At 41.6% G+C, this 57,671-nt stretch carries 43 protein-coding genes, 2 pseudogenes and 1 CRISPR repeat array (1 of these 46 only partly in view); of the genes and pseudogenes, 17 read left to right on the forward strand and 28 right to left on the reverse strand.

Annotated features, from left to right (window positions below):
* Positions 1-517 carry the 5' end (the start) of a precorrin-8X methylmutase gene (locus tag FD724_RS23735; RefSeq protein ID WP_179074314.1) on the reverse strand. The gene continues 596 nt to the left of window position 1, outside the view, so the window shows 517 of its 1,113 coding nt (coding positions 1-517); it begins with the start codon at positions 515-517; its stop codon lies beyond the left edge, outside the window.
* 264 nt (positions 518-781) lie between these two features.
* Here FD724_RS23735 and FD724_RS23740 point away from each other — a divergent pair, with 264 nt between their 5' ends.
* Positions 782-2,695: a heavy metal translocating P-type ATPase gene (locus FD724_RS23740; RefSeq protein WP_179074315.1), complete on the forward strand. Its 1,914-nt coding sequence runs from the start codon at positions 782-784 to the stop codon at positions 2,693-2,695.
* On the opposite strand, the gene FD724_RS23745 is transcribed toward FD724_RS23740, so the two are convergent.
* The 5 genes from FD724_RS23745 to FD724_RS23765 form a co-directional block, all read right to left on the reverse strand.
* Positions 2,678-3,142: an RpiB/LacA/LacB family sugar-phosphate isomerase gene (locus tag FD724_RS23745; protein ID WP_012410362.1), complete on the reverse strand. Its 465-nt coding sequence runs from the start codon at positions 3,140-3,142 to the stop codon at positions 2,678-2,680. The genes FD724_RS23740 and FD724_RS23745 overlap by 18 nt on opposite strands.
* A 100-nt stretch (positions 3,143-3,242) precedes the next feature.
* Positions 3,243-6,434: an efflux RND transporter permease subunit gene (locus tag FD724_RS23750; RefSeq protein WP_179074316.1), complete on the reverse strand. Its 3,192-nt coding sequence runs from the start codon at positions 6,432-6,434 to the stop codon at positions 3,243-3,245.
* A 191-nt stretch (positions 6,435-6,625) separates the two neighbouring features.
* Positions 6,626-8,254, reverse strand: coding sequence for an efflux RND transporter periplasmic adaptor subunit (locus tag FD724_RS23755; RefSeq protein ID WP_179074317.1), 1,629 nt, complete (start codon positions 8,252-8,254; stop codon positions 6,626-6,628).
* A gap of 1,053 nt (positions 8,255-9,307) precedes the next feature.
* Entirely contained in the window at positions 9,308-10,597 is a 1,290-nt protein-coding gene (locus FD724_RS23760; protein WP_179074318.1) for a glycosyltransferase family 4 protein, read from the reverse strand.
* Between the two features lie 853 nt (positions 10,598-11,450).
* Positions 11,451-12,041: a PEP-CTERM sorting domain-containing protein gene (locus FD724_RS23765; protein ID WP_179074319.1), complete on the reverse strand. Its 591-nt coding sequence runs from the start codon at positions 12,039-12,041 to the stop codon at positions 11,451-11,453.
* Positions 12,042-12,342: 301 nt separating this feature from the next.
* Between FD724_RS23765 and glyS the strand changes: the two genes are divergently transcribed.
* Both glyS and murD read left to right on the forward strand, forming a co-directional pair.
* Positions 12,343-14,496, forward strand: a complete 2,154-nt coding sequence (gene glyS / locus FD724_RS23770; RefSeq protein ID WP_179074320.1) for a glycine--tRNA ligase subunit beta — start codon at positions 12,343-12,345, stop codon at positions 14,494-14,496.
* Positions 14,497-14,580: 84 nt separating this feature from the next.
* Positions 14,581-16,056 (forward strand): UDP-N-acetylmuramoyl-L-alanine--D-glutamate ligase, encoded by a 1,476-nt coding sequence (gene murD, locus FD724_RS23775; protein WP_179074321.1) that lies wholly within the window; start codon positions 14,581-14,583, stop codon positions 16,054-16,056.
* A gap of 134 nt (positions 16,057-16,190) precedes the next feature.
* Here murD and FD724_RS23780 read toward each other — a convergent pair whose 3' ends face one another.
* Positions 16,191-16,415 (reverse strand): type II toxin-antitoxin system HicB family antitoxin, encoded by a 225-nt coding sequence (locus FD724_RS23780; protein ID WP_012410354.1) that lies wholly within the window; start codon positions 16,413-16,415, stop codon positions 16,191-16,193.
* Between the two features lie 236 nt (positions 16,416-16,651).
* Between FD724_RS23780 and argS the strand changes: the two genes are divergently transcribed.
* Both argS and FD724_RS23790 read left to right on the forward strand, forming a co-directional pair.
* On the forward strand, positions 16,652-18,454 hold the full coding sequence (gene argS, locus FD724_RS23785; protein ID WP_179074322.1) for an arginine--tRNA ligase: 1,803 nt from the start codon (positions 16,652-16,654) through the stop codon (positions 18,452-18,454).
* A gap of 153 nt (positions 18,455-18,607) precedes the next feature.
* Positions 18,608-19,174, forward strand: a complete 567-nt coding sequence (locus FD724_RS23790) for an exonuclease (RefSeq protein ID WP_179074323.1) — start codon at positions 18,608-18,610, stop codon at positions 19,172-19,174.
* Positions 19,175-19,283: 109 nt separating this feature from the next.
* Here FD724_RS23790 and FD724_RS23795 read toward each other — a convergent pair whose 3' ends face one another.
* Both FD724_RS23795 and FD724_RS23800 read right to left on the reverse strand, forming a co-directional pair.
* Positions 19,284-20,618, reverse strand: a complete 1,335-nt coding sequence (locus FD724_RS23795) for a hypothetical protein (RefSeq protein WP_114081901.1) — start codon at positions 20,616-20,618, stop codon at positions 19,284-19,286.
* An 837-nt stretch (positions 20,619-21,455) separates the two neighbouring features.
* Entirely contained in the window at positions 21,456-21,689 is a 234-nt protein-coding gene (locus FD724_RS23800) for a hypothetical protein (RefSeq protein WP_114081902.1), read from the reverse strand.
* Between the two features lie 160 nt (positions 21,690-21,849).
* On the opposite strand from FD724_RS23800, the gene FD724_RS23805 reads away from it, so the two are divergent.
* The gene (locus FD724_RS23805; protein WP_179074324.1) at positions 21,850-23,997 is read left to right on the forward strand and encodes an NAD(P)/FAD-dependent oxidoreductase; all 2,148 of its coding nucleotides are present in this window, start codon (positions 21,850-21,852) and stop codon (positions 23,995-23,997) included.
* 387 nt (positions 23,998-24,384) lie between these two features.
* Positions 24,385-25,680 (forward strand): annotated as a pseudogene (locus FD724_RS23810) (IS4 family transposase); the annotation flags it as partial.
* Between the two features lie 127 nt (positions 25,681-25,807).
* On the opposite strand, the gene FD724_RS23815 reads toward FD724_RS23810, so the two are convergent.
* On the reverse strand, positions 25,808-27,358 hold the full coding sequence (locus FD724_RS23815) for a hypothetical protein (RefSeq protein WP_179074325.1): 1,551 nt from the start codon (positions 27,356-27,358) through the stop codon (positions 25,808-25,810).
* A 981-nt stretch (positions 27,359-28,339) separates the two neighbouring features.
* On the opposite strand from FD724_RS23815, the gene FD724_RS23820 reads away from it, so the two are divergent.
* From FD724_RS23820 to FD724_RS23830, 3 genes are all read left to right on the forward strand, one after another.
* Positions 28,340-29,794 (forward strand): aminotransferase class V-fold PLP-dependent enzyme, encoded by a 1,455-nt coding sequence (locus FD724_RS23820; protein ID WP_179074326.1) that lies wholly within the window; start codon positions 28,340-28,342, stop codon positions 29,792-29,794.
* Between the two features lie 126 nt (positions 29,795-29,920).
* A complete protein-coding gene (locus FD724_RS23825; protein ID WP_179074327.1) occupies positions 29,921-31,207 on the forward strand; it encodes a sulfite oxidase in 1,287 nt (428 codons plus the stop codon).
* Positions 31,208-31,337: 130 nt separating this feature from the next.
* Positions 31,338-32,120 (forward strand): sulfite exporter TauE/SafE family protein, encoded by a 783-nt coding sequence (locus FD724_RS23830; RefSeq protein ID WP_179074328.1) that lies wholly within the window; start codon positions 31,338-31,340, stop codon positions 32,118-32,120.
* Between the two features lie 345 nt (positions 32,121-32,465).
* Here FD724_RS23830 and FD724_RS23835 read toward each other — a convergent pair whose 3' ends face one another.
* On the reverse strand, positions 32,466-33,254 hold the full coding sequence (locus tag FD724_RS23835) for a response regulator (protein WP_179074329.1): 789 nt from the start codon (positions 33,252-33,254) through the stop codon (positions 32,466-32,468).
* A gap of 805 nt (positions 33,255-34,059) precedes the next feature.
* On the opposite strand from FD724_RS23835, the gene FD724_RS23840 reads away from it, so the two are divergent.
* Both FD724_RS23840 and FD724_RS23845 read left to right on the forward strand, forming a co-directional pair.
* Positions 34,060-35,835, forward strand: a complete 1,776-nt coding sequence (locus FD724_RS23840; RefSeq protein WP_179074330.1) for a sensor histidine kinase — start codon at positions 34,060-34,062, stop codon at positions 35,833-35,835.
* Between the two features lie 58 nt (positions 35,836-35,893).
* On the forward strand, positions 35,894-36,118 hold the full coding sequence (locus FD724_RS23845; RefSeq protein ID WP_179074331.1) for a hypothetical protein: 225 nt from the start codon (positions 35,894-35,896) through the stop codon (positions 36,116-36,118).
* 81 nt (positions 36,119-36,199) lie between these two features.
* Here FD724_RS23845 and FD724_RS23850 read toward each other — a convergent pair whose 3' ends face one another.
* From FD724_RS23850 to FD724_RS23890, 9 genes are all read right to left on the reverse strand, one after another.
* Positions 36,200-37,699 (reverse strand): Ig-like domain-containing protein, encoded by a 1,500-nt coding sequence (locus tag FD724_RS23850; RefSeq protein ID WP_114081910.1) that lies wholly within the window; start codon positions 37,697-37,699, stop codon positions 36,200-36,202.
* Positions 37,700-37,744: 45 nt separating this feature from the next.
* The gene (locus FD724_RS23855) at positions 37,745-38,518 is read right to left on the reverse strand and encodes a TIGR03943 family protein (RefSeq protein WP_179074332.1); all 774 of its coding nucleotides are present in this window, start codon (positions 38,516-38,518) and stop codon (positions 37,745-37,747) included.
* Between the two features lie 53 nt (positions 38,519-38,571).
* On the reverse strand, positions 38,572-39,627 hold the full coding sequence (locus FD724_RS23860) for a permease (protein ID WP_179074333.1): 1,056 nt from the start codon (positions 39,625-39,627) through the stop codon (positions 38,572-38,574).
* A 693-nt stretch (positions 39,628-40,320) separates the two neighbouring features.
* Positions 40,321-40,506 carry a hypothetical protein gene (locus FD724_RS23865; RefSeq protein ID WP_218651474.1) on the reverse strand — a complete coding sequence of 62 codons (186 nt, stop codon included), beginning with the start codon at positions 40,504-40,506 and terminating at the stop codon, positions 40,321-40,323.
* Positions 40,507-40,762: 256 nt separating this feature from the next.
* The gene (locus FD724_RS23870) at positions 40,763-41,092 is read right to left on the reverse strand and encodes a type II toxin-antitoxin system VapC family toxin (protein WP_179074334.1); all 330 of its coding nucleotides are present in this window, start codon (positions 41,090-41,092) and stop codon (positions 40,763-40,765) included.
* Complete coding sequence (locus tag FD724_RS23875) at positions 41,092-41,316, reverse strand: DUF2281 domain-containing protein (protein WP_179074335.1); 225 nt, start codon at positions 41,314-41,316, stop codon at positions 41,092-41,094. The genes FD724_RS23870 and FD724_RS23875 overlap by 1 nt, the downstream gene beginning before the upstream one ends.
* Positions 41,317-41,389: 73 nt before the next feature.
* A complete protein-coding gene (locus FD724_RS23880) occupies positions 41,390-42,397 on the reverse strand; it encodes a WD40 repeat domain-containing protein (RefSeq protein WP_179075607.1) in 1,008 nt (335 codons plus the stop codon).
* 273 nt (positions 42,398-42,670) lie between these two features.
* Positions 42,671-42,964 (reverse strand): hypothetical protein, encoded by a 294-nt coding sequence (locus tag FD724_RS23885; protein WP_012410339.1) that lies wholly within the window; start codon positions 42,962-42,964, stop codon positions 42,671-42,673.
* Positions 42,965-43,290: 326 nt separating this feature from the next.
* Positions 43,291-43,461, reverse strand: coding sequence for a chlorophyll a/b-binding protein (locus FD724_RS23890; RefSeq protein WP_179074336.1), 171 nt, complete (start codon positions 43,459-43,461; stop codon positions 43,291-43,293).
* A 417-nt stretch (positions 43,462-43,878) separates the two neighbouring features.
* Between FD724_RS23890 and ald the strand changes: the two genes are divergently transcribed.
* The 3 genes from ald to FD724_RS23905 all read left to right on the forward strand — a co-directional run bounded on the left by ald (position 43,879) and on the right by FD724_RS23905 (position 47,909).
* The gene (gene ald / locus FD724_RS23895) at positions 43,879-44,970 is read left to right on the forward strand and encodes an alanine dehydrogenase (RefSeq protein ID WP_179074337.1); all 1,092 of its coding nucleotides are present in this window, start codon (positions 43,879-43,881) and stop codon (positions 44,968-44,970) included.
* Positions 44,971-45,246: 276 nt separating this feature from the next.
* Positions 45,247-46,437: a CRISPR direct-repeat array (repeat unit 37 nt; unit sequence ATTGCAATTCATCAAAATCCCTATTAGGGATTGAAAC).
* Between the two features lie 280 nt (positions 46,438-46,717).
* Positions 46,718-47,185, forward strand: a complete 468-nt coding sequence (locus FD724_RS23900) for a hypothetical protein (RefSeq protein ID WP_179071339.1) — start codon at positions 46,718-46,720, stop codon at positions 47,183-47,185.
* A gap of 34 nt (positions 47,186-47,219) precedes the next feature.
* Entirely contained in the window at positions 47,220-47,909 is a 690-nt protein-coding gene (locus FD724_RS23905) for a transposase (protein WP_179073915.1), read from the forward strand.
* A gap of 146 nt (positions 47,910-48,055) precedes the next feature.
* Here FD724_RS23905 and FD724_RS23910 read toward each other — a convergent pair.
* From FD724_RS23910 to FD724_RS23935, 7 genes and pseudogenes are all read right to left on the reverse strand, one after another.
* Positions 48,056-48,946: pseudogene (locus tag FD724_RS23910) on the reverse strand (IS630 family transposase); the annotation flags it as partial.
* 289 nt (positions 48,947-49,235) lie between these two features.
* A complete protein-coding gene (gene dusB, locus FD724_RS23915; protein WP_179074338.1) occupies positions 49,236-50,291 on the reverse strand; it encodes a tRNA dihydrouridine synthase DusB in 1,056 nt (351 codons plus the stop codon).
* A 76-nt stretch (positions 50,292-50,367) separates the two neighbouring features.
* A complete protein-coding gene (locus FD724_RS23920; RefSeq protein WP_179074339.1) occupies positions 50,368-51,201 on the reverse strand; it encodes an Rpn family recombination-promoting nuclease/putative transposase in 834 nt (277 codons plus the stop codon).
* Between the two features lie 117 nt (positions 51,202-51,318).
* The gene (locus FD724_RS23925; protein WP_179074340.1) at positions 51,319-51,738 is read right to left on the reverse strand and encodes a hypothetical protein; all 420 of its coding nucleotides are present in this window, start codon (positions 51,736-51,738) and stop codon (positions 51,319-51,321) included.
* A 27-nt stretch (positions 51,739-51,765) separates the two neighbouring features.
* Positions 51,766-52,305: an IS630 family transposase gene (locus FD724_RS41045; RefSeq protein ID WP_256874344.1), complete on the reverse strand. Its 540-nt coding sequence runs from the start codon at positions 52,303-52,305 to the stop codon at positions 51,766-51,768.
* A gap of 37 nt (positions 52,306-52,342) precedes the next feature.
* Positions 52,343-52,720: a transposase gene (locus tag FD724_RS41050; RefSeq protein ID WP_256874345.1), complete on the reverse strand. Its 378-nt coding sequence runs from the start codon at positions 52,718-52,720 to the stop codon at positions 52,343-52,345.
* A 138-nt stretch (positions 52,721-52,858) separates the two neighbouring features.
* Entirely contained in the window at positions 52,859-53,716 is an 858-nt protein-coding gene (locus FD724_RS23935) for a fatty acid desaturase (RefSeq protein WP_179074341.1), read from the reverse strand.
* A 173-nt stretch (positions 53,717-53,889) separates the two neighbouring features.
* On the opposite strand from FD724_RS23935, the gene FD724_RS23940 reads away from it, so the two are divergent.
* The gene (locus FD724_RS23940) at positions 53,890-55,119 is read left to right on the forward strand and encodes a TetR family transcriptional regulator (protein WP_179074342.1); all 1,230 of its coding nucleotides are present in this window, start codon (positions 53,890-53,892) and stop codon (positions 55,117-55,119) included.
* Between the two features lie 88 nt (positions 55,120-55,207).
* Here FD724_RS23940 and FD724_RS23945 read toward each other — a convergent pair whose 3' ends face one another.
* Positions 55,208-57,070, reverse strand: a complete 1,863-nt coding sequence (locus FD724_RS23945; protein ID WP_179074343.1) for a DUF1565 domain-containing protein — start codon at positions 57,068-57,070, stop codon at positions 55,208-55,210.
* A gap of 121 nt (positions 57,071-57,191) precedes the next feature.
* Here FD724_RS23945 and FD724_RS23950 point away from each other — a divergent pair, with 121 nt between their 5' ends.
* Positions 57,192-57,446 carry a hypothetical protein gene (locus tag FD724_RS23950; protein WP_179074344.1) on the forward strand — a complete coding sequence of 85 codons (255 nt, stop codon included), beginning with the start codon at positions 57,192-57,194 and terminating at the stop codon, positions 57,444-57,446.
* The last annotated feature ends 225 nt before the right edge of the window (positions 57,447-57,671 follow it).

Here is a 57,671-nt window from a genome sequence, read left to right on the forward strand (position 1 = left end):
GTAGTAAGCGTTGTAGCGATTCGGAAAAAGCTTCTGAATGGGTATGAATTTCGGCATCCAAGCCACTCCAGAGATTTTCCAATCCCCCCAATCCAGCTTGAGTTTCGACATCGAGTAACTTAAGTTGTGCCAAAACTTCCGCCTGCATAATTTGACAATGGCGATCGCGCCCCAATAATCCTTCTAATGCTGATGCAGTTTGCCGCAATTGAGAAATTTGTTGCATCACCGCGCGATATTGCTGCTGAAGTTGTCCCATGAGGTTAACAGTTGTGTCAGCTTCTGGTTCCACCTCCAAAATATTGCGGATATGGTTTAGCTGGAACCCTTGCTGCTTGAGTGCAACAATCCGTTGCAACCGCAGGACATCTTTTTTGGTGTAGAGACGGTAATTGCTGTGCGATCGTACTGGTTGCGGTAGCAGTCCCAATTGATGGTAATGGCGCACCATACGCGGAGTTAAACCGCCGCCTACTGCATCGGTAAGTTCTTTAATAGTTAAGCAACCAGCGTTCATAAATTTACTCCAACAACGGCAAAATTCTTTGTAACTCTTCACAAGCCGCCTGAAGAGATGGCGGTGCATTTTCATCTAAATTCCCTTAATAACACTGGATTTACAAATAGATAAACATTTAACTCTGCGTACCTACCCTGCGGGAAGGCGAAACGCCTATGCGCTTCCCTCAGCGCCCCTCTGCGTTTCAAAATCATTATAAACCTTGACATTAACATTAATGTCAAGGTTTAGCCTGAGAGAGTCCCTGTTAATTCACCTCTCATGCTCTACCCCCAACGTTTCAGCCAATTCACCAAAGAACACACAGATACCTTAGCAGCCCTTTTGTGTGGCTTACTGCTATTTCTCGGATGGTTCGCCTTACATCTCGGTTGGTTGGGATTAGCGTTTCTACTCCTACCTGCTGCTTACGTTATTGGTGGTTACGAAAGTGCGCGGGAAGGATTGACTACCCTTTTCAAAGACAAAGAACTCGATGTAGATTTGCTGATGATTGTCGCCGCCATTGGTGCTGCTAGCCTCGGTTTATGGCGACGAGAATATCATCTAATTATTGATGGGGCAATTTTGATTCTGATCTTTGCCATCAGTGGCGCATTAGAAGGCTATGCAATGGCGCGAACTGAGCGGAGTATCCGCAGTTTGATGAGCCTGACACCAGATACAGCAAGAGTTTTGCTTCAGGGAAGAGAAGAAAAAATTCCTATCAGTCAGTTAAAAGTGGGTGATGAGATTGTTGTCAAACCCGGAGAGCTAATTCCTACTGATGGGATAATTTTATCTGGTTACAGCACCCTCAATCAAGCTGCAATTACAGGCGAGTCTCTACCTGTAGAGAAAACAGTTGGTGCAGAAGTATTTGCCGGCACACTCAACGGCTATGGTGCATTGCAGATTAAGGTACACAAACCAGCCCAAAGCAGCTTGATTCAGCGTGTGATTCGCTTGGTAGAACAAGCGCAGACAGAAGCACCACCTTCGCAAGAGTTTATCGATCGCTTTGAGAAAGGATATGCCAAAGTCATTGTAGTAGCCGGGATATTATTGGCAACTTTACCACCATTTCTTTGGGGTTGGGACTGGGAAACAACGATTTATCGGGCGCTTACTTTCTTAGTGGTGGCTTCTCCCTGTGCGCTGATGGCTGCAATTATGCCCACGCTGCTTTCAGGGATTGCCAATGGTGCAAGACAGGGGATTTTGTTTAAAAATGGGGCGCAGTTGGAGAAGATTGGCAAAGTCCGAGCGATCGCATTTGATAAAACTGGTACTCTGACAACAGGACAGTTGCAGGTATCCCAAGTAATTGCAATTAGTGAATACACTCCATCAGATGTATTAAAAGCCGCAGCTAGCGTGGAATCCTATTCAGAACATCCCATCGGTAAGGCAATTGTGCAAGCGGCTGGAGATTTGGATTTGGTTGGTGCAATCCAAGTACAAGCCATACCTGGACAGGGAATTGTGGGAATCGCTCAAGAACAACAGATAATTGCAGGGAATGCTGTTTTTGTGCAGCAGTATGTGACAAATTTACCTGAAGAGTTGCGAGAAATGGCTCAATCTTTGGAGCAAGAAGGTAAAACTGTGGTTTGGGTAGCACAAGGAAATATAGCAGAGGTGATGGGTGTAATTGCGATCGCAGATGAAGTAAGATTGCAAGCAGCCGCAACCATTTCCCGCTTAAAGCAACTGGGAATTGAGCAAATTGTCATGTTAACTGGAGATAATGAAGAAACTGCTCAAAGTGTCGCCAAAGCTGTAGGAATCGATCGGGTATATGCTCAACTTCTACCAGAAGATAAGCTAGATGTTATCCGCCTTTTACAGCAAAAGTATCAAACAGTGGCAATGGTAGGCGATGGAATTAATGATGCACCAGCTTTAGCCCAAGCATCTGTAGGTATAGCGATGGGAATATCTGGTAGTGATGTGGCATTGGAAACCGCAGATATAGTGCTGATGGCAGACAAGTTAGAAAAAATTGCCGTAGCGATTCATTTGGGAAGGCGATCGCAATCCATAGTCAAACAGAATATATTCGTAGCGTTGAGTTTTATTGTGTTGCTTTTGGTGGGCAACTTTCTAGGAAGTATTAACTTACCTATTGGTGTGATTGGACATGAAGGTTCTACAGTATTAGTTACCCTCAGTGGTCTAAGATTGCTGAAATAAAGCACTCTTCTCTAACTGTCTAATCCGCTCCATTTGCAAGATGTTCCACTCATCTTCAGAAAAAGGTGTGCTAAACCAGGCATCTAATATTTCTTTTGCGATCGCTTCTGTAGTGGCACGTAAACTTAATACTAGGACATTCGCATGATTCCAAATACGTGCCCCGCGTGCAGTTTCAGCATCATGGCACAAAGCTGCACGTATCCCTAAAACTTTGTTGGCGGCTATAGATGCACCAGTACCAGTCCAACAAAAGACAATCCCCTCATCTGCTTTTTGGGTTGCTACAGCCAAAGCAACTTTACTACAACTGAGGGGCCAATCAACTTCTAAATCATTCTCAGCTAAGGAACCAAAGACTATAACTTCATGCCCACGCTGCTTAAGTTCTTCTAGTATCCTATCAGTAAGGTTGGTGCGTTCATCACTGCCAATAGCGATTTTCATGCATTCCCCCTTAAAATTAGTTTTCCCCATCTCCTCATACTACGATGTTTATAGGAGACAGGGAACAGGGAAAAATTAATTACAAATTAGGAATTACGAATTAATTCTCACCTTTTGTTAAATATGCAGGAGTTTTACCATCCAATGAAACTGCATCTGTTTGCAGTTCTTGATGCCGATTTGGTTTAATAAAGCGCTCTGTTGTCGTCTTAATCACGATATACAAAATCGGTACTACAAACAAACTCAATAAAGTCGCAATTAACATCCCACCAAAAACTGCTGTTCCCAAAGATTGACGACTTCCCGCACCGGCACCTGTGGCAACAGCTAACGGGAAAATCCCTAATAATGTAGAAAAAGCAGTCATTAAAATTGGGCGTAACCGCTCTTGTGAAGCCTCAATTACTGCTTTAGTAATCGAAAGTCCTTGCTCTCGTAATTGATTAGCAAATTCCACAATCAAAATTGCGTTCTTACTAGCTAAACCGATCAACATTACTAGACCAATTTGACAGTAAACATCATTTGCAAAACCCCGCATTGATTGAGCTATCAGCGCTCCAAAGATAGCTAAAGGAACTGATAACAGAATGATAAAGGGGTCAACGTAGTTTTCGTATTGAGCGGCTAGTACCAAAAATACAAAGATTATTCCTAATCCAAAGATTATGGGTGCTAAACCACCAGAATCTATTTCTTCTAATGCAGTCCCTGACCATTCATAACCATAGCCGGCTGGTAAAACTTCTTTAGCAACTTTTTCCATTGCTTTAATTGCGTCTCCCGAACTAGAGCCAGGAGCGGCGGAACCATTAATTTCAATCGAGCGGAACAGATTATAGTGATTTATCGTTTGCGCTCCCACAGTCTGAGTAACTGTAACTAAGTTACTCAAAGGAACCATTTGATTCTTTTGAGAACGAACGTATAGTTTGCCAATATCTTTTGGATTGGAACGAAACTGTTGATCTGCCTGGATATACACCCGATAATTACGCTGCTGGAGATTAAAATCATTTACATATTGCGATCCCAAAGCAGTTTGTAAAGTACTGAAAACATCATCTATGGAAACTTGCAATGATTTGGCTTTATTGCGGTCTACTTCTACAAGCAATTGTGGTGTATCTGCTGCAAAGGTGCTAAATACAGCTTGTAATCCTGGTGTTTGATTAGCTTGACCGAGCAACTTACCCATTGACTGGACTAGATTTTCTAAACCACTGTTACCTCTGCGGTCTTGCAGTTGAAAGACAAAGCCGCCAAAGTTACCTAAACCCTGAATTGGTGGCGGGTTCACAGGAAAAACCCTGGCTTCTGGGATTGACAATAACTTCCCTTGCAATTTACCAATAATCGCCTGTACTGATTGATCGGGTCTTGAACGCTCATCCCAAGGTTTTAAAGTGGTAAATATAATGCCGCTATTGGCGGTGCTGCCACTAAAACCAAATCCTCCCACGGCGAAAGTACCTAGCACTTCTGGAAGTGGCAGAATTTCTTTTTCTACTTGTGCCATGACATCGCTGGTATATTGCAGCGAAACAGCTTGAGGCCCTTGGATGATGGTGATGAAATAGCCTTCGTCTTCATCGGGTAGAAAGGCTGTCGGTACTGTGGTGTACAGCCAAGCAGTCATTCCCAAAGAAACGATAAACAGTCCAATGACGATGCTTTTGAATCGTACCATCCAGGTAAGCGATCGCTCATAACTTGACCTTACCCATTCCAGGAACCGATTAATCAGGTCAAAAAACCAGCCAATCCACCTTGGTACTTGTTGTTCTTGACGTAGCAGCACCCCACACAAAGAAGGTGTTAGAGTCAAAGCTAGAAATGTCGAAATCGCAATAGAAAAGGCGATCGTCAGCGCAAATTGCCGATAAAGTGCGCCTGTAGTTCCCGGAAAAAACGCCACTGGCACAAACACCGCCATCAATACTAGTGAAGTGGCAATAACCGCGCCAAACAGTTCCCTCATTGATTCACTTGCGGCTCGACGAGGACTTACGCCTTTATCCTGAATAAAACGGCTAATTTGCTCCACCACAACGATCGCATCGTCTACCACCATCCCCGATGCTAAAGTCAGACCAAATAAAGTCAAACTATTGATAGAAAAGTTAAAAATTTTGACAAAGGCAAACGTTCCAATTAGTGCTAGAGGAATAGTCAGTGCTGGAATTAAAGTGGTTCGCCAATCCTGCAAGAACACAAAAATTACAATCACAACCAGCACTACCGCTTCAATCAGAGTCTTGATGACTTCTGACATCGACTCTTCTACAAACGATGTTGTGTCAAAAGCTACCTGATATTTCATGCCTGGTGGAAAACTCGGAGCCAATCGCGCCATTTCATCTTTGACTCCTTTCGCTACATCCAAGGCATTACTGCCAGGAACCTGATAAATCCCTAAACCTACAGCATCATTGCCCCGGAACCGCAAAAATGTGTTGTAATTTTCTGCACCCAGTTCGGCTTTACCGACATCTTTGAGCTTGACTAATGTGCCATCCTCTTCAGTTTTGAGGACAATTTCTTCAAATTCTGATGGTTCTGCTAATCGGCTAGCAGCACGCACATCAAGTTGATATCTTTGCCCTTCAGGAGCCGGTTCTTGTCCAATTCTCCCTGCACCAACTTGCAAGTTTTGTTCAGATAAAGCATTCGCTACATCCTTGGTCGTTAGTCCCCGACTCGCAAGACGACCCGGATCTAGCCACAGGCGCATTGCATAGCGACGTTCACCAAAAATTTGAGCGTTGCTTACGCCTTTGACTCTTTTTAAAGCATCTGCTAAGTAAAGGTCGGCATAATTGCTTAAAAATATATTGTCGTACTCTTTATTTTCAGCGAATAAACCAATCGCCAAGAGGATGTTGCTAGATTCTTTTGATACTCGCACTCCCGTGCGCTGCACAGAGTCTGGTAATTGTGGTTGGGCAACAGAAACACGATTTTGCACATCCACAGCTGCAATATCTTTATCCCGCGATGAATCAAAGGTGGCTGTAATAGTACTAGTACCATCGTTACTACTGCTAGAAGTCAGATATCTTAGTCCCTCAACCCCGTTGATTTGCCTTTCTAAGATATTTGTCACTCCGCTTTCTACGACTTCTGCACTAGCTCCGCTATAGTTGGAAGTTACAGTGATTTGGGTGGGACTAATTTCTGGGAATCTTGCGATCGGTAGTGTGGGAATACTGATTAATCCTATTAATAGGATAACGATCGCACATACCGATGCAAAGATTGGTCGCTTAATAAAGAAGTCAACAAACATAGTTTAAAAAATTGGGCTTTGGGTATTTGGCATTAGGTATTGGGGCATTGGGCATGGGGCATGGAGAAGAGATAAAGGAGACAAGGAAGAGGGTGGAGACAAGGGAGAGACTTGTTCAATAATTCCCCCTTGTCTCTCTTGTCCCCTTGTCCCCCCTGTCCCCCCTGCTCCCCTGCTCCCCTGCTCCCTCCCTATGGCTTCTGACTACCCACTTCTTGCGGTGCGGGACTGATGGGAGCGCCATTAGTTAGGTTGAGAATACCGGAAACAACAATTTTGTCTCCAGCTTTTAGTCCTTCGATAACTTGATAATTATTCCCCTCAATAACTCCCAATTTCACAGGTTTTTGTTGAGCAACTAAAGATGGCGCTCCAGCTTTCTTTTCTGCTGGTGCTTCAGCTTTTTTTTCTGCTGACGCTTCAGTGTTTTTTTCTGTTGGCGCTTCAGCTACAAATACAAATGTCTCCCCACCCAGGCGAGATACTGCTGTAACTGGAATTAAAATTCCTGGACGTTCGTTCCAGATCACTTTGGTTTGCACTGATTGGCGATTTACCAGTTGACTTCTAGAATTACCAAAGTTAGCTTTCACCAAAATTGTCTGTGAATCGGAACTAGCATCTGGAGAAATGAAACTTATCTTACCCCTTGCTGCGGGTTCGCCTTGAGCGTTCAGCATTTGCACTGGTAATCCCAAGCGCAGTTTTTTGGCTTCTTCTAGGGGAACAGAAATGTTCAGTTCTAAAGAGTCATTTCTAGTAAGTGTAGTGAGCTGGTCTGCTTTTTCTACATAATCTCCCACTTTTGTGGGAATATCGCCAACAGTACCAGTAAAAGGTGCCAGAACTTTTGTGTATTGCAGTTGAACTTGGGCTGCTTGGACTTGCGCTGCTGCTTGCGTTACTTGCGATCGCGCTTGGGCAATTTCTTCTGGGCGGGAACCATTTTCTAGTTGCCTTAAGTTTTGTTTCTGTTGTTCCAAAGCTCCAGCTAGCTCATTGATACTAGATGTTCTGCTTTGGCGGAGTTGAGCTAGGCGTTTCTGGGCTACAACCAGCGCAGCTTCAGCACTTTGCTGTTCTTTGACATATCCTTCTAAGGTATCTTCAGAAACTGCGCCCTCTTTTCTCAATTGTGCGTATCGCTTGGCTCGTGACTGTGCTAGTTCTACATCTGATTTAGCTGACTGAATTTGAGCCTCAGCTTGAGCAATTTCTTGTGGTTGCGACCCCGATTGAGCATCTCGCAAGCGAGCTTGGGCTTGGGTTAACTGCGCTCTAGCTTGGGCAACTTCTTCTTGTCGCGTACCTGCTTTGAGTTCAGCAAGACGTGCTTGAGCTTGTGCTAGTGCAGCTTTTGCTTGTAATAATTGCGCTTGCACACTATCACTTTCTAGGCTAATAATAACTTGCCCTTGTTGAACACGGCTGCCCTCTTTGGTATAAATTTGGGTAACTCGTCCTTCAACCTGTGGCTTGATAATTACCGAACGTGGAGCCTCTAAGGAGCCAATAAACTCCGAACTTTCTTGCACAGTTTCAGGTTGCACAGTCGCTAGCTTGACTGGAATTGCCATCGGTTGACCAGCAGCTGGCCCACCTGCTGGTGGATTGCTAGCACTACTAGTTTGCCACCAGCGCCAACCAAAACCAATGCCTCCAATTAAGAGGATAATTCCCAAAATTAGAGGCCAACGACGCTTTTGAGGTGGTTTAGGTGATCGCTCTGGCAGTGGTTGTGGCTCTTGACTAGAATCAGTAACAGCAGGCTGTTCTATTTCAACTGGAAGCGGAGAATCAGGGAACTCAGAATGGGACATCTTCGGTTTCTCGTCTTGTGGATTTAGACTTGGGCAATCTACTCTTGACTAAAAAAGCATTATCTAAATAGTTTTTTAGCCCTTTGTTTTGATGTTGATAACTAACAAATATGTATTTGGGTATTTGGGCGATCGCTCACGATGTCTAGTACCTAAAACAAACAAATATGCTTCATCACATTATGGTTATTTTGTACATTACTTAACTCCCATCATTTTTTTAAAGTGTAATTTATAAAACTTTTTTGGTCAGTATAAAACCATCACTTTCCGTCATAGAGAAAATACGGTTTATGTTGTTGCAAGGGAATCAATACAATCTTCTGCCTCCTGCAATGGCAAACTGCCTGATACCGTGTACAAATAAATTTAAAGAAGTTTCGATGTAGTATTCATATCTATAATCTAGTGTGGTAGGGATATCGCTAAAAACGCAGAATACCGTGAAACAACATACCCGTGGAACTATCTACAGATGCTTTTAAATCTATATCTGAAGATACTGCACCCTTATCTTGACTTTTTTGCAAGTACATAACCACCTAGCTCTTCGCACAGCGATTAACGATTTGTTTGCTTTGTATAAAATCAGACATGACGCTGGAATTCTGCCATAAGCGTTTGCAAGCGCTTGCTTGCATTATAACCACATAGGAAACTAGATTTGTATAAGTTTAAAGATGAGTTTATCCCTCTTGAGTCGTATTGAATACTGATCTTAGGGAAGAAAAATGTACGGTGCAATGTATGGAGCGATGCCTTGTCTGCGATACGCTGCGCGTAGCTTGCTTCTGAGTAGGAGTACGCCAACGGCGAGCGATGCCTAAGCTGATTAATTCAGCTCTATTCATCAAAGTTGCAAGTTTCATTGAGTTATCCTAACCAAGAACAAAGTGCAATCAATACAGTGTTCTCTAGAGTCCTATTTTTGAGCAGTCTTATCTTCCTACACTTAGGTCATCCAATCGGATGATTCTTAACTCACCCATTCGGGTGATTTAATTTATCCTCATCAGGGTTCTGTATATATGAGCGAGTCATGCTCAATGCCCTTCAAGCATCCACAACTGATTCCTTAGAATCCAATTTCGGCAAGATACCCACAGTTGATTTTCGGTTAGCAAGAATATGAAAAAGCAGCCCTTCATACCGATCAAGTGCTTGCTCCAACGAATAATTTTCTTCGGCAAACTGTCTTCCCGCGTTACCTAACTTCGTACAGAGAGTAGGATTAGCGTATAAATCATGCACCGCAGCAGCCATTGCATCGGGCGATTCTGGCTCAACAATTATCCCACCACCACTGAGTTTGATCGCTCTAGCAGCAGTTCCAGTTGCAGGAACTGAACCCACAATTGGGCGACCACTTGCCAATAGTAATGGTATTTTTGAAGGCATATTGAACGAAATTACATTGTGCTTTTGCACAATCAGCCCGACATCTGCTGCTGCTAGCATTTCAGGTAATTTTTCTCTCGGCTGCAATGGTAGCAGCAAAACATTGTCTGCTCCATGTAATAGACAATATTCTTGCAACCTTTGCAATGCTGTTGATTCGCCGACAATGACAAAGACAATTTCTTTAATATGACGTAAGCAAACTGCTGCTTCTATTACAGTTTCTAAACCTTGGGTTAGAGCAATGTTGCCCGAATAAAGGACTATAAATTTCCCATCCAGTTGATGACTAGATATCCAAGAGTTGTTCTGTTTCGCTAAAGGGTGGATGAAATTTACATTCACCCAATTAGGAATACAAATAATTTTATTAACAGGTACTCCCTTATTCACTAAATTCTCACGAAATCCATCGGCGATAACACTAATAGTATGTGCAGTTCGATAGGCAAATTTCTCTAAAGCTGCAAGAGTTCGAATCATCCACTTGTTTTTCAGTAGCCCGATACGCACAGCAGCTTCTGGTAATATATCTTGCACATTTAGAACTATTGGGCAGTTGTATAGCCAACCAAATATTGTTGCTGGTAAGATACCTAACAAAGGCGGTACTGTTAAAATCATCACATCTGGACGTTCACCTCTAAAGGCTTGAGGCAAACTTGTGAAAATAAAGCTTAACTCCAGCAACAGACGATCTAAAAGGTTAGGTTTAGACTTAATTCTGATGTAGCTTCGCTGAATTGTGACACCATTTTTTTGTTCATTAACGTACCATTGACCCCGATAACCGTCGTAAATTTCGCGCTCAGGATAGTTGGGCATTCCGGTAATCACCCGCACTTCATGACCTCGATTTACTAGTCCCTCTGCCAATTCAGTCATTAAGGGAGCAATTCCAATCGGCTCTGGATGATAGTTGTAGGAATATATCAGAATGTGCATGAGCTATTTATAAATTTGGTAAATACAGCCGGAGATAATCGGATTTATTGCTAACTTCAATAGAGGCTGCAACTTTTATTATTTAATTTAGTTTGTGATGAGATTATGATTTTTCTAAATCACAATTGCGATAAGCACTGCTGAGAAATTTTCTAGGTGGATTTTAACAGTTAGTAGTAGTAGCGAACAATTATCAGTTTTTCTGGTTGGATAAAGTTTCCCAATCGTATATTTAAAAGTTACGCGTGTTAACTAATAAACTTTAATTGTTCACTTATTTAAATTCCTTCCTATATAGTATGATTAGTTGTTCAGTTATTTAAAAGTGAATAGAGTTGTTAAATTTACACTGAGGGGATTGTAGCATGAGACTTAATATCATGCATATAACCTGCATTCCGCCTTGTGAACTGGCACATGAAGTATTTTTAACCAAGTAAACAATATTGCATTAATGGGTGAGAGTCCAGTTTTTTTAGTGGCTCAAAGGCACTAACTTTTTAACATTAGTGTGTTTAGTAGCTTCGTATTTAAAACTGTAACTGAAAAAAACTCCAATGTATCGCAATTGACATCAACAGCTTGATTCGGGTTGTTAGCAACACTAGCGATACCTGTAGCGGCCTACACTGACGCAATACTAAAAAGTTGCACTGATTGCTATAGTCAGGACGATTTTAGCGAAAATACTTCTGATTATAATCGCTCGAATACTTGTTTTCATAAGTATTCGAGCGATCGCCAACCGATAAGGCTGGATGATAAACTCACCAGTTCACTGAACTATTGGAGCTAAAATAGAGATTCATTAAACTAAACTTGGCAACCTCTAACTAGAAAGCCTTACTTTCTTCTAGCAAGAGGCTTGCTTTTTCTTCAGAGTTGAGCCTACACCCAAGGCCCCAAATGCCAGAAAACCCAACAGAGAAGCAGGTTCAGGAACTTTGGATACCTGAATAGAACCAGAATTTTCATCTAGTGTTATTGATGTGCCTTGTTGATCGACATCTTGACGTAATGCCAAAGATTCGCCAACCGTTCCCTGAAAGAAGTATTCTCCGATGACACCCGTTCCTCCTCCTATATCAAAGGGGCCAAACAATTTCTGAGTAGCAGTATCAAAGTTGAAAGCGAAGAAATCAGATTGTGATACCCCAGAAGTAACGGTGTTATAAGTTCCCAGAGGATTATTAGATGGGTCTAAGAAAGAGACATTCAAGGATTGTAAAAAGTTGGTGGCTCCACTACCACTTTCTGAAATAATTGTCGGTGCTGTAGTCTCGTCGTAGCTGAATGAACCGACTGCGGAATAACCAGCATCTCCTAGCCAGTTAAAGTTGAAATCAATAGCTTGAGCGGGGTTGTTAGCACCAGCAGCGATCGCAACACTAAGTACAGCACTGGTTGCTGTGGTAGCAGCGATTTTGGCAAAAATATTTTTCATTGTTATAACTCCAAGATTTATTGACATGATGCAAATATCAGTGCATCAAACAACACTAACTTTACGATAGAAATAAATATAAGTAAATACTACATGGGAGCTTGAGGTAAATATAACAACTAGATGAAGACAAACACTTATTTTTTAAAGTTTTCGAGAAGATATAAAGTCTATTTAACAAACCTAAGCTCAAATTTATCTATTTTGATGTATGTAGCAAGGGTTATTACCTAAAAATCACGAGCGATCGCCTGAGAATAACTGATAAAGTTGAGCTACGCAAAGTTGAAAACAGTGACCTATGCCTGCGTTTCTATTAGAAGTTGGTACAGAAGAATTACCTGCAAGCTTTCTCAGTGATGCCTTAATACAGTGGCGAGAACGCATTCCCAAAAGTTTGGAAGCAAACAGCCTTCAGGGTGAAAGTGTCCAAGTGTACGGTACTCCCCGGCGTTTAGCGGTATTGATTAAAGGTCTACCATCCCAGCAAGCAGACCGAGAAGAAGAAATTAAAGGGCCTCCCGCCCAAGCTGCCTTTAAAGATGGTCAGCCAACAGCAGCAGCATTAGGCTTTGCTAAAAAGCAAGGTGTGGAACTAGATGCACTCTTCCTTCGCCCCACTGACAAAGGGGAATTTGTTTTTGTACAAAAAAGAATTCCTGGTCGTCCTGTGACGGAAATTTTGACAGAACTTGTTTCCCAATGGATTTGGGGTTTAGAAGGTAAGCGATTGATGCGTTGGGGAGATGGGGATGGGAGGTTTTCTCGACCAATTCGCTGGTTGGTAGCTTTGTTAGATGAGACGGTGCTACCGTTAGAATTGGTGAATGGTTCTAAAACGATTCAGAGCGATCGCATTTCCCAAGGTCATCGCGTTTTACATCCTGAACCTGTGACAATCGCCCAAGCGACTGATTATGTTACCGCCCTCAAATCTGCTTATGTCACCGTTGACCCCGAAGAACGGGAAAATCTGATTAAAGAGCAAGTAAAGGCAGTAGCAGAAAGTTTAAGCGGGTATACAGTCATTTACCCCGATTTGTTAGCAGAAGTAACCAACCTTGTAGAATATCCTTCTACAGTTGTTGGTAAATTTGAACCAGAATTTTTGGAATTACCAACTGAAGTAATTACTGAAGTCATGGTTACTCATCAGCGTTATTTCCCTGTATTCAAACCAGGTAGTTCTGAGCAAGAATTATTGCCCAATTTCATCACAATTTCTAACGGCGATCCCAAAAAATCAGATATTGTTGCCGTCGGAAATGAAAGGGTAATTCGTGCCAGATTAGCTGATGGCAGATTTTTCTACGAAGCTGATTTAACTAAACCTTTAGAAAGCTTTTTACCTCAGTTAGAAAAAGTCACCTTCCAAGAAGAATTGGGTTCGGTGCGTACCAAGATAGATAGAGTAGTTAAAATTGCTGAACAAATTAGCAGTCAATTAAAATTAGCTGAAAATCAAAGCCAAAAAATCCAACGTGCTGCTTTATTGTGTAAAGCAGATTTGGTAACTCAAATGGTGTATGAATTTCCCGAATTGCAAGGCATTATGGGAGAAAAATATGCTTTAGCTAGTGGTGAAGATGCCGAAGTAGCAAAAGCAATTTATCAACATTATTTGCCAACGGGAGCCGGTGACAATTTACCCGAAACACTCACAGGTCAAATTGTCGGTTTGGCTGATAGATTAGATACCTTGGTAAGTATCTTTGGTTTAGGTTTAATTCCCTCTGGTTCCTCCGATCCCTTCGCTTTGCGTCGGGCTGCTAATGCTGTAGTTAAAATTACTTGGTTTTATAATTTGCCGATAAATTTAGATGATTTATTGGCACAAATAGCAACAGATTTTGCCGCGAAATATCAAAAAGATCGGGCATCATTAACCACAGCATTACAAGAGTTTTTCTTACAACGTATCCGCACCTTATTGCAAGAAGAAAAGCAGATTGATTACGATTTAGTAAATGCAGTTTTGGGAGAAAATGACCCAGAATACACAGAACGGACATTAAAGGATTTATTGGATGTCCGCGATCGCGCCTTGTACTTACAACAAATCCGTAACGACAGTACTCTAGATAACATCTATGAAACCGTTAACCGTTCCACACGATTAGCCGCCCAAGGTGATTTGGATACAAAACAGCTAGAACCGACAACCGTAGTTCGTCCAGAATTATTCCAAAAGCCTTCTGAAACAGCTTTGTATAATGCCTTAATCGAATCAGTACCGCAAACTCAAACAGCACAGCAGACACGGAATTATCAACTGTTAGTAGCAGCATTAGGAAAAATTGCTCCGACAGTTAGTAACTTCTTTGATGGGCCTGATAGCGTTTTAGTTATGGACTCCGATCCAGAAATTAAGCGTAATCGATTACACCTACTGGGATTGGTTCGGAATCATGCTCGTGTTTTAGCTGACTTTGGGGCGATCGTCAAAAATCTGTAGCGTAGGTCAACAAAAAGTTGTGTAATTTTTGCCAATAGACGCTACTATAGGGAGTGCTTAACCAGGGACACTCTGCTGCAATCTATGTCCAAAGCTCATGTTATTGGATTGGGAAAGTCCGGTGTTGCTGCGGCGAGATTGTTGAAACGGGAAGGTTGGGAGGTAGAGCTGAGTGATGGCAACACCTCCGAAACCCTCCTACAACAACAACAAGAACTCGCTGCCGAGCAAATAACCGTTAAACTAGGCCAATCCCTAGAATTAAATGGTGATAATTTACCCCAATTAATAGTTGTTAGTCCTGGCGTGCCTTGGGATATTCCCGTATTAATTAAGGCACGCCAATTAGGTATTGAAACTATTGGGGAAATGGAACTCGCTTGGCGAAATTTGCAATCGCTACCTTGGGTAGGAATTACTGGCACTAACGGTAAAACTACTACCACAGCTTTAATTGCTGCCATTTTTCAAGCAGCAGAATTAGACGCGCCCGCCTGCGGTAACATTGGCTACGCCGCTTGTGAAGTTGCCCTATCTGATAGGGGACAGGGGACAGAGGATAGGGGACAGAGGGATAAGGAAAGAGGTAGGGAAACTCCAATCCAAAATCATATTGATTGGGTGATTGCGGAAGTTAGCAGCTATCAAATAGAATCTTCCATTTCTCTTGCACCCCGGATCGGTGTTTGGACGACTTTCACACCGGATCATCTTAGTCGCCATAAGACTTTAGAGAACTATTACAACATCAAAGCAAAGCTGTTGCGTCAGTCAGAGTTGCAAGTGTTCAATGGCGATGATGCCTATTTGAGCCAGCTAGGTTTAAGTGCTTGGCCTAATGCCTATTGGACAAGTGTGAGAGGAAAAGATTTCCTGATTAGCGAAAAAGGCTTTTACATCGAGGACGGCTGGGTTGTGGAAAAATTGACTGCAACCTCTGCACCAGAACCGATTGTGAAAGTATCTACTTTGCGGATGGTGGGAGAACATAACCAGCAAAATCTTTTGATGGCAGTAGCAACGGCACGATTAGCGGGAATTAATCGTGATGCGATCGCACGTGCGATTCTGGAATTCCCCGGTGTTCCTCATCGTTTGGAGCATATCTGCACTTGGGAAGGTATTGATTTCATCAACGACAGCAAAGCCACCAACTACGATGCGGCCGAAGTTGGTTTAGCATCAGTCAAAAGTCCAGCGATTTTAATTGCTGGTGGAGAAGCCAAAGCAGGTGATGATACTGGCTGGCTAGCACAAATCCAAACCAAAGCTGCTGCTGTGTTATTGATTGGCTCTGCTGCACCCGCATTTGCCCAACGCCTTCAAGAAGTGGGGTATTATTCGTACCACATTGTCGAAACTATGGAAAGGGCAATCCCCAGAGCGGCGGAATTAGCCAAAGAATATGAAGCGCCTGTGGTGTTACTATCTCCAGCTTGCGCGAGTTTCGACCAATACCCCAATTTTGAGGTGCGGGGCGATGATTTCCGTCAGTTGTGCCTTGCTTGGGCGGGAGGAGCAAGGCTTCAATACAACTCGATTCTTTCGTCTTCCCTATAATTAATTCACTGTGTGGCTTGCAGTTACACAGTGAATTAATTATGTAATCTAAAAGTGCGGTGTGATCGCATTATCAGAGAGACTTAAAATATTCTAGAAGGATTGTTTAGAGCTAATTTAGTGGTTTTCTATAATTATGTTTTGCTGTAGTTAGCAACTTCAACCTCATGAGCAATGCTTGTAGGTTTAGGAATAGGTAAACCATCTTCTAGCATTCCTTCTATATGAAATTCAATAGCTTCTGCAATCATCTGCTTGACTTCTTCTAAGGTTGCACCTGTAGTTACACAACCTGGTAAATCAGGCACATAAGCAGAGTAATTACTATCCGCCTTTTCAATTACCACTACGTAATGCATTGCCGTTGTCCTTATAATTGTGCTTGCCTCCAAATACTACTGAGAGTAGCAGGGGCTAAGTCGTCAAACAATTTACCTGGAACGTAACTAAACCTGGTTTATCAGGATGCATAAGATTTCCTATTTGTGGTAGTGAGCGATCGCCTCATGAATCGAGTGGCTCAAAATGAAATGCTAAAGTTAATAATCAAGCTTTTCCAGAGCTACATTCTCTCTCTCCCAGATAAAATTTATATATGAACGCTACACAAGAAAAACTAAAAGTTCAGCTTGAACAGGCTTTAATCGCGGCTTTTGGCGCTGACTTCGCGGGAGTAGATCCAATATTGGTTTCTGCTAGTAATCCTAAATTTGGTGATTATCAGGCGAATGTGGCTTTATCCCTGAGTAAAAAGTTAGGCAAGCAACCAAGAGCGATCGCAGGTGCGATCGTTGAGAAACTAGATGTATCCGAAATCTGCGAACCACCGGAAATTGCTGGGCCAGGATTTATCAATCTGAAACTGAAAACGGCGTACCTGGAAGCACAACTGAACGAAATTCAAGCTGATCCCAGACTTGGAGTTCCAGCCGCGAAAACACCCAAGCGGGAAATTGTGGATTTTTCCAGTCCGAATATTGCCAAAGAAATGCACGTCGGACACCTGCGTTCTACCATTATTGGTGATTCCATCGCCCGGATTTTAGAATTTCTTGGACACGATGTACTGCGGTTAAATCATGTGGGTGATTGGGGTACGCAGTTTGGGATGTTAATTACTCATCTCCGTGAATCTGATTCTGAAAATAATTCCTTTTGGAATAGTCTATATTATGAGGAGAACAATCAACCGGGTTTCATTAACTCTCCCTCTATAAATATAGGAGACTTGGTTCAGTTTTACAGAGAAGCTAAGAAAAAATTTGATGAAGATGCTGATTTTCGAGAAAGATCACGTAAAGCAGTAGTAGAACTACAATCTAATGAGTTATCAGCAAAACACGCTTGGTTTTTTCTTTGTGAAGCTTCTCGAAAAGAGTTTCAAGTCATTTATGAGTTGCTGGATATCAAGTTAACTGAACGGGGCGAATCTTTCTATAACCCCTTACTACCAAAAGTTGTAGAAGATTTAGATAAATCTGGATTACTTGTAGAAAACCAGGGCGCAAAATGCGTTTTTCTAGATGGATTTACAAATAGAGAAGGTGAACCTTTACCCTTGATTGTACAAAAATCAGATGGCGGTTATAACTACGCCACAACTGATTTAGCATCCCTCCGCTACCGGATTCAGCAGGATGAAGCAAAGCGGATAATTTATGTAACTGATGCTGGACAAGGAAACCACTTTGCCCAATTCTTCCAGGTAGCACGCAAAGCCGGCTGGATTCCCGATGATGTGGAATTAGTTCATGTTCCCTTTGGGTTGGTATTAGGAGAAGATGGGAAGAAATTCAAAACTCGTTCTGGGGATACTGTGCGGTTACGGGATTTATTAGATGAAGCTGTTTCTCATGCCCATGCTGATCTAAAAAGTAGATTACAAAAAGAAGAACGTCAAGAAACTGAAGAATTTATTAATGAAGTTGCTAGGGTAGTTGGAATTAGTGCAGTTAAGTATGCAGACTTAAGCCAAAATCGCACCAGTAACTACATCTTCAGCTACGACAAAATGCTGGATCTCAAAGGTAATACTGCGCCCTATATGCTATATGTTTATGCGCGGATTCATGGGATTAGCCGCAAGGGTGATATTAACTTTAAAGAGTTGGGAAATAATGCCGTTTTGTTGCAGCATGAAACAGAACTAGCGCTGGCAAAATATTTACTTCAATTGGATGAAGTTATTAGTAGTGTAGAGCAAGACTTGCTGCCTAATCGTCTATGTGAGTATTTGTTTGAACTGAGTCAGAAGTTTAACCAATTCTACGATCGCTGTCCCATACTACAAGCGGAGGAACCGCAGCGAACATCTCGGTTGGTTCTGTGTGATTTGACTGCTAGAACTTTGAAGTTGGGATTATCTTTGTTGGGAATTCAGGTGTTGGAGAGGATGTAATTTTTTTAATGCAAAGGTAAGCAGAGTAAGAGTTACGCTGATTTTTTCATCAGAATTGCTGGACTTAGGGGCGATCGCATCTGTGAGATTTTTTAAGACATTCACACTGGTATTAGCATGAAACATACTGATAAAAGACAGGCAGGATAAAAGGTGACAATCGAAATCTACGTCAGCACTGATATAGAAGCGGATGGCCCTATCCCTGGGCCCCATTCCATGCTTAGTCTTGCCTCAGCTGCGTATACCGCAGACAAACAATTGGTTGGGACTTTTACAGCTAATTTAGAAACCTTGCCAGAGGCCCAAGGACATCCCAAAACCATGAAATGGTGGGCAGAACAGCCAGATGCTTGGGCAGCTAGTCGAGCCGACCCCCAGCCCCCTCTAAAGGTCATGGAGTCTTACCACGCCTGGCTTGTGGCTTTACCAGGTAAACCGATCTTTGTTGGCTATCCAGCAGCCTATGACTTTATGTTTGTCTACTGGTACTTGATAAACTTTGTGGGCGATAGCCCCTTTAAATTTTCGGCATTGGATATCCGTTCCTATGCGATGGCATTCTTAAAACAAAGCTACAACGAATCTGGCAAGGATAATCTACCTGCTGCATGGTTAGAAAATCTTCCATTGGCTCACATTGCCTTGGATGATGCCATTCAGCAAGGAAAGTTATTCTGTAATCTTTTGCAAGCGAATCTAGAGACAGAAGAAAGATAGCTATGCGATCGCACTTCATAAGATTTTGTAACAGATTTCCGATAACGATGAAGCCTGATTCATTGTTATCGGAAATCCCTTACTCCTTTGAGAAACCGAGGATCTTGCCCTATACCTGAGTACCTTCGATATAAGCCTTAATGGTGGGTAACGCCGTCATCTTCTCATAGAAGAAATTGTTGACTATTTTCATCACTTCCGCCTGGGCTACTTCTACTTCGGAACCAAGGGGAGTGCCAGATTCTTGGCGGCACAGACTACGATATAAACGCAGCAAATGACGCACGATTTCTAACTCTTCTTCCCCCTCCAAGACCTTGACAGCTGCCACAATCAGTTCATCTGCCTGATTGAGAACGCTATCGAGATCAAACACAGCACTATTGTCCCTAGCTTGCTGCACAGTTCCCATTAACGCATGGACTTGGTAAAGCAATGCTGTAGGTTCGTCGAACAATTCACGCAGAAATGCTGCTTCCTCGTAACGCCCGTTCAGCCGAAAGATGTTGTACATCCGCTTGGCTGCTTTGCCGTAGTTGAGGTGTTTACCTTGTTTGACATATTTTTTAACTTCCTTTTCCAATACCGCCACATAATCATCCATGACATCGGCGGAGGCTTGCTTCACCAGTTTGGAAAAGATGGGAGCAGATTCAGCATCCAGGTAAACTTCTTGAAAATAGCCGTCTAGATAGCCGTCTAGTGCTGTGATAGTTCCATCTGGTGCTTCCCAGGTAACATCTACCACGTTGCTGGCGTTGGACAATTGACTACGTATTGTGTCAGCAACAACCCATTCCAGCTTACACCAAGACCAGTTAGGGTCTTGGGCTACGGCATCCCAGGTCAGCACCAGAGGATTGCCCTCTAAGTCGCTTACCTCAATCTGACCGGCAATCACCTCATCGGGTTGCCAGTTAATTGGCGAACCAGCACGTCTGGTGTTTTCTCCCCGAACCACTTGTTGGGGGTAAGCACCAAAGTTCACATCAATTAACTGATAATTGGGGCCGGACATGGTGTTAAGTGCCTTATCCCGAACCAGTTTGCCAAGAATCTCGGAGGCTTCGCTACGAGTGGGTGCAATGATATTCACCCGCTCGAAGTAGTCACAGTCACCAGGATAAGTCTGAATTTTAGATTGAGCCGCAGAACCAGAGATTGCCAACGCGGTTTCTACAACACCAGGAATGTCCTCAAATTCAACGATTTTGCCAATGGCGCGAAACCGTGCCAACTCTTGCGGATCAAAATCCAACATGGTGACTTTGTGCCCAAAAGCACCTGTGTCTTTGTCTACGACAATATCGCTGTCGCCTGTGGCCTCGGTGATGGAATTCATCCAACGTTCCAATTCTTGCTCATTGAGTTGAACCCCTAAACGATTAGCTGATTCAACGATGCGGTTACGTGCATCTAGAGTTTGATCTTGTGCTTTTGTCATATTTTATTTCCGATTTTATGTTGTGATTATACCTTTATAGATGATTTCAAGAAAAATGATTTTTGCGATTGTTGTTAAAGAATATTTATTGAATATTAAGTTTAATAAAATACGGTCTATCTCCCACTGATTACATGAGATAAAAACCGCTAAGTCTATCTATATAAGGTTCACAATGCAAATACTTACTAAGGCTTTGTTAGATTTTGTTCTCTAATAAATAGTTTTGAAGAGAGAAAAATCACTAGTAGGAGATATCGTGATACTCCAAGTATATCTTTGTGCTGATGAGTGTCATTTTAAATAAAGAATGTTCATAAATAGTCATTTTCAGAACAATTATTAGATAGGCTGCACCAATAAAGTTAACTATTTAAGGTCGTCGTTTTTCCTTTTTCATTCTTAATTGCTAAGGGTTTTAAATATATTTACTTTTTGTAATATAGTTGTATTTATTTCTACTGACTTAGTTAGCGATCGCTAATTAAGTTATGTGCCAAAAAGATTCATTCCGCTAAAGTGTCGAGGCGGCGGTCAAAAGTATAAGGATGAACCCAAAAAAAGACCTAGGCTGTAAAGCAGAGGTCTTTCGCTTTCAGAACGTTGTAAAATTCATTAGCAACGTAAAACGCTGATATGGTTAATTTAGTGGCTTCTGCGCCATGAATGCCAAAATAGCAAGCCTATTGACAATCCCATACTGACAATTATTGTTACTTCTATACCTAAAATGCGATGCCTCCGGCGGGCAAAGCCAACGCCAATATTCCCAATATTTAGTTGCACACCTAAATATCTAATGCTGCGCCAAAAATTTTCTTTATATTATGCAAGGTTTTAGGAGAACTTTTCCCAGGATTGGGCAACTAATTGGCTCAACCAGCGACGTTGTTGCTGATCCAGCATTGGATCATCTGCTAGCAACTGAGCGGTTAATTCTTCCAAGGATTGACCTTGAGCGCGGACAATTTTAATGACTCCAGCGATCGCAGCTGCAACGAGTTCTTCATCAATTGGCTGTTGTCGCAGGGCAACAATTTCTTGGGGACTGTCTGGAATGGGATAATTCATGGCGTGGGTTTACAGAAATACAAAATGAACAATAAATTCAACAAATTCTTAAAATTTCTTTACTAAATCTTTACGAGATTAGTTGCGCGGAGTGTACTTTACTTTGTGCCTTCATAAAATCTGTCTTAGTGAGTAGATTGATCGGAGATGTCAGGAAACGATGAGAGAAATCCTTTATTTAGAAGTTCCAACTCCAGATATAGAAACTGTGCGTAGCTGGCTACAAACAGATTTTGAACCTGGAAATGGAGAAAAAGTGCTTACTTCGGAAGGCTTTCGCCTCAAAATACCCAGTGCTAAGACACCTGCTGGAGTGGCTCTTTCTGAAAACTTGCCTGTTGTAGAACTTTCGGTATTTGTTTGGTCGGTGCAACGAACTACCTATCTGAAAGTGTTTCGTTGGGCAGAACAACCCTTTCCCAGTGAGGGACAAATTCTGCAACGCCTAACCAAAGAAATCAGAAGCCGTTTTCCACATCATTATTCAGAACCACCAGCGATTGATTTATCCCAAGAATCGATTTTTGCCGCTTTAGCCTCTGCTTACCCCCTCACCGTCAAGTATTTTCAGAAAATGCCCAACGGTGAATACGATCTAACACGTGCCTACTGGTGGGAAAAACGATGGCGCGAAGGAGTACGAAATCCGCAGAGGCCGCGTCAAGTTGTGTTTTCCAATCAAGGAGACAGGGGACAGGGGACAGGGGACAGGGGAAAAGGTAATGCTAGTACCGAATCCCTAATCACGAATCCCCAGTACGACATCATTTATATCGGCGGCGCACTAGGCGCGATTCATGCAGCATTGATGGCAAAACTAGGATATAAAGTCCTGCTGGTGGAACGAATGCCCTTTGGCCGGATGAATCGAGAATGGAATATTTCTCGCGATGAGATTCAAAGCCTGGTTAATCTGGGTTTAGTCACCCCCGCTGAGTTAGAAACCATCATTGCTAGGGAATACAAAGATGGATTCAATAAGTTTTTTGATGCGAACAATCCATCCAAACTGCGATCGCCCGTTCTGCACACACCCACAGTCCTAAATTTAGGCTTAGATTCCGATAAATGGCTCCAAATGTGTGGGCAAAAGTTGCAAGCGGCAGGCGGCGAAATCTGGGATGAAACAGAATTTATGCGTGCAGATATTGATATATCACAAGTTCTGTTGCAAGTCAAGCACTTACCTAGTCAGGTTGAAAAACAAGTAAGTGGACGACTGCTAATAGATGCAATGGGAACTGCATCACCTATCGCTTGGCAGTTGAATGGTGGTCGTGCCTTTGATAGCGTATGCCCAACAGTAGGAGCGGTAATTGAGAGCGGATTTGAGCCGGGAGTATGGGATTCGCAATACGGGGACGTTCTTTATAGTCATGGGGATATTTCGCGGGGAAGGCAGTTAATTTGGGAGCTGTTTCCCGCAGCAGATGATGAATTGACCATTTATTTATTTCATTACCATGAAGTCAATGCTGAAAATCCTGGTTCTTTGCTAGAGATGTACGAGGACTTTTTCACGATTTTGCCAGAGTATCGCAGGTGCGATATGGACAAATTGGTGTGGAAGAAGCCGACATTTGGGTATATACCGGGGCATTTTAGTGTAGGAAGTAGCGATCGCACAGTTGCCTTCGATCGATTGATTGCGATCGGCGATGCCGCATCACTCCAGTCTCCACTCGTCTTCACCGGTTTTGGTTCGCTAGTTCGCAACTTAGAGCGCTTAACAACACTGTTGGATACTGCTCTCAAACACGACTTATTGAGTTTCCGCCACTTGAACCAAATTCGGGCTTACCAAAGCAACGTTTCCGTGACTTGGCTATTTTCCAAAGGCATGATGGTACCCACTGGGAAATTCTTACCACCCCAGCGCATTAACTCCATGCTCAACACCTTCTTTGGACTGTTAGCAGATGAACCCCAAGAAGTAGCAGATAACTTTATCAAAGATAGGTGTGATTGGTTAACCTTTAACCGTTTAGCACTCAAAGCCGCTAGAAAAAATCCTGCCTTACTTTTATGGATTTGGGAACTGGCTGGGCCTAGAGATTTAATGCGATGGCTTGGTAGTTATTTCAATTTCGGTCGTCATGCCCTTGTTAGCGCTTTACTAAGTCCCTGGTTTGGGCGCTTCTTAAACCGGGTAGGTTTTTGGCTAGAACCCCGAAATCCTGGCTTGTGGCTATGGCTATTGGCGATTAATTATGCGATCGCCACAGGCAAACCGCGATCGCGCGCTCAAGTAGCAAAGACAAACCCAGAAGCCGTAATTCCGAAGTCAGAAGCAAGGATTCTCAATTAGTCATTGGTCATTAGTCATTGGTCATTGGTCACTTGTAGTGAGTTTCGACTGCGCTCAACTACCGCGTAGTCGTAAAGCCTACGGCATAGCTACGCTTAGGGCGCAGCCTCTCCAAGAGCATCCGTGAGAGGTTAGAACAAAGTGTTTTTTGTCAATCAGTTAAAATACTCAAAAAATCTTAAACAAGAATGATAATCGTGTTGAGGGTAGGGGAGGAGGTGAGCGACGCTCACCTCCTCCCCCACCTATATTTGATTATCATTATCTTTAAAATGTTTAACTGCTTTTATAGGAGATGAAAAAGTATTGTAACGACGTAAAAAGTGGGCAGCATTGTTAGGTAAATTCAATTATCAAATGAGGTAATGAAAAGTTTGGTCTACCATTATGCCCAAGCGACAAAAACAAAACTCTGACCACGCGCACAAACATAATACTCCTACTATAGATAATGAGGCGATTTCTCAACACTTAGAAGCTTTATTAACACCAGCAGTTTTTGCTCAACAAAAATATTACAAGCAATTAGGATTACGAGATAGAATTCTGAATTTATCCTTAATGGTGGCAGCAGTATTAACACTGTTGTGGCGACAAGTTCCTGGCATTCAAGAGTTGAATCGTCTGTTAGCACGAGAAGGTTTATTATGGTGTCCTGTTACTAAAGTTGCCCAACAATCTCTTTCTGAAAGATTTTTAGTATTTCCATCTGAATTATTTGAGCGAGTATTTAAAGATCTGCTCCCTCAATTGCAATTTAATTGGCAGCAACGGCTCAGGCGGCCACTACCAGATAGTGTTAAGTTTACACTGCGTAATTTTGAACGAATTTGGATTGCTGATGGGTCAACTCTAGAAGCTTTATTTCGGAAGTTAAAAAGCCTGGAAGACTTGAAAGCAGGGCAACTAGCAGGTAAGATTTGTACAATTATTGATTTGGTAACTCGCTTACCTGTCGAAGTTTGGTTTCACACTAATCCCGCAGCATCAGACACTAATTTTGAAGCGGCATTACTAAATTTACTGCCTGCTAAAACTCTGATTTTACTTGACAGAGGTTTTTATCATTTTCAATTTTTGCAACAACTTATTAACCAAGAAGTTCATTTTGTTACACGTTTAAAAGTTAAAGCATCTATTAAATACTTAAAGATTTTTAGCTATGACCATTCGCTTAAAGACCGATTAATTCAACTTGGTACTATTCGTCGTGGCGCACCAGTACTGACTTTACGTCTAATTGAAATAAAAGTCGGTAAAACTAGCTATTCTTACATTACTTCTGTCCTAGACCCGCAAATATTACCTCCCTACGTTGTTGCTGACTTATATCGGAAAAGATGGAGGATTGAAGAAGCTTTCTATGTGGTCAAACGTTTATTGGGACTTTCGTATTTATGGACTGGTTCTATTAATGGTGTGAAGTTACAAGTGTGGGCAACTTGGCTCTTTTATGCAGTATTGGTTGACTTGGGAGATGCGGTTGCAGACGAATTATCTCTGCCATTTGACCGCATTTCTTTAGAGATGATTTTTCGTGGTTTATATCATTTTAGCGTCGCCTATGACAAAGGTAAGGCGGATGACCCAATTCAGTACTTCGCTGCCAAAGAAAATCAAGATTTAGGAGTAGTTAAAGCCCTGCGAAAACCAGTCTCCAAGCTGGATTTATCGCCTTTTCCCGCACCCTCTTGACAAAAGTGCAATCACTCTAACCTCTCACTGATGCTCCAAGAGTTGTATTAGTCATTGGCCATTGGTCTTATATATTTAGACAAATGACAAATGACAAATGACAAATGACAACTAACTATTGACCTTTGGGACGAAAATTCGGTAGTTCCACAGATGCCAATGACTTACGCCCCTTGGGTGGACGTTGGGGATAAACCACAGGTGAAGGTGAATTCCCGTCATTAGTGTTATCACCTAATGACTCTGGGGAAAAATCATTTTCTGACAATTCCAACTGTGACAATTGAGAAACTTCTGACCAGTAATCTTCAGCTTCTCCAATAGGCGGCTCAGTGTGGAAGGAGCTAGAAGACAGCAGTAAGTTATTAGCTGGTGAAAGTACAGAATCTGTTGTCCAAGAAGTGGAGGTAGTTACAGGGGGATTAATCTCTGCCTCTAACTCCTTCTCCCGTGGATTTTCTGCTTCCTCATCGTCTTCTAATATTGTTGCCAAAGTCTCCCAGACAGGGGCATTATTAGCATCCACATCTGTTTTTGCAGTAGGCGGTGGTGATGCAGATGGAGGCTGGGAAGTGAAAAACATTTGGATGAGACTATCTAATTGCTGATCTAAATTGGATGAACCCGAAGTTGAAACAGCTTCAGGTTTATCTGGGGAATCGTCAATTTTTGGAGAGGGGGCAGGAGGTTCTGCTGATTTTGGGGTATTTTGTTTAACTGACCAGTTCCAAGAAGATGGTGGCGGGGTACTCGGTTCAGTTTTTTGGAATGGGATTGGTGCTGATGGTTCACCCCAAGAATCATCTTCATTTTCAGTCAAGGATTCTGATTCTGCTGACCAAGGTTTAATTGGCTGGGCATTAGGAAACAAAGACCGAGCTTTTCTAGAAAATCTTCCTTGTCCGCTAGTTATGTCTTTGGGGTGTTGTGCAGTATCTTCTAAGGAGTCATAGCTAGGAACCGATGTATCTAGACATTTTTCCAGAGCCGCTTTAAATTGCAGCGTCTGGCGTTGTTGTCGCATCAGTCTAGTACGTAACTCCCGACAAACAGTTTCTGACTGCAATAACTGCTCAGACTGTTCGTTGTTATTAGTGTGTAACAACGTACATTCTCGCTCTAGCTGGGCAAGGCGTTGCTGGCTAATTTGTAGCTGTGCTTTATAACTATCAGTGAAAATTTCCTGACGTTGAATAGTTTGTACAGCAATTTCTAATTGTTGAAATAAAGATTTTATCTGTTCTTGAGCCGCAGCTAGTTCCTGAGTATGTTGGTTGAGCATCGACTCAGTAACGCTAGAGCGCGTTTTCTGCCACTGCAAAACCTTTTCAGACTCAGCTAGGTTGTCTTTTAGCTGCTCTACTTGTTCATACAAGTTATTGTTAGCTGCACGCAATTCTTCGTTCAATGCCAGCAGGTTCTGAAATTCTGAATCAATAAGTGCTTGCTTGCCGATTTCCGGCTCTGCAACCCAGTCCTGCTGGGTGGTATCTTTTGAAAATTGTCTATCTTCAGCCGGCATGAGGAGTGGCAGTTGTTTAACTGCCATATTGTCATTAGGCACAACTGAGTAAAAGGGACAACTCGCCTGCTCCGATTGTGGCGAATTAGCAGAATTTAGGGATTCCATCACAGCCCCCTTGTTTGAGGTGTCAGCTTCATTCATCACTCTTGACCCACCTGCCTAAAAATATCAGCAGTGCTGGCATTAGCATTGCTTATCAACTTTGTCTAATCAGGGTTTGCTCTAGAAGCTAAGTTTAACTCTCTCCAGGCACCAGCAATTAATCATCAATTGGTGTTCCCTATTTTGGATCTAGACTGATGCCGTTATAACACTATGATGCTCGTCCCCGTCAAGAAGAGGCAAGGGGAACGGGGCAGGGAGCAGGGGAGATTAAAGCAGTAGTGCCTCTGTCCCAAGGAAGTTTTTTACATGAAAAAACTTCCTCAGCTTATATTTTATTTTCTATAATCGCATCTATCTTAAGGTTTACATTTAAAATGTCTTCTTTGACACATTTTTATACTGACTTATTTATTACTTAGGATAGATGTCAGTACAAGTATCTACTATTCGATGATAATTCTGTTATTTTGAGCGATCGCTATTTAATGTCAGCAAACAACTAAGAGCTTCTGCTAAGAGTAAAATGTTAAGAAAACCTGACAAATACGCATAAACACGTACAAAATAATATTAAAGAAGTAACACTTAAAATAAGTAAATTGATAAAACTTTCTTAAAGAATAATCTCAACTTAGTACGGGCTTTTTTTTCGTTAAATATAGTCCCAGCAAGCAACCTCAGTCTTAGCGAGAAAAGGCTTTTTCTATCAATTTGCCTTCAATATATCAAGTTTGTTTAATGACTACAAGAAAATTGTTTAAAGTATACTTGACTACTTATAATTATTTTTTACAGTGTATTTTATTTAACAATAAAGTTATTTTATTCAAGTGCTAATACGGATACACTTTTTAATTGATTTATTAAAGAATAATTGGAATAACCGAGTTTTCTACTAGCAATAAAGTAATTATAAAGACCATAATTACTACCGATTAATGTGAGATTAAGTTAGAGAAAGCGGTGTGGTAGCTAGGCTTATCCAAAAATTCCAAGTTTAAAATAGGGGTGCTAAAGATGACCGACATACTTGCAATAGGTGTAAATATAAAGCAAGAAGCTGTCCAATTACCGCTAGTTGCAGAAAATTTTGACAGTTTTTGGGACAAAGAAATTAGACCGTTATTCACAGATGAGTCTCTATCTTTTCGGGTGAAGACTCTGAAGGGAAACTATGTAAATTACGTCAACTTGGATAATGGAGCTACAACCACTCCCTTTACAACCCTCAAGCAGCATGTAGACGAGATGCTTGACACTTATGGCAGTGTGCATAGAGGTTCTGGGCAAAAGTCCATCATCACTACACGAGAATATGACGCTAGCCGGAACGTCATTCGAGACTTTGTGGGGTCATCTTCAGACAACTATGTAATCTTTGCGAAGAATACAACAGAAGCAATTAATGGAGCCGCCACACTTTGGGCAAAAAAACCTGGGAAAATCTTAGTTTCTGATATTGAGCATTCATCAAACCTACTCCCTTGGGTTACTAGAGACGAAGTTGTGCAATACAGAACCCAGCCAGATGGAAGTGTAAGTGTCGCAGAAATTGAAGATATCTTCAAGGCACACCAAAATCTTCCTGAAGCCGAACAAATTAAGTTAGTAACTATTACAGGTGCTTCAACAATTACAGGTTATAGACCCCCAATTTACGAAATCGCAGCTTTAGCACATCGGTATGGAGCTAAGATTTTTGCCGATGTGTGTCAGCTAATTCAGCATGAACGAGTAGATATGCGTGCTGACGATGACCCATGTCATCTAGATTTTGTGGCTTTCTCTGGACACAAGATGTATGCACCTTATGGAACCGGGGTTTTGCTAGGGCCAAAGGAATTTTTTGATAGTTCTTACCCTTATCAAATTGGTGGTGGGAACCTGCCTTATATCACCAGAAATCTAGAGATCAAGCGTTTTTACACAGAACGGGCCCATGACCCTGGAACACCAAACGCAATGGGTGCGATCGCCATTGCCAAGGCGATTGAAATTATCGAAGCACTAGGGCGCGATCGTATTGCTAAGTATGAACACTCTCTAGTTGAATTCACATATACACGGCTTAGGCTGATTCCTGGAGTTAAACTACATATCCCAGGAGATAATTTAGCCCATGTTATTCCCTTTGATATTGATGGGTTTGATGGACGCTTAGTAGCAGAAATTCTGGCACAAGAATACGGCATTGGAGTTAGGGCTGGGGCTTTCTGCACTTATGAATACATTCGCAAACTCAAGAATATTTCAGATGAGCAAGACTACGAAATTGCTCAGGAAGTAGACAGGGGAATTACGCGCAACATTCCTAGTATTATCCGCGCCAGCTTTGCAGTATATAATACATTAAAAGACTGCGATCGCTTTATTGATGCGATCGCTCAAATAGCTAAAAACGGATTTGCTCACTATTTGCCCAACTACACACAAGATGAAATAACTGGTGTTTGGACAGCAATAAATAGCTAGTCTCTTCAGGGCATGGATAAGAGGTAGAGGGGCAGGGAGCAAAGGAGAGAAATTTTCTGCTTGCTCCCCACTCCCTCATCTCTGTGTTTTGAATTATTAATTACAAATTAAAAGGGGGTAATAAGCTTGAGCGATGAAAACCTCTTAGACCAAGAGGATTATCTACAGGCACGGGTTGATGAGTGCATCTGGCAAAAAAGCACAGATGCAGGTATTTCGCGCCAGCGCTTTCTGAAAATACTAGCCACGATGGTTGGCGCAACAGCCATCGGGGGTTTAACTAAACCTGCGCCTGCTCACAGTCAGGCAGCTGTTAAAACTAAAGCCAGTAAAATACTTAAACCATTGCCACCAGGGTATATCTCTCATAGCAAAGGCACGTTAGAGATGAACTGGGAAGCGATGTATGGGCGTGGTTATTTAGTACCAAACGATTGGTTTTATGTTCACAACCGCAGTACACCTCCGCCTTTTGACCCATCTCTATGGCGTTTGCAAATTCATGGAACTGGCGTTTCTGTGCCTTGCGAGTTCACATACGATGAAATCATCGCTATGCCTTCCATCTCGGTAACATGTGCCATTGAGTGTGCTGCTAATGGTCGGCGCTTCTTTGAAGAGGCTTACAACAAACCACTCACTGGAACCCGGTGGAGGCTTGGGGCCATTGGTGTGGCTGAGTGGACTGGTGTACCACTGAGCATATTATTAGAGCGGGCTGGATTGAAATCTACAGCAAAAGACGTACTCGTAGAGGGTGCAGATTTTGATTCGCTCGACTCAAAGGAGACAAATAAATCTAAATTCAACAATGTAGTTCCGATTGCCAAAGCATTAGCAGATAACTCGCTTGTCGTCTATGCAATGAATGGAGAACCATTACCTCCAGATCATGGCCAGCCATGCCGTGTCTTATTCCCTGGTTGGGGAGGAAACGCCAACGTTAAATGGATTGAGCGGATTGAGGTTTCTGAAACACCGATATATACCCAGTGGGTAACGGAGCAGATGGTACTGGTTGGTGCAGATTACCCAGCGATCGCACCATATAAAGGTAAGCTGATTACCTATCAAAATGTTAAGAGCGCTTTCGAGTTGGCTTGGCCCGCTACGCTTTCGGCTCGAACCCATTTACTACGTGGACGTTCTTGGTCTGGGAAAGGAAAAATTGCCCGTGTCGAAGTCAGTCTAGATGGTGGTAAAACTTGGCAGTTTGCACGACTGAGAGAACCAAACTTTCCATTTGCATGGACACGATGGGACATTGAATGGAACCCAGTTCCTGGCGAATATTTTCTCCAAGCTCGTGCTACCGACAATTTAGGTAATACACAATCGAGTACAGTTCCGTGGAATGATTTTGGATTGCTCTACGGAGGCATTGTTAGCCATCCGGTGACAGTACGGGGATGAGGGAGAAGGGGCAGAGAGCAGAGGAGCAGGGGAAGCAGGGGAAGCAGGGGGAGAAGAAGAATCATCATGCCCAATTTCCAATTCCCAATTCCCAATTCCCACTATCAGTTTTCTAAAAAAATACCTATTTATGATTGATTTTAGTTGGTTGATTTTAGTAACTGGGGGTTTAATATCTGGAGTCATAGCCGGACTTTTAGGAATAGGTGGCGGTATTATCACAATTCCTCTTTTAGTCACACTAGGTTATACTCCCGTTCAGGCGATCGCTACTAGTAGCCTTGCTATTGTGATTACTTCCATTTCTGGAAGTTTGCAGAATTGGTCAATGGGATACTTTGACTTTAAACGAGTAATGTATTTAGGAATTCCAGCTTTTCTAACTACTGGAATAGGTGTATATTTCGCCAACAAAATTCCTTCCTACATCATACTCTTTACATTTGGCATCATACTACTCGTTAATATCTATTTGATTGAACTTCGTAAAGAACTGGCCCTTAATGAAAAAGAGAATACAGCCCCAGTATTTAACCCATTAGTTTCTAAAATTGGCACTGGGGGAGCAGCAGGAATTTTAGCAGGTTTATTTGGCTTAGGTGGCGGTACGATTATGGTGCCATTACAAATGTTGCTACTGGGAGAAGAAATTAAAGTAGCAATTCAGACTAGTTTGGGTGTAATTGTCATCACTGCTTTAGCTGCCTGTACAGGACACACATTAGAGGGAAATATTCTGTTTGCTCAAGGTTTAGTTTTGGGATGTGGTGGTCTTTTAGGCGTTCAGATGAGTACTCGCACATTACCAAAACTGCCAGATTCTACTGTAAGTTTAGTGCTTCGCATCTTCTTAGGTATATTATCAATCTATCTTTTTTGGGAAGCTTGGATAAATTATCAACACATAATTTAAAACTCATCTATCTTGAAACCTAGAGTTTTTTAAAAGATATATTTATGTAGGTTAGGTAGAGTGAAACGTAACCCAACATTACCACCTTATTTATGTTGGGTTACACTATCGCTGCACCCAACCTATAAAACTACGGTTCTCAAGATAGATGAGGTTTAGTAATTTTTTATTAAGTCGGTAAACCAACTTAGCTTCTTAATTATGTATTGGATATGCCAATGTTTTCAATCTGTGAATATAGGTTTACTTTTCCGTATCAAACTTATTTTTAATTTCACTGATGAACGAAAGTATATATCTAAGCTTTCTGTTCTATCTGTCAGAAATATTATCTACTATGTTGAGCTAATCTGAATGATTTGGGATATCAAAATTTACTAATTTTATACTAACTGCATAGCGTACTAACCCTACAACATCATAAATATTAAGCCGTTTCATCAAATGCACTCGGTGTGCCTCGACCGTTTTAGTACTGATGCTTAATAACTCTGCAATCTCTTTTGTGGAAAGACCTTCTGCAATTAACTTTAAGATTTCAAGCTGGCGGGATGTTAATAAAGAGCTAGGCTTGTTGTTGGTAAAGATACGTCCTTTTTTTGTCGATAATTCTGACTCTAGTTGATGAGGTCTGGTAATTTCTAATTTTAATTCATCATTCACTAAAGCAAGTTTTGTAGTATAGTTCTTAACTTTAATTTTTAATTCTTCATACGCTTTAGATAACACTAACTCTGCTTGTTTATTTCTAATAATATTGAGTGCTGTTTGAATAGCAACATAGAGATTTTGTTGACTAATAGGTTTTAGAATATATCCACAAGTGAATGTTACTGTTGCCCTTTCTACAGTACTTTTATCAGAGTATGCTGTAATATAAATAAAAGGTATTTGGAGACAATTCCAAATTTCTCCCGCCGCTTCAATACCATCTATTTCACCCCGTAATTTAATATCCATTAAAACTAAATCTGGGCGAAGCTCAGTTGCTTTCTCAATTGCTGTTTCTCCTGAATCTACAATATCTACAACAGTGTATCCGAGCCACTCTAAATTTTCTTTTAAATTCATTGCAAGGATAAATTCATCTTCTACAATAAGAATCCGATGAATGTTTGTTATAAAAGTGTCCATAAGGCTATTGGCTGACTATATATCTAGTATCCGTTTTTTACAGACTTTGATTCAATGATTTATTTTGTAAACAATCAAAATCTCTACAACTACTACTGCTCCAATGCAAATCAGCATTATTTTCCTTCTCCCATCTGGTTGCGGTAGCATAAACTTTGCTTATCACTGCTAATCAACTGTGGTACTGTTACTGATTGTGCATATAAAATTTCTATAAAGCTCATTATTGTATCCGTGAAAATACAGAATGTGACACCCTGTTAGAAGAGACAAAAGACTACTTTAAATCTTTCTCTTCTACTGGTAGTCTGCGATCGCTTGTTGTATGGATCTAGGAACCTTATGGCTTTTAAAGCCTAATTTATCATTATTTTCTGATAATTAGGAAAATCCTTAAATTATTTAAGGATTTTCCTGATTGTACTTTTTTTGTATTGCAGTTAATGTTGTAAAACACTGCAAAAATAATATTTTATTACGTCAATTTATAATGTGAATCACTTTCAACAAGCTTTTATAATCATGGCTCCTCAATTTCCTGGCTTAAAAAGCATATAAAATACAATTGCTTATCAAGTAATCATTCACGGAAAATAGCCATTTACACTCAAGAAAACCGTGAATTAAGAATTTTACTAACTCTATTTATAAATTTTCTTACTTGTTTTCTTTTGAAGATGTATTTTATCATGACTTCTTAAAAGCATATTACAAAAAAGTGTACTTCACTTCCCGCAGTTTTTACTCATACTATTAAGTTAAACCTATTAATTAATAACATTTTTTAAGGAGATGGATATATATTATGTATGACTTGCAAATGTTTACTATGAGAGATATGTCAGAATGTGGTTTAGCTCTGCGTAGTTTAGGCAAAAAAGCTAACAGTATGGAGGAAGTTGGTAATCATATTGTCCAATATCTTTATAACAATTTAATTGATTTAAAATCTGGTGAAAGATCCTGTGCGCTTGTCCGTTTTTTCAAAACTCACTCTTACGGAGAACTCCCACCAAAATTACAAGAATATACACATAGTCTTGTTAGCAATGATGTACTAGAAAATAATCTCAAATGTTTAACTTTATTGTCAACTGCTGGACAACAACCAGAATGGAACTCACGGCATAAATCTGAGGGACACAAGGTAATTCCTCTCTTCAGTAAAGAGATGATTGCTCAGATACCTATGATTTTTCAACTTATCCAACAACTAGGGCTAAATCTTGATGTTGTAGTGCGACCAGACCTGAATTTATTAACTGATTTAGAACAGAGGATGTATAACGTCTTTTATGTTCCCGATGCCTTGGGTAGTTCTTATATTCCTTCACAAACATCATTTGTAATTCCTTATAATATCAAGTCTGTAGTTGGCGTTGGAGGATTATTACCTTCGGGCAACATATTTATAATTATCATGTTCTTGAAAGTTGCAATTCCTCGGATAAGCGTCGATTTATTGCGTCCGTTAGCATTAAATGTCAAGATGACAATACTACCTTTTGAAAATGAAAAAACTTTTACCGAGCAAGAGCAGCATCTTGTAGGTGATAATATTTCAACGACAACAGATGATGAAACGTTTCAATATCTTAATTCACAGATTACAACACTAAATCAGTTATTAGATGTTTCTGAGCAATCTACTATAAGTCAATCAGATCGCCTTGAACAAACAAATGCTTCCCTTCAGGAGACTTTAAAAAAGCTTCAATCAACTCAAATTCAACTAGTACATAACGAAAAAATGTCTAGTTTAGGGAAACTTGTTGCTGGTATTGCTCATGAAATTAACAACCCTGTTAATTTTATTTATGGTAATCTCAGCTATGCTAAAGAATATACACATTCCATTCTGAAAATAATCCAGAAATATCAAAATTATTATCCAGATCCTCCCGAAGAAATTAAAAAATTAGTTAAAGAGAATGACTTAGATTTCCTAATTCGAGACCTCACAAGAACTTTCAATTCTATGACAGTGGGAACGGAACGAATAACTGAAATTGTTAGCTCACTGCGAAATTTCTCTCGTTTAGATGAGGCAGAAATTAAACAAGTGTATATTCATGAAGGTATCGATAGTACTTTAATGATTTTAAAGCACTTTTTACAAGCTACAGATAAAACTCCAGAAATTGAAGTTGTTAAACAATATAGTCAATTACCTTTAATAGAATGCTATCCTGCTCAAATAAATCAAGCTTTTATGAATATCATTACTAATGCTATTGATGCATTACAAGATAGTGGTAAATCATGGTTTAGAGCTAATAATCAACTAGAAAAACCCAATTTTCTATTACCAGTAATTCGTATTTCCACTGAAGTAATCGATCCAGAATGGGTAGCAATAACCATTGCTGATAATGGTTGTGGAATGAATGAGAAAGTGCGTGCAAGATTATTTGACCCTTTTTTTACTACTAAACCTGTGGGTAAAGGCACGGGTTTAGGTCTATCGATTAGTTACCAGATTATAGTCGAACAACATCGCGGAAAAATCGGCTGTATTTCTGTTCCAGAGCAAGGGACAGAATTTGTGATTAAGATTCCTGTAAAGACTAAAAATGTGTAGGGCATAAATAAATTTACTTGCTCTGAAACTCAGCCAGCCCGAATTTCTCACGTATTGTGTGGTTCGGGTGGCGAGTGTGGGAGGTGTGGGAGGTGTGGGAGGTGTGGGAGGTGTGGGAGGTGTGGGAGGTGTGGGAGGTGTGGGAGGTGTGGGGGGCAATGCAGCGTTCATTGATGTGCAGTTACTCAATTCCTCCTCTTTCTCCCCACACCCCCTACACTCACGCTCATTTCTCACTTGTGAGAAATCCAGGTCAGGGGTAATTCCAATACGGTTCGGATAAGCAGGGGAGGCAAAAGGGTATATGTTCAGCAATTCTTTTCTCCCCTTGCTCCCCCTTCCCCCTACTCCCCCGCCTCTTCGGTCAAGGTAGCCACCGGGGACGAAATCCGGCTAAGGGGAGTTGTTCTGGTCTAATTTCAACAGTCGCAGCATCAGCGATGGGTAGCAGAGGCATTAACCACAGGCTACTGGTAGCAATAACATCTCCATCATCAGTTTTCAAGGTGTTGGTGGGTAATGATGCTGGGGGGTTTGTCTGGGGTACTACTTGGTCAAATAACAAGCCTAAACCGTCAGCAGATAAACTCATTTGCACATTTCGTTGAGCGGGAGGCAGTACTAGCAGTGGTTTCTGTTGCCCGGTTTTCAGATCAATTGCCACCACATAAGGCTGTTCTATATATTGTTCCTTGGATACTAGCTGTGTCAGCAAGCAGTAGAGGGTGGGTGAGGCAATATCAAATTGGCAGCTGAGAATTGAACCTGTTGTTTTTAATAGTTGTTTCTGTACACCTTGGTTTGTCACTAAAAACAAATCTCGCGTGTAATCTGTATTAAACTTTACCATCGCTGCTTGAGAGCCATCTTTAGAGAAAGCTTGTACCAAACCAAACTGCGGCAGAAAATCTAGAGGTTTACTGGCATCACCTTGCAGTGGTAAGATTGCTGCTCCCTGTCCTTGGGCAACTGCTACGGCTTTACTATCTGGGGTGATCATAAAGTCTCCCCCTGGTTGGCTTTTCAGACGTTTGGGGGTGGGTTTTTCTGCTGAACCGTCGCTGGTTGCTGGCATAAACCATAGTCCAAAGTCGCCGGGATTATTTTTGTTTCCGCGCTGGATGACAATAGTTTGCCCGTCAGGTGATAAGTCAAATTTCAGGTTTTGATAATCTTTACTATCTAAAACTAGGTCAACTTTGCCTCCTGGTTGTGCTTCTTGTCCAGATTTACTAGAAACGCCTGTTGTGACTGTGTACAGTTGGGCTGAAAGTAAGTCTTCGTTATTGCTGGCGCGAGCCGAAAATAAAATTTTCTCTCCATCTGGAAATGACTCGAAGTCCATTGCTATCAAGTCTTTGGGGGTAAGTACCCTTTTTTGCTCTTGGGTTAAGTTGTATAGAACTAATCGCCCCTGTTCTTCTTGATTGCTTCCGATGTAAAGAATGACGCGATCGCGTGTGCGGAAGCTACCTGTAAAAGCCTGGATCAATCGATTTTTGCCCTCTTGCTGTGCAAACTTATCTTTAGCTCCCTGTAACTGCAATTTATAATTCGTGCCATAAGGTGCTGGTGTTAACAGCGTATAAACCATTCGCCGCCCTGCCCAACTAAATTTACCTGCTAGGGGTGGCTCGATTTTCAAATTATCCTCTACACTTTTTGTTTCCATTGGGCGGCTGAAGGTGAGGGTAAAGGAGTTATCTTCCGCCCCAATCTGTTGATTTTGCCAGGTAAAGTCCCGCACACGAGCAGTTACCACATCACCTTGCAATATGATTAACCCAATCAGCACACTTAGCAGTAGCATCAGTGCGATCGCTATCCGATCGAGTGGTTGGATAAATGTTTTAGATTTTGTCATTTGTCATTTGTCATTGGTCATTGGTCATTAGTCATCAACAAATAATTAATAACTATAAGGATTCTGGGGTTGAGGAATCTTTTTGAGAGAAGTAGCGGCAATGGTCAGTTGGCGTTTACCTGCCAAATTTTCTGTCTTCATTTGTCCTTCTACTTCCAGCCAAGTGTCAGGGGAATAAGGTTCTTGATTGTTTGGAAGTTTGACGGGTAATCCTACTGGGTAAGCATCTGCTGCACAGCAAGTTAAGACAAATCGGGCTAAGAACAAATATTCTTTCCCTATATCTGGCGGATGAATAACAAATCCCTGAACTTTGACTTTTTGGCCTGTATATGTATCTGGTTCTGGATAGACATTAACAGTGCGTACCCAGTCTACGAGCGATCGCTCCTCTGGACGAACAGTAGCTCGAAAGGCTTGGGGTTTGACGCGTGTACTTCCCAATAAATCGGTGGTTACGCCCCTTTGGAGTGCTTTGTCACTAGCAAAAACTTGCGGTGTAATGATAAAACCTAAAATCGCTGTAATCAACAATAAAACACTCCCCCAACCAGGAGGAAATAAACTAATATGCTGGCCGTTTGGCGTAACATCACGGCGACGGCGTTGCCAAAGTTCCTGCATCTTGAAGAAACCAATAACAATCAAGCTGATACCTGTCACAACCACAAACCAAATGTAATTTGGGTGAATCAAGAGGTTTAGCTTGTTAGTTAGCCAATATCTCAACATCAAAATGCCCCAAGATGTAATTGCTAGGGCATCCAACCAAGGAAGTAACAGATTTGGGATTTTAGATTTAGGATTTTTATTAGCCATTAGTTATTGGACATGGGGCATTGTTTATTTGCAAAGAACAAAAGATTAATTCTTTAAAAAACGTGCAAGTTGAGGAAAAGAGTTAACACAAATGTTAATTGTGCTGCTAAAGCAAATAAGTAAAAGACAGTTTTGGGCTTAAAAATAGATAACATCAAACCAACGCTTTTGATATCAATCATTGGCCCAAACACTAGAAATGCCAACAAGGAACCGCTACTAAAGGTCGAGGCAAAAGATAGAGCAAAGAAAGAATCGACTGTAGAACAAATTGACACCACTACTGCTAATATCAGCATGACTACAATCGAGCTAATTGGCCCAGCACCCAAACTGAGAATTAATTCACGGGGAGCTAAGACTTGAATCGCTGCTGCGATCGCACTTCCTAAAATCATCACTCCGCCCAATTCCCGGAATTCTTGGACGCTATTATCTACTACTAGGCGCAGTTTATCTGCAAGGGGTTTATTGGTATTAGAAATTGGGGCAGTCGGCTGTACAAAACTAGCATCTATCCGCAGAGGTACACCTGCTTTTCCACCTAAAATATAAGTCCCGGATTGCAAGATATTTGGTATCGCTTCTTGCTGTTCTACTTGGTAACGTTTACCACGGCGTTTGGTTTCCGGCTGCGCGGGTGGATTAAACTTCATATACCGAGCGATCGCAGGTTGAATTATCGGATTTAAGTCCTTTTGAAAACTGAAAACAAAACCAATAATTGTGGCAATTGCTAGAGAAAATACGACTCGTAAGACCACTATTTCTGGCTGATCTCGAAATGCTGTCCAAGTTGACCAAATTACAATTGGGTTAATTGTTGGCGCTGCTAGCAAAAAACCAATGGCGACTGGTGTGGGTACTCCCTGAATCAGGAACCGCCGCGCTACCGGCACATTCCCGCACTCACACACCGGAAATAAAAAGCCGATCAAGCTGCCAACTAAAGCACCCAGCAGCGGATTTTTGGGCATCTTTTCTACTAATTTGCGCTCATCAACAAAAAATAGCAGCAAACTGGAGAATAAAACCCCAATAAGCAAAAAAGGCATCGCCTCGACTAGCAGACTTAGAAATATCGTAAAACCATTGTTCAGTTGATTCATGTGCGTCGCAGTCAAAAGCGGTTTTTAGTTTTAGGGTTCTGCCTAGTCATTCTATCGAAATGGGGATCAAAAGCAGTTCGGGAAAATTAAACATCATTTAAGTAGCAAGTTATCTTACGTTTCAAATAGCGCTTAAACGCTACAAACCTTTGCTTCAGCCAAGATAGTAATTTTTACCTGAGTGCATTTACTGACGATGACCAGTTCTAAGATTGTCTAAGTTCAGAAATTGTTCCGATTATAGAGGGCAAGTAGCTGCATAGGCGATTTGAAGTTACCTATGTTTATACTGACAGTAATTTGCTGGATAAGATATTAGCTTGGCTGTATTTTCATCAAGTATTCACAGTTATTGAACAATTGGCGACACCGAATAGCTCATTGTAGATATCGCTCTTGGTTGCTACAACGATTGATTTTGCGTAGTTATGGCAAAATCTAATCTGAGCTTTGCTTGATTTTTTACTATAAAAACTCTAAAAAAGCAAGACAAAAGTTTAGCAAACACGGTAAATGCTTGCAATACCTTCTCCTAAAAGACAAGGTATTGTGCTGGTTACTCTTTTGTATATATAAGAGTCGCCATTAGGCTAGGAGCCTGGACAGTAGTTACTACAACAGAGAGGTCACGCGGTGAGCTAGCAGGGTCTTGAAAAAACCCCATGAGCGGCTGATATGAGGTTTCCCAATTTATTACCAAATAGTTTGAATATTTGTTAATGCCTGAATTTGCAAATCACGGGTAACTAGAGGAAGACCTAAACAAAAAGCAGTAGCTGCGATGATCCTATCTGGCATATCAGGAACAGTTGCTCTGTCAATTTGTCTCGTTGCGCCCGAAATATTACGATCTAATACCAATTTAATGTGAAGTTGCACATATCTTGATCCCCCTAAATCCCCCTTAAAAAGGGGGACTTTGATAGATGTTTTTCCGGTTCCCCCCTTAATAAGGCAGGGCCGTTTCATTCCCTAAAAGGCTCTGATTTACAAGCGTTTCAGGCAAAAAAGTCATGTGACTAAAAAATCTGATTGGGCAAGAAAATCGCGATCGCACTGAAATTTACTCGTTGAGGTGGTAGCTTTTCGATTAGCAAATTAAGCAAATTTCTGACTCCTACTCTTGACAAAATCTCTAAGAGATCGAATGAAACAGCCCTGCCTTAATAAGGGGGGCTAGGGGGGATCGAATTCTATGCAGCTTCATAAAAAATTGGTATAAGGGTGCTAATACAACACCCATATTAGGATCATCCAGAGCATTTAAAATTCTTGTTAATACCTCTTGTGCAAAGCGTCCCTTCTCAACCAAATAAGAAATTTCAACCACTGAAATAGCTGAAACATAAATAGGATTACCATCGCTGACTGCTTGCTCCAAAGCTGTTAAGGCAGTTTTCGATAGCCTCTCTAGGTCAAAAATATACCAAATTAAAGCGTGTGTATCTGCAACTACTGATGTCATCAGACAATATCCCTGGGAAAATTACCCCACATTTCTTGACGAGCTTCGGTAATGTCTTGTTCAGTAATATCCATTGCTAAATCAGCACATAACCCTCTTACACTACGTAAGGTAGCTTTAGGAATATTTTTTTGATACAAAAATTCTGCAAAATTCAATAACTCTTGCTGCTTATCTATAGGTAGCTGGCGCAATTTCTCCAAGACTGCTTGCTCAATATTCATAAACTTATCACCTTGTCTACAAGTCATTCAGAACCCTGGCTTTTTAAATAAGTTGGGGTTCTAGTATTCGCTGTTAATTACGTTTTTGTGGAGTTCCCCAAATCTTGATTTGTCGATCAAATCCGCCACTGGCGAGGATTTTACCATTGGGACTAAAAGCGATCGCACTTACCCAGTCTGTATGTCCATTCAGTGTATTGATTAACTCACCTGTAGTTAAATTCCACACTTTAATCCCATCTTTGCCGGCACTAGCAAGGGTTTGTCCATCGGGGTTAATAGCGATCGCATTTACCCAGTTATTATGTCCTGTGAGGGTGCGGACTAATTCTCCAGTATTAATATTCCACAGCTTGACTGTGCGATCGCGGCTAGCACTCACTAATGTCTGTCCATCTGGTGTAAAGATGACAGCGCTAACAACATTAGAATGAGCTACAAATTCACTGATTAATTTACCAGTACTCAAGCTCCATACCTTGATTACACCCTTATTATCACCACTAGCCAAGGTCTGTCCATCAGGGCTAATGGCTAGAGTATAAATCAAGTTATCGAAGCGTACTAGAGTCCCTAAAGGACGCTGCTGTAATAAATCCCATAGCCGAATCCCATCCAAAGCTCCACTGATCAGAACTTTACTATCAGGAGACACCGCTAAAGATAATACGTTGCTGGTATGTCCGACAAAAGAGCGGCTAAATTTAAAATTTTTCAGGCTCCAGAGGTTAATTGTGTTGTCATCACTACAACTAGCAAGGGTTTGCCCATCTGGTGAAATCACTAAAGACTCTATGGCTGATTTGTGTGCTTTATTAATATCCCCTAACTTTTTACCATTTACTGGATTCCACAGGCGAATAATACCCTCATTTTCTGCACCTCCACTCGCAAGAATTCTGCTATCTGGACTGAATGCGAGAGATTTAACAGTTCCGTTATGCCCTCTAAGGGTGTAAAGTAGTTGGGCATTAGCAAAGCTGTTAGTAGTTGGGGAGTTTGGTGTTACTTCAACGGCAGCATGAGCTTGATGAATGTAAAACCCTTGCCAGACAGTCACTGGAAGGGCAACAGCTGCCATAAATGACAGGATAATATACGGACGCAGAAAATTATCCCCACCTCTTCCCTCACTACTCACACTTTTTCCTCACTTTTTATATACAAACAAACCACTTAGAATTATGAATTAAGCTAACGCGCCTACATATTGCAATATTTTCCGTGTAGACCGTCATTAGTCATTAGTCAAAAGTGTTTACCAAGGACAAAGGACAATTGACAAAGGACAACCTCACCAGTTGATGTGCAATCTTATTTGTGTAACAACTTATCAACTCATAACTCAGCACTCTTAAAGAGGTGGTTTTTTCTTAGAAACGCTTAACATTGGTAAAGGCGCACTAGAAGAACGAGAGGGCAAATAATGTTGCACCACAGGTTCTTCTGGTAGAGGACGGCGCTGCTGGAAACGCCACAACTTAAAGGCTAGCGCTATGCCTGTTGTTCCCAAACCAAAAGCGAACAACGACCAGCTATCATTCAATCCGCCAATCAGGGCATCTATAGCGCCCATCGTCACCAATACACTGATTAGTGGCTCTTTTCGGTAGGTTGACTTCAAAAAACGAGGTAATACAGCATTCATCACAGCTTGGTTGGTTCCAGTTCAGCTTTTGTGTATATTTACCAAGAATACCTCACCCATAATTTGCCTTTCTCATCGAAGGCAGACACTAATTATGATTTTCTTTAGTTGGGGAGGAAGTATAGTCATTAATTGTCTTGCACATACTAGTTGCAAGTCTATGATATTTCCATCACTAATAGGTATTTTGATTCCTCTCTTGCTTACATTCTAGTGCAAAGCATTTCGCTATCAATCGCCAAAGTCAAAACCAACTGGTTGTTCCAGCTGGTTGAAACTCTTTTAACTACTAGTTTACAACTTACACCTTGTGCTGGTTGGCGGCACTACTTCAGACCCAGCCATAATAGCACCCCTTGATTAGTGACATATTCAATCACCAGCATCAAAGCGAAGCCAATCATGGCAGCTCGACCATTCAAGCGTTCAGCATATTCGTTAAAGCCAAACTTTGGCTCTTCTAGTTTAGGTGTAATTGTTGGTTGTGTTTGTGTCATTTTTAAGAAACCTTTTTTTCGGCAAACGGGAGTTGATATGAGAATTCAGAGAAATGCTCAGGTATAAGCGGTAAAGGTTAAAGGAATTGAATAGTATTTTCCCCTTCAGCTTTACCCTAAACTTGGTAACTTATGAGCTAATTGCAGTGCTTGAATGTCAAGATGACTTGATCGATTCAGCGAAAGCTTCCTAGTAGGGAGCTATACAATCGCTCTTTTAATAAATTGTTACTATTCTTTATATATTGTATAAACACTGGGGTAATAGTCAAGGGCTTGAGTTTGGGGCTACTCAGATTAAATTAAGAAACTTAGAACACAGATTAACTATCTTTAATACAGCTATCTGTAATAAGTCGGTAGCAAGCTTGAGATTCGCAGGCTAGAGTTAAACAAAAAAATTATCAGAGGCTATATATGGAAATCGGCGTTCCGAAGGAAAATAAGGATCAAGAATTTCGTGTAGGGTTAAGTCCTTCTAGTGTGCGGGTGCTGCGAGAAAATGGTCATAGCATCTTCGTAGAAACACAAGCCGGGAATGGTGCTGGATTCTCAGATGATGACTACAGAAGTGCTGGAGCCGAGATTGTCCCCACATCAGAAACGGCTTGGAATCGGGAATTGGTTGTGAAAGTCAAAGAGCCGTTGACATCTGAGTATAAATTTTTGCAGAAAGGGCAGATATTATTTACTTATTTACACTTAGCTGCCGATCGTAAATTGACAGAGCATTTAATTGATTGTGGTACAACTGCGATCGCCTACGAAACTGTAGAACAACCTGGTGCTAACAAACTCCCCTTGCTCACCCCCATGAGCGTGATTGCTGGTCGGTTAGCAGTACAATTTGGGGCCAGATTCCTAGAACGTCAGCAAGGTGGTAGAGGATTGCTTTTGGGCGGTGTCCCTGGAGTCAAGCCAGGTAAAGTAGTAATTTTAGGTGGCGGTGTTGTCGGCACAGAAGCAGCTAAAATTGCAGTCGGTATGGGTGCGATCGTCCAGATTTTAGATGTGAGTGTTGAACGTCTATCTTACCTAGAAACCTTGTTTGGCTCTAGGGTGGAATTGCTTTACAGCAACTCTGCTCATATTGAAACCGCCGTTAAAGAAGCCGATTTGCTTATCGGTGCAGTTTTAGTGTTAGGACGTAGGGCCCCAACATTAGTATCGCGTGAATTAGTTAAACAAATGCGTCCTGGTTCGGTAATAGTTGATGTAGCGGTTGACCAAGGTGGTTGTATAGAAACTTTACGCGCCACATCTCACACAAATCCGGTATACCTCGAAGAAGGTGTGGTGCATTATGGCGTACCTAATATGCCAGGAGCAGTACCTTGGACAGCAACTCAGGCACTCAATAATAGTACATTACCTTATATCGTCCAGTTGGCGAATTTGGGAATTATGGCGCTAGAAGTTAACCCAGCCTTAGCTAAGGGTGTGAATGTGCAGAATCATCGCTTAGTGCATCCGGCTGTACAAGAGGTATTCCCTGATTTGGTAAATTAAGGTCTGTAAGGATTAGGTGATCGCTAATCAGACTAATTTTCTTGCCTTATGCGCGGATGGGTAGATGTACAAAATGAGAAGGAGCAAAAAATGGCTACTGCTCCATCTATACAATGCTTTCAGGGCACTAGTATTTTTAAACCATCCGCGCACCTTATGGGGACTGGCTTTCAGCGATTTGCCTCTAGCCGAATCACAATTCATCGTGTTATCATTTCAACATTCGCGCAACCGAACCTTGAAAACCAAATAGGACAAAGCTTTCAGAAGCCAGCGATTGCAATTCATCAAAATCCCTATTAGGGATTGAAACGAGGCTATTCAATTCAACGGACTAGATAGTTATTTAATTGCAATTCATCAAAATCCCTATTAGGGATTGAAACGAAAGATTTCCCCCTATTCTTAACTCTACAGATTGCAATTCATCAAAATCCCTATTAGGGATTGAAACTCTTGGATTCTAATTGTTTGCGAGTGTAGACTAGGATTGCAATTCATCAAAATCCCTATTAGGGATTGAAACTAGAAAAAGACTACCTATCAGCCTGTGCAACGTTTATTGCAATTCATCAAAATCCCTATTAGGGATTGAAACAGCTAGAGTTACTCCTTGATTTGCTTGACTATCGCCGGGATTGCAATTCATCAAAATCCCTATTAGGGATTGAAACGTGTGGTTTGTGGCTCTACTTCTACCCAAGTTGCATTGCAATTCATCAAAATCCCTATTAGGGATTGAAACCATCCTAAGTATTTGGAGGTGATTCACCGTGCAGATATTGCAATTCATCAAAATCCCTATTAGGGATTGAAACTTTTGTTTGCAGCCTTTTGGTTGATAATATTTCTTATTGCAATTCATCAAAATCCCTATTAGGGATTGAAACGATTCAACGTAGCGACGCATCCCATTGATGCGATTATTGCAATTCATCAAAATCCCTATTAGGGATTGAAACGGGGGGATTGGTATTCTAATACCCTACACCCCCTCATTGCAATTCATCAAAATCCCTATTAGGGATTGAAACATCTATCAACACGTGGTACTATATCGCAATAACATTGCAATTCATCAAAATCCCTATTAGGGATTGAAACCTGTAGAAGATGAAGGATATCCGGCGCTAGGGTTATTGCAATTCATCAAAATCCCTATTAGGGATTGAAACGGGAGATCGCCCTTTACAAAGGCATTTACAAGAGTATTGCAATTCATCAAAATCCCTATTAGGGATTGAAACATTGTACTCACAGGGCATTCCTAGCAACATTTCGGATTGCAATTCATCAAAATCCCTATTAGGGATTGAAACTTTAATCGGGCTACATAATCCCAGAGGTGGGCAGTCATTGCAATTCATCAAAATCCCTATTAGGGATTGAAACGAACATCCCCAGGATTTTATCAATATAAATATTCAAATATTACAATTCATCAAAATCCCTATTAGGGATTGAAACAGTGCGACTCATTCTAAAGTAAAAAATATCAATAGATATATAACTTTAGGTGAGAATAACTTGGATAAAACCTAGGAAATTCGATAACTAAGTAGGTAGGTGGGAAAATTTACAACTATGTAACGAAAGTTTAACCAGAGCCATTAGAGCCAAATTTAATACGTTTTGTACTGTGGTTGGGGGCTTGCAAGAAAATAAAATACCAGTCATTCTAGAAGAATAGGAGGCGCGGATCTGCCCGCGTTTGCTCTGAATTTCTAGAATTGGAATCACAGGGTTCATGCTTACCGACACCATAAAATCTACCTTCAAAGATGCAGCCAAGAAACTAACTGGCAGCTGTAAAAGAGACTTCATGGCAAAAGTTACTGAAGATTACTTCGATAGTTCAGCACGCATTGCAGAAACAGTTTTAGGATGGAATCGCTCCTGTGTACAACTTGGCTTGCATGAACGGCGGACAGGGATAGTCTGTGTGGATAACTATCATGCAAGGGGACGACATAATAGTGTTGAGATTCTGCCCAATTTAGAAGCAGATATTTGTTCTTTGGTAGATGCTCAAGCCCAAGCTCCAAAATTTCAATCGACCTTTCTATATGCTCGTATCAGTGCCAGAGCGGTACGAGAAGCATTAATCAGTGAAATAGGTTATGACCACAGTCAATTGCCGTCTCGTCAAACTCTGGGGAAGATTCTTAATAGCTTGGGGTATCGCCTAAAAAAACACAAAAAACAAAGCCCTTGAAAAGATTCCGCAAACAGATGCCATTTTCGACAATGTGTTTCAGGAAAATCAGGCATCGGATGAGAATCCCAAATCGTTGCGAGTCTCTATCGATACTAAAGCCAAGGTGAAGATTGGCAATCTTTCCAGAGGTGGTAAAGCTCGGACACTGGAAGCAAAAGCTGCGGATGACCACGATACACAGTGGGAGGCAGTCTTAGTTCCTTTTGGCATTCTCAACACACACAGTGAAAAGCTTACGATTTACTTAGGTCAGTCGGCTGAAACCAGTGATTTTATTGTCGATTGTTTAACTGCTTGGTGGTATGAGAATCAACACGATTACCAAGATTATGATGAATGGGTAATTGACCTTGATGGTGGTGCAGCAACTCGCAGTAACCGCACACAGTTTATCAAACGTATGGTTGAACTGTCTCAAGCAATTAATTTAAGAATCCGACTGATTTACTATCCTCCGTACCATAGCAAGTACAATCCCATAGAGAGGTGTTGGGCAGCCCTAGAGAACTATTGGAATGGCGCAATTCTGGATTCGATTGAAGTTGCCATCAAGTGGGCTTCCAATATGACTTGGAAAGGGATTGCACCCATTGTTCACCGTGTTGAAGCAACCTATGAAAAAGGAATCAAGGTTCTCTCACAAGAGTTAGAACACTACCAAACCTTCTGGCAACCTTCCGAAACTCTACCTAAATGGGATATCACAATTTTCCCCGTTTAATTGGTATCTTATTTTCTTGCAAATCCCTTGCCTTTTTCTCCCCTAGCTTTAACGCCATCAATCACCGCGTAAGCAAGGTCTAACTCATCATCAAATATTTGCCCACATAATTCATCTTTTTTCAGGTGCTGCCACTCCAATTCAATTGGATTCATCTCGGAGCAGTATGCAGGCAAAAAGAAGATGTACAAACCCATCTGTTCCCACTTTAACCATAGTTTTTGCACTTCAAGACATCGGTGTATCGGTCCGTTATCCTGCACAATTACCCTAGTGCGCCCGGTTTTTTGAGCTTCCGTCGCTTCAATTTCCATCATTTGAATGTAAGATTTACGACTAACACCACCAATAACTAGACCGTAAATAAAGCTGATTAAAGGTTGAAGAAACCCGATAATACTTAATCTCCGACCACGACGCTTGGTTTGCTCTAAGCGTTTTTGCTCACCTCTAAAGTAATAGGTGTAACCTGGTTCACTCCACACACAGAATCCTGATTCATCTAGATACTTTAGGTCTATTTCTCCGGTAGCTGCGGATAATTCCAACATATCTAGGTCTGCTTGTTTCTTCGCTCTGACTACGGGGTCTTGTTTTCTCTTGTGGCTCTTCTTGGCTCAGCTTCCAATAGACCCCCTTTTTTTGAGTACCCGTCTTAATCTGTCGGGACTCAATTTTATGTGGCGCTCGCTTTCTAATTTCCGGGAGAGTTGAAAACTATTGTATGTACGTGGTTCTTCTCTGAGGCATTTTTCCAACAATACTATGTCCTCCTCCTTCCACTTCGGTTTTCCTCCTCGACCTGGTAATTCCCAAAGCCCTTCTATACCTAACTTCTGCCATTTATGTAAGACTTCTCTTACTGTTTGAACACTCCAGTCAAAGTGAGCAGCTATTTTTTCTACGTACCAACCATGCGCGTTTAATCTGATTGCCTCTGCTCGATCTTTAACTTTCTGTGGTACATCCACAGTTCTCAGGTTTAACAGGGTTTGGTCTTGCTCACGCGTGAGGAATACCCTTAAGCGAGCGCCCATAACATTTGTTACCTCTGTAAGTACATTTTCCGTATTTATTTATCTTAATATAGTTGGGTTTTTTCCCACCCACCTACTTAATTCTCGGATGTAGGTGAGAAACCTACCCTGGAAAGGAAACAGTGACTCCCAATCTGTCCACACCAAATAGACTCAGAATTCTATAGAGTGAAGGTGGAAACAGGACACAATCAAAGCCAAAAACAGATATGGCACACTCGTGTTAAAGGGGAGATGACATGAATCGCCTATAGTACTTACATCTGTACATAGAGCAACGAAGAAAGCATTAAAGCATTACCAAACTACTTTGTGTTTCTTCCTCTAGTTCATAACCATTAGCTAATTTTTCAATTGCTTGGTCAAGCATAGCCAAACCTTGATCTACCTTTTCAACTAAACTTAGCTGTCCTCGAAGTTCGGCAGCACCAACGAAACCCTTAGCATACCAAGTCATGTGCTTACGGGCTTGACGCACGCCGCGATCGCCTTTATATTCCCACAAGGCTTGTAAATGATCTCTGGCACATTCCAAACGCTGAATCGGAGTAGGTGTCGGTAATATTTCCCCAGTTTTCAGGAAATGATCGATTTCTCCAACCAAAAACGGATAACCCAAAGTCCCACGGGAACACATCACACCATCAGCACCAGTTTGTTCTAAACATTTCACCGCCGCTTCAACGGAAAAAATATCTCCATTGCCAATTACTGGGATAGAAAGCACTTCTTTTACACGAGTAATCCATTCCCAACGGGCATTGCCATTGTATCCTTGGGCGCGGGTGCGTCCGTGGACTGTAATCATTTGTGCCCCTGCATCTTCCATCCGCTTGGCAAAGTCGAGAATAGTAATTTCGTTGTCATTCCAGCCAATACGGGTTTTTACTGTCACAGGTACATCAACAGCTTTTACCACTTCCCGCACAATTGCTTCTGCTACTTCTGGTTGCCGCAACAACGAAGAACCACCACCATTTTTAGTGATTTTATTTACCGGACAACCCATATTAATATCAACAGTATCAGCACCTTCTGCAACCGCCTTTATTGCTGCTTCTGCCAAAAAATCGGGACGGCAATCGAATAGTTGAACACTAATTGGGCGTTCGTTGGGATCTACCTCCATGATTTTGGGTAACTGCTTAACATAATGCAATCCCGTAGCATTCACCATTTCGGTATACATCATCGAATCTGGTGCATAACGACGCACGAGACGGCGAAACACCATATCCGTTACTCCAGATAGAGGCGACTGGAGAACCCGACTTTTTACCTCAAACGATCCAATTTTGAGGGGTTGAGAAAGTCTAGCTTGGAGAATAGGGGAAAGCGAAATCATACAAAAAATTAAAAATTATGGGAATGGAAAATAACAGGAATATTTATGGGTATCTGTGAGTAGTGCTAATTGTAGGTTAGGTATCCTGACTTGGAGGCTGTTTTTGTATTTCTTGCTGAACTTCCTCTAAACTCAAACCTAACTCTTTTGCCATTTCTTCAAAACTTAATCCCAATCTCAACAACAAAGGTATCATTCTAAACTTTTCTTCACGCGCTCCTTCTTGTTTACCCTCTTGCTTGCCTTCTTGTTTGCCCTCTTGCTTGCCTTCTTGATAAACTCGTGTTTGTTTCAAATCGCTTAACCCAAACATACCTTCAATCTCCTCTCGACTCATTGTCGGAAACTTATAAACCAAAATTGTCTCTATTAATTCTAGTAACTGCCGCCGTTGTGGTTCAATGTTGATTTCTTGCTGAGTTCTCTCTATTAACTGCCTAGCAGATGTAATTGCTGTTTCCTCTTCATCGACCACTAGTTTCATAGTAGCAATTCCGACTGGCAGCGATGCAGTTTCGCCCAATTCGTTAAGATACATGCGAGTAACACGATTGCTAGTGAAAAATTCGCTGTAATTATTGATATCTGCTATATCTAGACTGCGATTGGGATAGATAACTACTCCTCGCCAAGAATTTTTAGGTTTATTTTGACGTAAATATAAACAAATTTCTGAAATTAGGCGCGAATAAATTTCTGCGTCGGTTTGAAACTGGACTTCAACAAAATAAATAGGATTTTCTTGCCCTTGTGTTGGGAGAAAAACACCATCTATACGGAATGTCGTTTGCTTGATTTCAATCGAGGAGAATTTATAACCCTCTGCTGTTTGGGGTGGATTACCAATTAATTCAAAAAATATCTCAGGAAGTTCTTGAAAAAGGCGGTAAAAAATACTGTCAGTTTTCACGCTTGATATATTGCGGTGATTTAAACCGTTAGATTTTACCGTGAAATAGCTAGTAACAGATTTTGTTTAATTAGACTTAAGAAAATACGGGGCGATTTCAGTTATATATATGTTATGTCAATTTGTAGCTAGTGTACTACGCCACTCTTTTAATACAAAACTAGACCACAGCAAAAAACCTATCAGTAACAGTCCCATAACTCCATCGAGCCAAATTAGGCTATGCATTTTCAAAGACATGGGAGCAAGTATCGGGAAGAGATAATGGACTGGACTGGAGATACTAGTGATTGAGTATAAGGCTAATAAAAAGTACGCCGACCAAAACTTGCCTTTAATGTAAAACCAATATCCCAACAATCCGATTGGAGTCATCACAATCACAGTACTAATTACTCCAACAGAAGTGAACCACGCGGGGCCAGGATATCTACTCAAAAATAATGCATTATCTATGTAGTGTAGCCAAGTTGAAATGAGGTTAAGTGTGATAATAAATAGCAGAATCGTCTGGCGAAACCTAGATGTATTGCTCATGATGTAAATATGCAATTATAGCGGTTATCAGTCTTCTGAAGTACAGTAGCAGCAGTGAGTAAACCAGCCGAGTAAATTCTCTATCGTCACTTCTGCAAATGCCGCATCTAATGCCTGGAGTAAATCAGGGTATGTCCTTGCACCGATGCGACGGAGAATGTTCTTAATCTTAGACCAACAATTCTCAATCGGTGAAAAATCGGGAGAGTAGGGGGGGAGATAAATCAGGTGAGCACCAGCAGCGATGATCAAAGCTTCAAGTTCATCACTTTTATGGATCGAGCAATTATCCATGAGCACGACTGCGCCAGGCCAAAGCTGAGGTATGAGTTTTTGAGCGATGAAGGCATCAAAGGTCAAGGCATCGATAGAACCTAAACCACTCCATTGGGTGAGCAATCCTTTCAAGCTAATGGCACCAATTACCGAGACATTTTTTCCTTTGCGGTTGGGCTTTTGAGCATAAGCTCGTTTCCCTGGTAAGGCGCGGGCACATTTGCGGATGAAAGACAGATTGACTCCCGATTCATCTAAGAAAATCAGATTTTCGACGGGTATGCCCCTCAAGAGTTTCCAGTACTCAAATCGGGCTAGTTGGACTTCATCACTGCCTTTTTGGTGGGGTGGAGACTTTTTTGAGGTTTAGGTGAAGTTTCCAACGAACCATCCGATTCACCGTGGCTACCCCAATTAAGACCTCTGTTTTCTCGTAAAGTCGTTCCCGCAATTCGCTTAACGTCGCATCGGGCTGTGCTGTGACGAGCTGGCGCAGAATTTCGAGCTGTTCGGCATTCAACTTTGTTGGTGTCTGCTCAATCCGCACCTTGGGGACTATCGTGCCCAATTCTCGATGGCGTTTGAGTAAATTTTGCACAAAACTTAAGGTGACTCCAAAGTTTTTAGCCAGTTTTCGTTGGGAAATGTCACCGCAGGCATAAACATCAACAATTTTCTGGCGCAAGTCGAGAGAGTAAGCTTTCATCGCCACCAATTATCAGTAGAATTGCTCTCTTCTAGTGTACTGAACTAGACTAATAACCGCTATAAAATACGTAACAGCTTATTAAGCCGACTGCGAGAAGCAATCGGCTTAACAAATTCATGGTAATTTAGTTGCAATTTAGCCGTGAGTTGCACCTTGAGGAGGACGTGAGACAACTTTTTTGGCTAAACCCAAAGTCTGCAAAACTAGGATGCTCCACCAAGTAACATCAATTTCCCACCAAGATAACCCAGATTTTGCCATGTGGGGATAAGTATGATGGTTGTTGTGCCAGCCTTCTCCATAAGTGACGAGGGATACCCACCAAAGATTACGAGCGCCATCGTTAGCATCAAAGGTGCGATAACCCCACAGGTGTGATGCTGAGTTCACAAACCAGGTTGAGTGCCAAAGCAAGACACATCTGAGAAACACTCCGTAGAAGACAAAAGGCCATCCTCCTAATCCATATAGGAGTAATGCGAAGGGTATTTGCAATAGCAAAAAGTAGCGATCTAGCCAACAATAAAAGGGCTGTCTTGCTAAATCAGGGGCATATTTTTTATAGGTGTCATAGTCAAAAAATTCTGGGCGTGGGTAAAAAATCCACAATATATGGCTCCACCAAAACCCTCTTTGAGCAGAGTAGGGATCTAAATTAATATCTTCGGTGTGGGCGTGATGCTGGCGGTGTCCACCTACCCAAAAAATTGGCCCACCTTGCAAAGCCAGGGCTCCGATTAGGGCGATCGCATACTCTAACCACTTGGGAACTTGGAAACTCTTATGGCTCAGTAGTCGGTGATATCCCAGGCAAATACCAATGCTCCCGAATAACCAGTGGAGAAACACTAGCAAACCTAATGCTGGCCAGGAGAAAAACCAAGGAGACATAAGTGCTAAGGCATGAAATGTAGCAAAAAATACCACATTTGTCCAACTGAGTCGAGGTGAGTTGCCTCTCTCAGGGGCGATCGCCCCAAAATTTGCGGTCATAAAAATTCCTGTTGATGGATGATGAAGCAATTTGCCTTTTCTCGGATGCCACCCCACAAGGGATTTACCCGCACTGTATACTAATTCGTTACAGTTGAGTAAAGCAAGTATCACTTACATTTGTTATGCTAGCAGAACTCTGATACCCCTGCAAGTGCCACTTGCATTTTTCTATGTCGTCTCACCTCGTTTCCACTCGTCAACGCTTGATTCAAGCTGCACTTGAGTTGTTTTCTGCTCAGGGAGTTAGCGCTACCACAACCCGCCAAATTGCAGAAAAAGCCGAAGTCAACGAAGTGACTCTATTTCGGAATTTTGGCAATAAGCATGGACTGCTTTTAGCGGTGCTGGAAGAGTCCGCAGCCTTTAAGGATTTAGGTGAATCGCTGGTGCGGCGGGCAACGCCTCCCGGCAATGTGTACCAAGCTCTCAAAGATTATGCAAGTGATAGCTTGCACGCATTAGAACGAGTGCCAGAGTTTGTCCGGTCTGTGGTAGGTGAAGCCGACCAATTCCCGGCAGAAAATCGCCGCGCACTAGGCAGGGGAGTTACAGAGGCAAACCGTTATGTAGCTCAGTATTTAGCTACTGTAATCCAGCAAGGGCACCTAAATACTTATTTACCAGCAGAAAAATTAGCTAGTTTGCTAAATGGGATGATCTTGGGATATGCCGTAATTGAGTTCACCAGCGAATTTCACGAACTTTGGGAGGATCGGAATGATTTTCTCGAAAATTTGGTGGAGTTGTTTTTACATGGAGCCATGTCATCCTCAGCAGAATCAGCTATAAACTGCTTACAAGGAGGGTTCACCACCACAGAAGTAGCTGATTTGCCTGCTAGTTTAGTTCACGAAATTTTACAACAAGCCAGGAAATTGGGAGTACGAGATTATGCCTTGGCTTATGTGTTATTTGGGGCTGGGTTATCTGCCACAGAAATAATTAGCTTGGAGCGATCGCACCAAATCTACGATCCTCAAGGGCACTTCCTGCAAATTACAATCCCCGGATGTATCCGTCAAGTACCAGTAAATCAGTGGATTTTGGGCAAACGCTACGGTTCTTTTACCAATAATCCCTTAATCAAATGGCTGAAAAGTCGTAAAGATGCTCAAACAGCCATGTTTTTGAATGAAACAGGTAAACCCATGACAGAATCAGAGCTTGAGACACGTTGGCAAGTATGGAGTGAGGGATTACTAACTCCCCAAGGACAAACGCCAGCGATCGCTCAGGCTCAACAAACTTGGCGCGTAGAAATGTTGATGCGGGGAATCACCTTGGAAAACCTGATTATCTTAACAGGCTGCGATCGCATTCAATTACAACCTTATGTCCGCCGAGCCAAAGAAAAAGCTGCCCTAGAGCAAGCCACCCGTTTGGATCATAAGCCAGGATAGGGTACGCCTAAGCAATTAAAAATTACAAATTAAAAATTAAAAATGAATAAATGGAAGGGCAGTAAGCATTTTGGTGTCGATCAATTGTTTAATTCAACGGTTCCATGATGGCTCTTAAACCATTGCTAGAGAGTGTTTTGAGCATTTCTTTAGCGTTATATTCACTGCTAAATACTCCTGCTTGCATAACTCTTTGACCTTCCCAAACTGTGGGAAACGCACCAGGAGCAAGCGATCGCACTAAATCTTGATCTCTATCAGTCAAGAGTGGAACTACTACGCGATAACGGATACCGAACTGTGTCGCAGATTTACTAGCATAAGGAATACTTGCAGAACTTGTTTGCATATTGCCAGTATTACTAATGGGGATATTGTTATCAGGAAGTGGTAAAAGTGCTGACGCATTTGGGGCAGTAGCTTCTTGTATTGGTAATGGCTGCTGTGTTTGATTCCTTCTGCTGGTAACTGAATTGGATGGGTATTCAGGGGCAGTAAATTCAATCGTATTAGGATCAATCCGCACATAATTCAACTGTGGTGTGTTAGGCGGTATTTGTCTCGCTGACAAGCTGCTAGGTGTTGGAAATCTAGCAACTTTAGATGTAGGTTGCTGTTGATTAGATATAGGCGTGGAAAGTGGAACCTTAGCTGGCACTAATGGCAGCAGTTGACTGTTTAATGGTGCAGAAACAGGATTATTTGCTGAAATGCTGTTGCTGTTTTGGCTATTACTAGTTTCAGAGATTCCGGGAGCCGAGAAGGTGATTTCCCCAGTTGGTGGTATTTCTTGTAATACATTGTTGGGAGTCGATTGAGAATTTTGTGCTGCTAGTGCTATTGTCCCGTTAATATCTACCTTGCCAGTGATGCGATCGCTCACAAGATTATTACCGCCAGCAGAAATCATCTGTTTAGCAGCACTGGCGTTAATGTCGTAGCGGCCATTATTTTGAAATTGATTACCCCCAGGTTCCGATGCACTACCCAAATCTGGCATTGCTTGAGCGATCGCAACTAGACCATCTTCTTTATTATCTTGAATAATATTATTCCGTAAAATCGGGTGGGCCTTTGCTTGCACGACAATTCCCGATCTATTGTTCTGAATTTGATTGCCTATAACTATCGGAGCGGCATTTTGGGCAATATTAATGCCAAAACCCGTTTGGTGAAAGACATTTTCTTTCACTTGGGGACTGGAATTCCCGGCAATTGTCATGCCATTGGCTCCATTGCGATCAAAGTAATTCTTGCTAATATTAGGTGCAGCATTACCACTGACAGAAATCCCATCTTGGGTACTGCCGGTAAATGTATTTTCTGCGATTACCGGATCGCTAGATTCAATCCATAAACCGTAACCCCGGCGATTGGAGTTCGTCACCGTTACCCCAGTGAGCAAAGCTTGGTTTGCCCCCACAATTGTGACGTTTTGACCGCCAAAGCTCCGACTCAGGTAATCACCGCCTCCCTGAATGATAATATCCTTACCTTGATTGCTAGGGTTGCCTTGAATTGAAACACCAGGTTTCAGCATTAAGGGAAATTCCTCTCCTGTCTCGGCGCTATAAGTGCCAGTGGAGAGCATAATTACAGTATTGGGGTTAGCTAATCGCAACGCATGGGTAATCGTTTTCACAGGAGCAGATTCGCTGCCATTAGCTGCGCTGTCATTTCCACCATTTGGGTTGACAAACAGCACGTTAGCCTGAGAATTTTTTGTCTCACCTAGAGGTGCTGAATTTGGTGTTGATGGCATCTGAGCGATGCCTCCGGCGAGCTCCGCTAACGCACTATCCAGGAACGTCATACTTGTCGCTCCCATCCCTACGGTAAAAGATAATACCGATAAGCTAAAAAATAAAAGTCTTGCTGATTCCAGAAACTTCAGCCTTACAAGCATAATATCTACTCTACGGTACTTAGGAAACACACGGTAGTGAATCATATTTAACACAACTCCTTAGAAGTAACAATAAATTCTTATACTCTTAGAGAGTATTATGTCGATAATATTACTCACATATTGAACGATTGGCGATTTTTAATACAGGGTAATAAATGATATTGTGTCGGTTCGAGAATACCTGGCTCTAAAAGACACGCTACGCGATCGCCAAAATACCCTCACCCTAACCCGGATTTCTCACGATACTGTAGGCAGGGGAGTGTGGGGAGTGTGGGGTGTCAGATTTCTTCCCCATCCTCCCACACCTCCCACACTCCTTGATTTCTCAGTTGTGAGAAATCCAGGCCTAAAAGAGCTTGTAATTCAGGACTCACGCAAAAAATTCTTCATCGAGAGACAAACACTCTTTAAATAGTATCTATGCAGTCTCAATTTAATTTGCCCATTGGAGATTTTCTGATGTATCCCTTTGGGCTAGTCCTTTGTAAGCTCGTTGTTCACCCTAAAATACTTGACTAACCTTAGTGCAAAACTGTAGCCTCAAACTACCCTTATCACTGCATATAAGAACATGGGATAATTTATCGTAACCTTCATTACTACGCTTTTTGGCGTAGATTCGGCAAAAATTGAGTAAAAA

Origin of the sequence: Nostoc sp. C057, from assembly GCF_013393925.1 — a bacterium.
GTDB classification, from domain to species: domain Bacteria; phylum Cyanobacteriota; class Cyanobacteriia; order Cyanobacteriales; family Nostocaceae; genus Nostoc; species Nostoc muscorum_A.

Excerpts from the sequence above, each read along its gene's own strand:
- FD724_RS23740 (WP_179074315.1), top strand. The coding sequence starts at position 782 with ATGCTCTACCCCCAACGTTTCAGCCAATTCACCAAAGAACACACAGAT.
- FD724_RS23745 (WP_012410362.1), bottom strand. The coding sequence starts at position 3,142 with ATGAAAATCGCTATTGGCAGTGATGAACGCACCAACCTTACTGATAGG.
- FD724_RS23750 (WP_179074316.1), bottom strand. The coding sequence starts at position 6,434 with ATGTTTGTTGACTTCTTTATTAAGCGACCAATCTTTGCATCGGTATGT.
- FD724_RS23755 (WP_179074317.1), bottom strand. The coding sequence starts at position 8,254 with ATGTCCCATTCTGAGTTCCCTGATTCTCCGCTTCCAGTTGAAATAGAA.
- FD724_RS23760 (WP_179074318.1), bottom strand. The coding sequence starts at position 10,597 with ATGCACATTCTGATATATTCCTACAACTATCATCCAGAGCCGATTGGA.
- FD724_RS23765 (WP_179074319.1), bottom strand. The coding sequence starts at position 12,041 with ATGAAAAATATTTTTGCCAAAATCGCTGCTACCACAGCAACCAGTGCT.
- glyS (WP_179074320.1), top strand. The coding sequence starts at position 12,343 with ATGCCTGCGTTTCTATTAGAAGTTGGTACAGAAGAATTACCTGCAAGC.
- murD (WP_179074321.1), top strand. The coding sequence starts at position 14,581 with ATGTCCAAAGCTCATGTTATTGGATTGGGAAAGTCCGGTGTTGCTGCG.
- FD724_RS23780 (WP_012410354.1), bottom strand. The coding sequence starts at position 16,415 with ATGCATTACGTAGTGGTAATTGAAAAGGCGGATAGTAATTACTCTGCT.
- argS (WP_179074322.1), top strand. The coding sequence starts at position 16,652 with ATGAACGCTACACAAGAAAAACTAAAAGTTCAGCTTGAACAGGCTTTA.
- FD724_RS23795 (WP_114081901.1), bottom strand. The coding sequence starts at position 20,618 with ATGACAAAAGCACAAGATCAAACTCTAGATGCACGTAACCGCATCGTT.
- FD724_RS23800 (WP_114081902.1), bottom strand. The coding sequence starts at position 21,689 with ATGAATTATCCCATTCCAGACAGTCCCCAAGAAATTGTTGCCCTGCGA.
- FD724_RS23805 (WP_179074324.1), top strand. The coding sequence starts at position 21,850 with ATGAGAGAAATCCTTTATTTAGAAGTTCCAACTCCAGATATAGAAACT.
- FD724_RS23815 (WP_179074325.1), bottom strand. The coding sequence starts at position 27,358 with ATGAATGAAGCTGACACCTCAAACAAGGGGGCTGTGATGGAATCCCTA.
- FD724_RS23820 (WP_179074326.1), top strand. The coding sequence starts at position 28,340 with ATGACCGACATACTTGCAATAGGTGTAAATATAAAGCAAGAAGCTGTC.
- FD724_RS23830 (WP_179074328.1), top strand. The coding sequence starts at position 31,338 with ATGATTGATTTTAGTTGGTTGATTTTAGTAACTGGGGGTTTAATATCT.
- FD724_RS23835 (WP_179074329.1), bottom strand. The coding sequence starts at position 33,254 with ATGGACACTTTTATAACAAACATTCATCGGATTCTTATTGTAGAAGAT.
- FD724_RS23840 (WP_179074330.1), top strand. The coding sequence starts at position 34,060 with ATGTATGACTTGCAAATGTTTACTATGAGAGATATGTCAGAATGTGGT.
- FD724_RS23850 (WP_114081910.1), bottom strand. The coding sequence starts at position 37,699 with ATGACAAAATCTAAAACATTTATCCAACCACTCGATCGGATAGCGATC.
- FD724_RS23855 (WP_179074332.1), bottom strand. The coding sequence starts at position 38,518 with ATGGCTAATAAAAATCCTAAATCTAAAATCCCAAATCTGTTACTTCCT.
- FD724_RS23860 (WP_179074333.1), bottom strand. The coding sequence starts at position 39,627 with ATGAATCAACTGAACAATGGTTTTACGATATTTCTAAGTCTGCTAGTC.
- FD724_RS23870 (WP_179074334.1), bottom strand. The coding sequence starts at position 41,092 with ATGACATCAGTAGTTGCAGATACACACGCTTTAATTTGGTATATTTTT.
- FD724_RS23875 (WP_179074335.1), bottom strand. The coding sequence starts at position 41,316 with ATGAATATTGAGCAAGCAGTCTTGGAGAAATTGCGCCAGCTACCTATA.
- FD724_RS23880 (WP_179075607.1), bottom strand. The coding sequence starts at position 42,397 with ATGGCAGCTGTTGCCCTTCCAGTGACTGTCTGGCAAGGGTTTTACATT.
- FD724_RS23885 (WP_012410339.1), bottom strand. The coding sequence starts at position 42,964 with ATGAATGCTGTATTACCTCGTTTTTTGAAGTCAACCTACCGAAAAGAG.
- FD724_RS23890 (WP_179074336.1), bottom strand. The coding sequence starts at position 43,461 with ATGACACAAACACAACCAACAATTACACCTAAACTAGAAGAGCCAAAG.
- ald (WP_179074337.1), top strand. The coding sequence starts at position 43,879 with ATGGAAATCGGCGTTCCGAAGGAAAATAAGGATCAAGAATTTCGTGTA.
- FD724_RS23900 (WP_179071339.1), top strand. The coding sequence starts at position 46,718 with ATGCTTACCGACACCATAAAATCTACCTTCAAAGATGCAGCCAAGAAA.
- dusB (WP_179074338.1), bottom strand. The coding sequence starts at position 50,291 with ATGATTTCGCTTTCCCCTATTCTCCAAGCTAGACTTTCTCAACCCCTC.
- FD724_RS23925 (WP_179074340.1), bottom strand. The coding sequence starts at position 51,738 with ATGAGCAATACATCTAGGTTTCGCCAGACGATTCTGCTATTTATTATC.
- FD724_RS41050 (WP_256874345.1), bottom strand. The coding sequence starts at position 52,720 with ATGAAAGCTTACTCTCTCGACTTGCGCCAGAAAATTGTTGATGTTTAT.
- FD724_RS23935 (WP_179074341.1), bottom strand. The coding sequence starts at position 53,716 with ATGACCGCAAATTTTGGGGCGATCGCCCCTGAGAGAGGCAACTCACCT.
- FD724_RS23940 (WP_179074342.1), top strand. The coding sequence starts at position 53,890 with ATGTCGTCTCACCTCGTTTCCACTCGTCAACGCTTGATTCAAGCTGCA.
- FD724_RS23945 (WP_179074343.1), bottom strand. The coding sequence starts at position 57,070 with ATGATTCACTACCGTGTGTTTCCTAAGTACCGTAGAGTAGATATTATG.